General features: G+C 71.3%; 37 protein-coding genes and 1 pseudogene (2 of these 38 only partly in view). 22 read left to right on the top strand and 16 right to left on the bottom strand.

Annotation, left to right across the window (positions count from 1 at the left end):
* The 5 genes from GIS00_RS23665 to GIS00_RS23685 form a co-directional block, all read right to left on the bottom strand.
* Positions 1-491 carry the 5' portion of an LLM class flavin-dependent oxidoreductase gene (locus GIS00_RS23665; RefSeq protein WP_154770940.1) on the bottom strand. The gene continues 397 nt to the left of window position 1, outside the view, so only the first 491 of its 888 coding nucleotides appear in the window; the start codon lies at positions 489-491; its stop codon lies off the left edge, out of view.
* 45 nt (positions 492-536) lie between these two features.
* A complete protein-coding gene (locus GIS00_RS23670; RefSeq protein ID WP_154770941.1) occupies positions 537-1,838 on the bottom strand; it encodes a DUF5685 family protein in 1,302 nt (433 codons plus the stop codon).
* 73 nt (positions 1,839-1,911) lie between these two features.
* Positions 1,912-2,991 (bottom strand): tetratricopeptide repeat protein, encoded by a 1,080-nt coding sequence (locus GIS00_RS23675; protein WP_154770942.1) that lies wholly within the window; start codon positions 2,989-2,991, stop codon positions 1,912-1,914.
* Entirely contained in the window at positions 2,988-4,307 is a 1,320-nt protein-coding gene (locus tag GIS00_RS23680) for an ATP-binding protein (RefSeq protein WP_322098368.1), read from the bottom strand. The genes GIS00_RS23675 and GIS00_RS23680 overlap by 4 nt, the downstream gene beginning before the upstream one ends.
* Positions 4,308-4,558: 251 nt before the next feature.
* On the bottom strand, positions 4,559-5,098 hold the full coding sequence (locus GIS00_RS23685) for a TspO/MBR family protein (protein WP_154770944.1): 540 nt from the start codon (positions 5,096-5,098) through the stop codon (positions 4,559-4,561).
* Positions 5,099-5,577: 479 nt separating this feature from the next.
* On the opposite strand from GIS00_RS23685, the gene GIS00_RS23690 reads away from it, so the two are divergent.
* Entirely contained in the window at positions 5,578-6,558 is a 981-nt protein-coding gene (locus GIS00_RS23690) for a response regulator transcription factor (protein ID WP_154770945.1), read from the top strand.
* A 152-nt stretch (positions 6,559-6,710) separates the two neighbouring features.
* On the opposite strand, the gene GIS00_RS28055 is transcribed toward GIS00_RS23690, so the two are convergent.
* Together GIS00_RS28055 and GIS00_RS23700 are read right to left on the bottom strand one after the other, a co-directional pair.
* The gene (locus GIS00_RS28055; RefSeq protein ID WP_154770946.1) at positions 6,711-22,106 is read right to left on the bottom strand and encodes a malectin domain-containing carbohydrate-binding protein; all 15,396 of its coding nucleotides are present in this window, start codon (positions 22,104-22,106) and stop codon (positions 6,711-6,713) included.
* A gap of 159 nt (positions 22,107-22,265) precedes the next feature.
* Positions 22,266-23,057 carry a hypothetical protein gene (locus tag GIS00_RS23700; protein ID WP_154770947.1) on the bottom strand — a complete coding sequence of 264 codons (792 nt, stop codon included), beginning with the start codon at positions 23,055-23,057 and terminating at the stop codon, positions 22,266-22,268.
* A 214-nt stretch (positions 23,058-23,271) separates the two neighbouring features.
* On the opposite strand from GIS00_RS23700, the gene GIS00_RS23705 reads away from it, so the two are divergent.
* Complete coding sequence (locus GIS00_RS23705; protein WP_154770948.1) at positions 23,272-24,033, top strand: response regulator transcription factor; 762 nt, start codon at positions 23,272-23,274, stop codon at positions 24,031-24,033.
* Positions 24,011-25,543, top strand: coding sequence for a sensor histidine kinase (locus tag GIS00_RS23710; protein ID WP_154770949.1), 1,533 nt, complete (start codon positions 24,011-24,013; stop codon positions 25,541-25,543). The genes GIS00_RS23705 and GIS00_RS23710 overlap by 23 nt, the downstream gene beginning before the upstream one ends.
* 9 nt (positions 25,544-25,552) lie before the next feature.
* Here GIS00_RS23710 and GIS00_RS23715 read toward each other — a convergent pair whose 3' ends face one another.
* Positions 25,553-26,134: a TetR/AcrR family transcriptional regulator gene (locus tag GIS00_RS23715; protein WP_196073428.1), complete on the bottom strand. Its 582-nt coding sequence runs from the start codon at positions 26,132-26,134 to the stop codon at positions 25,553-25,555.
* A 94-nt stretch (positions 26,135-26,228) separates the two neighbouring features.
* Here GIS00_RS23715 and GIS00_RS23720 point away from each other — a divergent pair, with 94 nt between their 5' ends.
* Both GIS00_RS23720 and GIS00_RS23725 read left to right on the top strand, forming a co-directional pair.
* Positions 26,229-26,999 carry an SDR family NAD(P)-dependent oxidoreductase gene (locus GIS00_RS23720; protein ID WP_154770951.1) on the top strand — a complete coding sequence of 257 codons (771 nt, stop codon included), beginning with the start codon at positions 26,229-26,231 and terminating at the stop codon, positions 26,997-26,999.
* 92 nt (positions 27,000-27,091) lie between these two features.
* Positions 27,092-28,342, top strand: coding sequence for a bifunctional glycosyltransferase family 2/GtrA family protein (locus GIS00_RS23725; protein WP_154770952.1), 1,251 nt, complete (start codon positions 27,092-27,094; stop codon positions 28,340-28,342).
* Between the two features lie 441 nt (positions 28,343-28,783).
* Here the strand turns inward: GIS00_RS23725 and GIS00_RS28070 are convergent.
* Positions 28,784-29,923 (bottom strand): annotated as a pseudogene (locus GIS00_RS28070) (MFS transporter); the annotation flags it as partial.
* Between GIS00_RS28070 and GIS00_RS23735 the strand changes: the two are divergent.
* Both GIS00_RS23735 and GIS00_RS23740 read left to right on the top strand, forming a co-directional pair.
* The gene (locus GIS00_RS23735; RefSeq protein WP_154770954.1) at positions 29,858-31,753 is read left to right on the top strand and encodes an ArnT family glycosyltransferase; all 1,896 of its coding nucleotides are present in this window, start codon (positions 29,858-29,860) and stop codon (positions 31,751-31,753) included. The pseudogene GIS00_RS28070 and the gene GIS00_RS23735 sit on opposite strands and share 66 nt — an antisense overlap.
* 16 nt (positions 31,754-31,769) lie before the next feature.
* Positions 31,770-33,773 (top strand): ArnT family glycosyltransferase, encoded by a 2,004-nt coding sequence (locus tag GIS00_RS23740; RefSeq protein ID WP_230314070.1) that lies wholly within the window; start codon positions 31,770-31,772, stop codon positions 33,771-33,773.
* Positions 33,774-33,785: 12 nt separating this feature from the next.
* Here GIS00_RS23740 and GIS00_RS23745 read toward each other — a convergent pair whose 3' ends face one another.
* The gene (locus GIS00_RS23745) at positions 33,786-34,778 is read right to left on the bottom strand and encodes an NAD(P)-dependent alcohol dehydrogenase (protein ID WP_154770956.1); all 993 of its coding nucleotides are present in this window, start codon (positions 34,776-34,778) and stop codon (positions 33,786-33,788) included.
* A 227-nt stretch (positions 34,779-35,005) separates the two neighbouring features.
* Between GIS00_RS23745 and GIS00_RS23750 the strand changes: the two genes are divergently transcribed.
* Positions 35,006-35,764: a MerR family transcriptional regulator gene (locus GIS00_RS23750; RefSeq protein ID WP_154770957.1), complete on the top strand. Its 759-nt coding sequence runs from the start codon at positions 35,006-35,008 to the stop codon at positions 35,762-35,764.
* Between the two features lie 11 nt (positions 35,765-35,775).
* Here GIS00_RS23750 and GIS00_RS23755 read toward each other — a convergent pair whose 3' ends face one another.
* Entirely contained in the window at positions 35,776-36,765 is a 990-nt protein-coding gene (locus GIS00_RS23755; protein WP_154770958.1) for a polysaccharide deacetylase family protein, read from the bottom strand.
* On the opposite strand from GIS00_RS23755, the gene GIS00_RS28075 reads away from it, so the two are divergent.
* The 8 genes from GIS00_RS28075 to GIS00_RS23795 all read left to right on the top strand — a co-directional run bounded on the left by GIS00_RS28075 (position 36,740) and on the right by GIS00_RS23795 (position 46,294).
* Positions 36,740-37,009 carry a hypothetical protein gene (locus tag GIS00_RS28075; protein WP_154770959.1) on the top strand — a complete coding sequence of 90 codons (270 nt, stop codon included), beginning with the start codon at positions 36,740-36,742 and terminating at the stop codon, positions 37,007-37,009. The genes GIS00_RS23755 and GIS00_RS28075 overlap by 26 nt on opposite strands.
* 333 nt (positions 37,010-37,342) lie before the next feature.
* Positions 37,343-38,653, top strand: coding sequence for a citrate synthase (locus GIS00_RS23765; protein WP_154770960.1), 1,311 nt, complete (start codon positions 37,343-37,345; stop codon positions 38,651-38,653).
* 29 nt (positions 38,654-38,682) lie between these two features.
* Positions 38,683-39,594, top strand: a complete 912-nt coding sequence (locus GIS00_RS23770) for a DUF2971 domain-containing protein (protein WP_154770961.1) — start codon at positions 38,683-38,685, stop codon at positions 39,592-39,594.
* 9 nt (positions 39,595-39,603) lie between these two features.
* The gene (locus GIS00_RS23775) at positions 39,604-39,843 is read left to right on the top strand and encodes a hypothetical protein (RefSeq protein ID WP_154770962.1); all 240 of its coding nucleotides are present in this window, start codon (positions 39,604-39,606) and stop codon (positions 39,841-39,843) included.
* Between the two features lie 263 nt (positions 39,844-40,106).
* Entirely contained in the window at positions 40,107-41,600 is a 1,494-nt protein-coding gene (locus GIS00_RS23780) for a hypothetical protein (protein ID WP_154770963.1), read from the top strand.
* A gap of 28 nt (positions 41,601-41,628) precedes the next feature.
* Positions 41,629-43,008, top strand: a complete 1,380-nt coding sequence (locus GIS00_RS23785; RefSeq protein ID WP_154770964.1) for a cryptochrome/photolyase family protein — start codon at positions 41,629-41,631, stop codon at positions 43,006-43,008.
* Between the two features lie 510 nt (positions 43,009-43,518).
* A complete protein-coding gene (locus GIS00_RS23790; RefSeq protein ID WP_154770965.1) occupies positions 43,519-43,854 on the top strand; it encodes a hypothetical protein in 336 nt (111 codons plus the stop codon).
* On the top strand, positions 43,772-46,294 hold the full coding sequence (locus tag GIS00_RS23795; protein WP_154770966.1) for an HNH endonuclease signature motif containing protein: 2,523 nt from the start codon (positions 43,772-43,774) through the stop codon (positions 46,292-46,294). Before GIS00_RS23790 ends, GIS00_RS23795 begins: the two co-directional genes overlap by 83 nt.
* Positions 46,295-46,334: 40 nt before the next feature.
* Here the strand turns inward: GIS00_RS23795 and GIS00_RS23800 are convergent, their stop codons facing one another.
* From GIS00_RS23800 to pdxH, 5 genes are all read right to left on the bottom strand, one after another.
* A complete protein-coding gene (locus GIS00_RS23800; RefSeq protein WP_196073430.1) occupies positions 46,335-47,252 on the bottom strand; it encodes an aldose 1-epimerase family protein in 918 nt (305 codons plus the stop codon).
* On the bottom strand, positions 47,249-47,827 hold the full coding sequence (locus tag GIS00_RS23805; protein ID WP_154770967.1) for a hypothetical protein: 579 nt from the start codon (positions 47,825-47,827) through the stop codon (positions 47,249-47,251). The genes GIS00_RS23800 and GIS00_RS23805 overlap by 4 nt, the downstream gene beginning before the upstream one ends.
* Before the next feature lie 71 nt (positions 47,828-47,898).
* Positions 47,899-48,636 (bottom strand): hypothetical protein, encoded by a 738-nt coding sequence (locus GIS00_RS23810; RefSeq protein ID WP_154770968.1) that lies wholly within the window; start codon positions 48,634-48,636, stop codon positions 47,899-47,901.
* A gap of 96 nt (positions 48,637-48,732) precedes the next feature.
* On the bottom strand, positions 48,733-50,019 hold the full coding sequence (locus GIS00_RS23815; protein ID WP_322098369.1) for an MFS transporter: 1,287 nt from the start codon (positions 50,017-50,019) through the stop codon (positions 48,733-48,735).
* Complete coding sequence (gene pdxH / locus GIS00_RS23820; RefSeq protein ID WP_154770969.1) at positions 50,016-50,660, bottom strand: pyridoxamine 5'-phosphate oxidase; 645 nt, start codon at positions 50,658-50,660, stop codon at positions 50,016-50,018. Before pdxH ends, GIS00_RS23815 begins: the two co-directional genes overlap by 4 nt.
* Positions 50,661-50,855: 195 nt before the next feature.
* On the opposite strand from pdxH, the gene GIS00_RS23825 reads away from it, so the two are divergent.
* From GIS00_RS23825 to GIS00_RS23850, 6 genes are all read left to right on the top strand, one after another.
* A complete protein-coding gene (locus GIS00_RS23825; RefSeq protein ID WP_154770970.1) occupies positions 50,856-51,971 on the top strand; it encodes a citrate synthase 2 in 1,116 nt (371 codons plus the stop codon).
* A gap of 85 nt (positions 51,972-52,056) precedes the next feature.
* The gene (gene serC / locus GIS00_RS23830; RefSeq protein WP_154770971.1) at positions 52,057-53,187 is read left to right on the top strand and encodes a phosphoserine transaminase; all 1,131 of its coding nucleotides are present in this window, start codon (positions 52,057-52,059) and stop codon (positions 53,185-53,187) included.
* A gap of 121 nt (positions 53,188-53,308) precedes the next feature.
* The gene (gene sepH, locus GIS00_RS23835) at positions 53,309-54,238 is read left to right on the top strand and encodes a septation protein SepH (protein ID WP_154770972.1); all 930 of its coding nucleotides are present in this window, start codon (positions 53,309-53,311) and stop codon (positions 54,236-54,238) included.
* 263 nt (positions 54,239-54,501) lie between these two features.
* Complete coding sequence (locus GIS00_RS23840; protein WP_154770973.1) at positions 54,502-55,383, top strand: alpha/beta hydrolase; 882 nt, start codon at positions 54,502-54,504, stop codon at positions 55,381-55,383.
* Positions 55,380-56,384, top strand: coding sequence for a sensor domain-containing diguanylate cyclase (locus GIS00_RS23845; RefSeq protein WP_154770974.1), 1,005 nt, complete (start codon positions 55,380-55,382; stop codon positions 56,382-56,384). The genes GIS00_RS23840 and GIS00_RS23845 overlap by 4 nt, the downstream gene beginning before the upstream one ends.
* Before the next feature lie 83 nt (positions 56,385-56,467).
* A protein-coding gene (locus GIS00_RS23850; RefSeq protein WP_154770975.1) for an ABC transporter ATP-binding protein crosses the window boundary here: on the top strand, positions 56,468-57,671 show its 5' portion. It continues 599 nt past the right edge of the window; the window shows 1,204 of its 1,803 coding nt (coding positions 1-1,204); it begins with the start codon at positions 56,468-56,470; its stop codon lies off the right edge, out of view.

Raw genomic sequence — 57,671 nt, forward strand, 5'->3', positions numbered from 1 at the left:
GCACCCGCGAACAGCGTCGCCCGGCCGGTCGGCGGATGGTCCAGTGCCACCGCATCGAGGTGTACGTACCGGCCGTCGACCGTCACCGTGTCCCCGTCGAGCAACGACCGCACCGCGGTCAGGTACTCGCGGAGCAGGGTGACCGGCGAGGCGGCTTTCGCGCCGACCTGCCGCATCCAGTCCTGCACCCCGTGGCCGACCGCGCCCAGGAACCGCCCGGGGAACATCCGGTCCAGCCCGGCGATCTCCATGGCCAGCAGCGCCGGGTTGCGCAGCGGCGCCGGGAACAGCCCGACACCGACCCGCACCCGATCCGTCCGGGCCAGCACTGCACCGGCCGTCGAGGCGCCGGCCTGCTTGAAACAGTCCTCCCAGAGCCAGAACTCGCCCAGCCCTGCCCGGTCCGCCGCTGTGGCGACGGACAGCAGACGCTCCGGCGGCCACCACGGGAGGAAGGTGATCCCCAGCTGCGGTGTCGGATGGTCGCCCATCCGCCCAGTCTGCCGCCACCGGGGCGACACCACCACCGCAGCCGGTCAGTTGCAACTGCAGTCGCAGCAGCACCCGTCGCCGCAGCAGCAGTCGCAGTCGGTGCAGTCGCAGCAGTTCGAACAGCCGGGGTCGTGCCGCTTCCCGGTGCAGGGGTTCTCGTGCGAGGCGCAGCAGGCGTAGCCGGTGCAGTACACACCGACCCACGGCAGCACGTTGCGCCAGAACGGCCGGTCCGGCGGCGGTGGCGGGGGCCCGGGCGGCGGGCCGGGGTCGCCCTGACCCGGCGGCGGGTAGCCGGGCGCCGGGTGGTTCGGTGGCGGGTAGGGCGGCGGGGCGGACGGCCCCGGGGGCGGCGGCCCCGGGTATCCGAGATCCGCGGTACCGGCCCGGCGGTCGACCGTGGTGGCGGTCGCACCGTCCACGGCATGGCCCGGCACCGTGCAGTGCCGCCCCCTGTCCCCACCGAAGGCCCGGTGCAGCGCCGCTCGGCTGCCGTCGACGAGAAGTGCCCGGACCAGGCGGTTGTCGCGCAGCTGGAGCCGGTCGTACCCGGCCCGGATGCGGCGCACCAGGCCGACGCACTCCGAGCGGACCTGCTCCGGCGCCGCGCCGGTGGCGGTGATCGGGTTGAAGGCGCCGGCCCGGGCATCGGCCTGCTGGTCCTCCACCGCGTCCAGCAGATGGGCGAGAGCGCCGAAGGCCTCACCGATCTCACGCAGCGGCTGCTCGTTCTCCGGGACCCCGGCCAGCGTGGCCGAGGCGGCGAAGATCCGTCCGGTCGCCGATGCGGTCGGCGCCACCACCGCGGACAGTGGGTCCCCGGGCCGCACGGCGGATTCGAGGGCAGCCTGGCCGTCGAGGTCCTCGAGGACCTGCAGCGCACCGATGGAGTCGGCGATCGGCCGGTCGACGAAGGCTCCTCGCCGGAGCGGGCCGGCGAGCGCACCGGCCGCACCCGCCTTCACCAGCGCCCCCGCCTTCCCGGCCGGACCGGTCGGGCTGCCCAGCCCGACCCGGCGCTCACCGATGACGTCGGCGGCCTTGGCGGCCGCCAGGGTGAGCGAGGCCGTGGCCCCCAACCTGACCGAGACCGCCTGGGAGGGCACCACCTCCGCCGTCCGCATCCCCCGCAGCGCACACGGGCCGGCGGTGCGCCGCGGAGCCTGTTCGGGCTGCTGCGCCTCGAGCAGGACCGACAGCATGACGGCATCGGTGTTGGTCGTCGCACGTGCTGCCTGCCCCCGGCTGTCGCGCAGGGTCAGGCACAGACCGCACAGGTGGGCACGCCACTGCTCGAGGAGCTCGTCCCCCAGGGTGTGCCGGCAGGCATGGACCACACCGAACATGAGCGGGATTCGATCACGCCGCAGCCGCTCGCGCAGCAGTTCCGGGCCGACACCACCTGACCCGGCGGCACACTCACCCGTGCGGCGGAACCGACCGCCGCGGTCCGGCCGCGACGTCGAGCCTGCGCACCCGACGGCGCAGCAGTTGGCCGGCGACGATCCAGCACACCACGGCCGCGACGGTGAGGATGCCCCGCACCGCGTCGACCGGCAGCAGCAGCGAGACCAGCAGCAGCAGCACCGAGGCCAGCAGCGTGGAGGCCGCCGCCGTGAGCAGCCGGTCCCGGCGCGGCAGGCTGAGCACGTAGGGGCGCAGCCGCCCGCGGACCAGCCCGACGGTCCGGACAGCCCCGACCGCCAGCACCAGTGCGAGCACCGCGGCGAGCGCCAGGGACGGCCACCGGATGTCCTGGCCGGCCACCCGGCTGACCAGCCAGGCGGCGATGAAGAAGATCCACAGCCACCGCTGCATGGGCATGGCGAGTGTGTTGATGAACGCGACGTCGAGGTTGTGCAGGCCGACGGAGAGGCGCGGGTCCTGGCCGAGGGCGTCGGCGAACCGGGCCGCGGCGGACAGCGACCGGCGCCGGCGCAGGCTGACCAGGCCGAGTCCGTTGATCGCGGCGGAGTTCTGCGGATCGAGCCGCAGTGCCTCCAGGTACTCCCGTTCGGCGGTGGCCACATCGCCGCGGTCCAGCGCGATCCCGGCCTTGAGGTTGTGCGGTTCCGGCTCCTGCGGGGCCAGGGCGATGGCGCGCTCCACCACCGGGAGTGCCCTGGCCGGCGAATTGTCGGCGAGCACGGCGGCCAGGACCTGGTGGGTCTGCCAGACGAACGGTGAGATCGACACCGCCTGAGCGGCACTGTGTTCCGCTGCGAGGTGCTGACCACGACGGTTCTCTGCCAGTGCCAGCAGCCGGAGCGGCCAGTCGTTGCCGGGGTCGGTGCGGTGGGCCCTGCGGGCGAACTCGGCCGCGGCGTCCGGACGCTGCAGCGCCATCTCCGCGCGGGCGGCCAGGCAGAGCGCGCGGGTGTTCTGCGGGTCGTCGGCCAGCACGGCGGACACCGCCCGCATCGCGTCGGCGGGCCGCTCGAGGTCGAGCAGGTGGTCCGCCCGGTCCAGCTGCGAGCCCGGGTCGCGCTCCGGGTTCACCAGCGCCGCACCCGCTTGAGGTACTCGCGCAGCTCGGCGTAGCTGTTGTCCGCGTCGGCGAACATCACCACGTTGCGGGCGGTGTCCAGCCAGTCGCCGATCGACGGGCGGACCTCACCGCGGGCCGCCAGCAGGTCGTTCATCCCGATCATCCGCGGGGTACCGGTCCGCGCGCTGTCCAGCAGGGCCCGTTCGGCGCCCGACTCGCAGAGGTGCTGCAGGTCCGCCCCGGAGAACCCGTCGGTGGCCCGGGCCAGCGCCGCCAGGTCGATGCCCTCGACCGGTCGGTGCCGCAGGTGGTACCGCAGCACCGCCTCCCGCGCCGGCTGGTCCGGCGGCAGCACGAGCAGTGTCCGGTCGAGCCGGCCGGGACGGCGCAGGGCCGGGTCGACGTCCCACGGCTGGTTGGTCGCGGCCAGCACGAACACGCCCTCGTTGGCGCCGTTCACCCCGTCCATCTCGGTCAGCAACTGGTTGACCGCGCCGCGCATGGCGGTGTTGCGGGTCTGCGTCCGGCGCTGCCCGAGCGCGTCGATCTCGTCGAGGAACAGCACGCAGGGTGCGCTGCGGCGGACCAGCTGGAACAGCTCGGCGACGTTGCGCTCCGAGGAACCCACGTAGATGTCGAGGATGTCGGACAGTCCCACGCTGACGAACCCGGCGCCCAGTTCCCCCGCCACCGCCTTGGCGATGAAGGTCTTGCCGCAGCCGGGCGGCCCGTACAGCAGCAGACCGCCGCGCAGGCTCTTGCCGTACAGCCGGCGCAGTTCCGGATTGCGCATCGGGGCCAGGAACGCGGCCTCCAGCCGCTCCTTCACCTGCGACATCCCGCCGACGTCGGCGAGTGTCACCCTGGCCTGCTCCACCTCCCAGGCCGCGCCGGTCGGCTGTTCCCGCTCGGCGTCCAGGAACATCGGATGGGCGATGTCGCCGATCTGCTGTTCCGCGGCCGACCAGTCGAAGCCGGGCCCGGGCACTCCGGTCGGTGAAGCGGGTGAAGCCGGCGCAGTCGGTGACATCGGCGTGGTCTCGGGACCCGGAGTCGCCGTGTCGTGGGGAGCCGTCTCGTGGGTGGGCGTGTCGTGGGTGGGCACACCGGGGCCGCCACCCGAACCCCCACCGCCGAGCGCCTGGGCCATCAGGGCGCGGGCGGCCGCCGACCCGGGATCCCGGGCAAGAGCAGCGGCGCACTCGGCGATCGCCTCCGGCACCTGCCCGCCCTGAAGCAGCACCCCGGCCAGGTGCAGCCGCAGCGGCAGGTCGTCGGGGGCCGCGTCCACCGCCCGGCGGAGGCTGGCGATCAGCTGCGGGTCCACGGCGCCAACGTACGTGATGCCCCGGCACGCCCGCGTGTGGTTGCCGCACACCCCCGCCACCCTTGCGCCGGACATCCGGCGTCGTCGATCGGATCCGTTGCGCCACAAGAGGTCCGACCGGCATCTGAGGCCGGCCGGTACCGCCGGGCGACGGCCGCCGCTGCTTCGCCGGCCGGGCCCGTCCCCATCCCGGTCGGCTTCGGTCCGGCTCTATGTCGGACCGGCCGTGCGTCGGACCGGTCCGCGCTGACTCAGCCGGAGCGCCCCGGCCACAGCCCACGGAGCCTGTGCACGAGGTTGGCCCGTGCCGTCGTCCCGCTGTTCCGCCGGGCGATGGCGACGGTGAGCGCGGTCGCGAAGGCGCACCAGGCCGGGTACGGGGCAAGGGCGATCGCCGCCCGCCGGTCCAGGGCAGCAGCCCGACGGACCAGATCGGCCGAGCTCAGCGTCAGCGCAGCACATTCGACAGCCGCCGGCCACGGCCGCCGCGCGGCGAAGAACAGTGCGTTCCACCCGGCGTTCAGCACGAGGTTGGCCCCCAGCGCCACGGCGAATCCGCGCCCGGCATCCTCGTCGCCGGACTCGTGCGCCGCGTCGAGCACCGCCGCCGACGCCACCGCGATGTCCGCGTACAGCGGAGTCCAGACCAGCGGGTAGGCCGGCGGGGGCGGCTGCCAGGCGGGTGTCCGCAACGTCCGGTACCAGGCGGAACCCGGATCGGTGGCGAGCCCGCCGATCACTGCGGTCAGCGCCACCGCCGCTCCCGTCCGCACCAACGTCGTCGCGCGCATCGTGACATCGACCTCCCGACTCCCCGGCGGTGACCCACCACCGGCGTGCGGGTTCCCGTTCCGGGATCCCGCACACCCTCTCCTGTGTCCAGCCCGGCGGATCCATCCGCCTGCATGCGCTTTCCATCCGCCCGCATACGCCTTCGGCCTCTCGGAACCGGGCTTTCGCAACTGCAGAAATGCACAAAAACTCACGGTGAGCGACCGTGTCCGGACCGCAGTCGATCGCAGCGACAGTGCGACGAGACCCCGCGCAGCGACAACAACGTGACCTGGCTCGCTCCATCGGCCTCGATCCGACAGGGTCGATCGCCGCTCCTTCGAGTGAATCGGCGACGATCGGGGTAAAGCTGTGCTTACACTGCGTGCTGTACCGAAGGTGGTCGTCCACCGGTCGGCCGGATCCGCGGGGGCGGGTCCCGGTCATACCAACGGCCTCGATCGGAACATCCGCATTCGTGCGCGTCGAGGGGAACGGGATGGCAACGGAGCCGAAGGTCATCATCGCGGGGGAATCCCACGAGGTGGCGCTGGTCCACGAGGTACTCACGGCCGCAGGCCTGACGGTCGCGGGCCATACGGATGAAGAGTCGGGCGTCGACCCTCTCGGCCCGTCGGTGCCGGGCGCTGCCATCGGAGTCGTCGCCCAGACCGACGCCGCGCACATCCCCGGACGGATCATGACTCTCCGTGCCGACCCGCGGGTGTCCCGGATCGTCGTGTTGTCCACCGATCACGACCCGGAGTCCCTGATCGCCGCGGTCGGCGCCGGAGCGGACGGGTGGATCCGGCCGGACATGCCAGCCGCATCGTTGCGCCGCGCCCTGCTCGCCATCCACGACGGTGAGAGCGGCTTCTCCCGCCGACACGTCGGCTTCCTGGTCGATGCGATCCGGCTGGCCGGAGTGATCCCGCCGCCGGATCCGACCGCGGATCTGACTCCCCGGGAGCGGCAGATCTACTCCGACCTCGAGGCCGGCCGTTCCACCAAGGAGATCGCCGCCCGACTCGAGGTCTCCGAGGCCACCGTGCGATGGCATTCGGCGCGGCTCCGGCGGAAGGTCGGCGTCGGCGCGAACCCGACGGCCGACATGGTCGGAACGGACACAGCGGACGCTGCGGACAACGATGTCGCGATCGGGCGCCGACCACCGGTCCACGCCCGTGGACACGGGCTCCCGGAGCAGAAGCGGCACGAGGACCTGCCGTCCCGGCCGGGTCACAGCAGCACCCGCCGCGACTCGGCGAACCGGTGGGCGACCCTCGGGCGCGCGGAACTGCGGGTGGCGATGCTGGTCGCCGACGGCCTCACCAACCAGGAGATCGCCGACCGCCTGTTCGTCTCGAAGCACACGGTGGACTCCCACCTCAAACACGCCTTCGCCAAGCTGCAGGTCCGGTCCCGGGTCGACCTCACCAGGTTGGTACTGGCCCTGGACGCGGCCGGCCCGCGGATCTGAGCTTCCGCTCCCCCTCGACCCACTCCTCCCCCGACCCACTTCCCCCCCGGCGCACGTTCTGGCCGACCAACCCGCACCGGCGTCTCCGCCGCACACGGGAACGCCCGGTCGATCCTCTCGGATCGACCGGGCGTTGTCGGTTCAGCCGCGGGTCAGTTGACCGGGATGATCTCGATCGCCGTCACCTTGGCGTTCTCGATCCGCCGGATGAAGTCGATGGTGACCTCTCCGTCGGCGACGGTCGTCTGGAACTCCCGGACGATCGCCTTGTTCGCACCCGCGGCCTGCGCCCAGATGTCGAAGTTGGTGAGCACCGTGGTGTTCTCCAGCCGGACGTCGAAGGTGCGCTGGTTGGCGCCCGTCTTGTTCAGCTCGGCGAAGTGCAGCCGCACCCGGTAGGCACCGTTCTCCACCGGGACGGAGAACCCGAAGGCCCGCGCCCCGACCGGGGTCCCGTAGGTCTGACCTCCGGTCCACTCCGACTGGAAGATGGCGTTGTTCATGCCGGCCGGGATGCCCGTGATGGTGTTGGCCTGTGAGTACGCCCCGCCACCCGACACCCAGCCCGAGCAGTTCGGGACCGAGGTGCAGCGGGTCCAGGTGACCCCCGAGACCGACTGCGCCCCACCACCGGCGTTGATCCGGATGGTCGGCCGGTTCGCCGCCGGCCGGGTGGCGTTGACCGTGGCCGACCGCACCGACTCGTTGCCGGTCTGGTCCACCGCGGTGACCTGGTAGTACGACGCCACACCGGTCGGAGCCGCCGCGTCGAGGTACGACGTGCCCGTCACCAGGGCGGTGTTCACCTTGGTGTAGGTGCCGGTCGCCGAGGTCGAGCGGTACACGTTGTACCCGGCCAGGTCCGAGGCGGTGTTCGTCGCCCAGTTGACCGTGACGCCGCCCGCGGCGCCGGTCGCCGCCACCCCGGTGACCGCACCCGGGGGTGTGGTGTCCGGTGTGGTGACCGGGAGGATCTCGATCGCCGAGATCTTGGCGTTCTCGATCCGCTTCATGAAGTCGATCGTCACCGCACCGTCGGTGATGGTGACCGGGAACTCCCGGACGATCGCCTTGTCGATACCGCCGGCCTGCACCCAGATGTCGAAGTTGCTGAGGACGGTGGCGTTCTCGATCCGGACGTCGAAGGTCCGGGTGTTCGCCGCCGTCTTGTTCAGCTCCGCGAAGTGCAGACGCACCCGGTAGGAACCGTTGGTCACCGGCACCGAGAACCCGAAGGCCCGGGCACCGACGGTGATTCCGCTACCGCCGGTCCACTCCGACTGGAAGATGGTGTTGTTCATCCCCGCCGGAATGCCGGTGATCGTGTCCTGCTCGGAGTAGGCGCTGCCGCCGGAGACCCGGTTCGAGCAGTTGCCGACCGAGGTGCAGACCGACCACACCGTGCCGTTCACGTTCTGCGTGCCACCACCGGCGTTGATCCGGACGGTGGTGCCACCGCCGGGGGCCGCCGGCCGGGTGGCCTGGACGGTCGCCGACCGCGCCGACTCCTGGGCCGCCGTGTTGACCGCGGTGACCTGGTAGTACGACGTGCCGACCGGGGCCCCGGTGTCCGAGAAGGACGTGCCGGTGATCAGCCCGGTGTTCACCAGGGTGAACGTGCCGGTCGCCGAGGCCGAGCGGTACACGTTGTACCCGGCCAGACCCGTTGCGGTGGAGGCGGTCCAGGTGACCGTGTTACCGGTCGCCGCACCGCTGGCCGCGACCCCGGTGACCACCGGCGGCGGGGTCGGCGCCGTGGTCCTGGTGCCGTTGACCGTGGCGGACCGCACCGACTCGTTGCCGGAGTTGTCCACCGCGGTGATCTGGTAGTACGACGTCCCCACCGGGGCCGAGGTGTCGGAGAACGAGGTCCCCGTCACCAGGGCGGTGTTCACCTTGGTGTAGGTGCCGGTGGCCGACGACGCCCGGTACACGTTGTAGCCCGCCAGGTCCGTGGCGGCCGAGGCACCCCAGGTGAGGGCGACGGCCGTCGTGGATCCGGTGGCCGCGACGCCGGTGACCACAGCCGGCGGGGTGGTGTCCGGCCGGGTCGCGGTCACCGTGGCCGAGCGGGCCGACTCGTTGGCCGAGGTGTCGACCGCGGTCACCTGGTAGTACGACGCGACACCCTGCGGCGCGGTGGTGTCCGAGAAGGACGTCCCCGTCACCAGTGCGGTGTTCAGCTTCGTGTAGGTGCCGGTGGCCGACGACGCCCGGTAGACGTTGTAGCCGGCCAGGTCCGTCGCCGGGTTCGCGGTCCAGCTGACCGTGATCCCGGTGGTCGACGCTGTCGCCGCCACCCCGGTGGTCACGCCCGGAGGCGTGGTGTCCGGCCGGGTCGCGTTCACCGTGGCCGAGCGGGCCGACTCGTTGGCCGAGGTGTCCACCGCGGTGACCTGGTAGTACGAGGCCACGCCGACCGGGGCCGACGTGTCCGAGAAGGACGTGCCGGTCAGCAGTGCCGTGTTGACCTTGGTGTAGGTCCCGGTCGCCGAGGAGGCCCGGTACACGTTGTAGCCGGCCAGATCCGTTGCGGCCGAGGCCGTCCAGGTCAGGGCGATGCCCGTTCCGGAACCGGTCGCGGTGACCCCGGCGACGACGGCCGGCGCGGTGGTGTCCGGCCGGGTCGCGTTCGCCGTGGCGGAGCGGGCCGACTCGTTGCCGGTCTGGTCCACCGCGGTGATCTGGTAGTAGGAGGCGACGCCCTGCGGAGCGGCGGTGTCCGAGAAGGACGTGCCGGTCAGCAGTGCCGTGTTGACCTTGGTGTAGGTCCCGGTCGCCGAGGACGCCCGGTACACGTTGTAGCCCGCGAGATCGGTGGCGGTGGAGGCGGTCCAGGCCAGGGCGATGCCCGTGGCCGAGCCCGTCGCCGTCACCCCGGTGACCGCGGCCGGCGGCGTCGTGTCGGGGGCGGTGGTCGGGATGATCTCGATCGCCGAGATCTTCGCGTTCTCCACCCGCTTCATGAAGTCGATCGTCACGGCACCGTCGGTGATGTTCGCGGTGAACTCACGGACGATCGCCTTGTCGATCCCACCTGCCTGCACCCAGATGTCGAAGTTCGACAGCACGGTGGCGTTCTCCAGCCGGACGTCGAACAACCGGGTGTTCGCCGCCGTCTTGTTCAGCTCCGCGAAGTGCAGCCGCACCCGGTAGAAGCCGTTGGTCACCGGCACCGAGAACCCGAAGGCCCGGGCACCGACGGCCGTCGAACCGCCGCCGGTCCACTCCGTCTGGAAGATGGTGTTGTTCATCCCCGCCGGAATGCCGGTGATGGTGTCCGCCTCCGAGTAGGCGTTGCCACCCGAGACCCAGTTGGAGCAGGCGGTCAGCGAGGAACACGCCGACCAGGTGGTGCCGGACACCGTCTGCGCCGGGCCACCGGTGTTGATCCGGATGGTGGCCGGCAGCGGCGGCGTCACCGAGGCGGTGGCCGAGGCCGCCGACTCGTTCTCCGAGGAGTCGAACGCCCGCACCTGGTAGTACACCGTGGCACCGGTGGTCACCGAGGTGTCGGTGAACTCCGAGGTGGTGGCGGTGCCGATCGCGGTGAAGGTGCCGGTGGCCGAGGAGGACCGGAAGACCCGGTACCCGGCCAGGTCGGCCTCGGTGTTGTCCGCCCAGTCGAGGGTGACCCCGCCGGACCCGGCGGTCCCGGTGAGGGCGGTGGGCGCGGCCGGCGCCGTGGTGTCGGCCGGCGGGCAGCTGCCCTGGCAGAGCACCTCGATGGCGGCGATCGACGGGTAGTCGACGGAGGCCCGGAAGGCCAGGTCGATGGTGCCGCCGACGACCGTCACGTTCGGCACGGTGAGGGTGGTCGCGGTGTTCTGACCGCCTGCGGCGACGTAGATGTCGAAGTTGCGACGCACCGCCGCCCCTTCCACCTCGATGTCGAACAGCCGCTTGCCGGCGGTGTTGTTCGCCGCCGCCCGCTCCGCGAAGTGCAGGCGGACGTCGACCTTGGTCGCACCCTTCGACGGCAGCGTGTAGGTCAGCACCCGCTGGGCCTGCGCCACGTTGCCCACGTTGCCCCGGTAGGTCCGGTACAGCGTGTCGTCGTCGGTACCGGCGATCTCCTGCGGAGCCGTGGTGGCACCCTCGGCGATCGCGGTGGACGGGCCGAAGCGCCCGGTGTCCGGGGTCCAGACCTGGCCCAGCGTGTCGGTGTAGTTGCCGGCACCGGCCACGTCCAGGCGGTAGAGCGCGTCCCGGGCCGCCGCGGCCGCGGTGACGTCACCCGCGGTGATCCCGAAGGAGTCGTAGGTGGCGGTGAACGCCACCCCGCCCTTGTGGGACACCAGGATGCCGCCGGCCGTGCGCTGGCCGAAGACCCGGCCCAGCGACGCGGTCGGGACCTGGTAGGCGGTCGGCATGACCACCCAGGCACCCGTGCCGATCCGGTAGGCACCGCGCACGGTGCCGGCCGCCGGGTCGGCGAGCAGCGCGAGGTCGAGCGAGGTCACCGTGCCCGGCGCCGGGATGGTCACCGCGGTGCCGACAGTCGCGCCGGTACCGCCCATCTCGGCGTACAGCTCGATGCTCGGGACACCGGACTTGTTGATGGCCGCGACCTTGACGAAGTTGTCCTGATCGGTGCCGACCATGATGCCCTGCTGCTCGCTGCCGGCGTTCATCTCCGCCAGCGAGCCCAGCACCCGCCCGGACACCGAGTAGGCGCCGCCGGATCCGTCGAACGGCAGCTGCAGACCGTTCGCCAGGGTGTTGTCGTTGCTGCCGTTGGTGCCGGCGGTCGCCGTGCCCGAGGAGCTCACCGCGAGGGTGCCCGGGGTACCGGTGACCAGGTCGAGCAGCGACGCCTTGTAGGAGTCCGAGCCCACCGTCGTGTCCAGCTTGTTCGGCTGGGTGGACAGGAAACCGGTGCCCTGGCCGTCCTTGTCGACCAGCGTGGTGGCCACGGCCGTGGCGAAGTCCAGCTTCAGCGCGGCCGCACCGGGCAGCGGGAGCGGCGTGGTCGGGTCGACCGCGACCTCCGGCTTGATGTTGGTCACCAGGTAGACGTTGTCCTGGTAGTCGTAGTTGATGCCCGAGTAGTCCATGGACACCAGCCAGGTGTTCGGCACCACCGCACCGCTGCGGTCCCGGACGCTCCAGGCCCGCAGGTGGTGACCGCACGCCCCGACACAACCGTTGGCGTTGTCCACGCCCTGGTTGTTCTTGACCGGATCGCTCCACTCGCCGTCGATCTGGAACCCGAAGGCCCCGGTGGGGCTGAAGGTCCCGGACGCCGGCAGCGTGGTCGAGCCGTTGCGGTGCGGCAGGATGGACTGCCCGTCGACGCCGGCGTGGGTGAGCACGTTGGTGGTCGTGTTGGAGCCCTTGACGTTCCACTTGAACGTCGCCGTGTTGCCCTGCGTGTGGTACGCCGCGAGCTGTCGCACCGAGACCGGCTGCGAGGCATCGGCGCGCAGCCAGTACGGGCTGAGCACCTCGTCACCGCTGGCGGTGACCTTGCCCTGCTGGTTCAGCGGGACACCGGCGGCCGTGATGGTCGTGGTGTACCCGAACAGCCGGGCCAGCTCGGAGAGGTCGGGCTCCTGCCCGCCCTCCGAGATCGACTGCCAGAAGCCGGCCAGCTCGACCGGGACGCTGGGCCGGGCCGGGTCGTCCGACCCGACGGTCAGCGTGCCGTTCCACAGGCCACCGCTGGTGCCGATGGTGGTGGCGGTGAACCGCACCTGCACCGTGAGGGTGCCGCCGACCGCGACCAACGCGGGCAGCGCGGGCGGAGTCACCAGGGTGAACGGACCGGTGACGGCCAGCTCGGTGACGTTCAGCGGATCGGTACCGGTGTTGCGGATGACCAGCGACGTGGTGTCGTGCACCGTGTTCGCCGGGATGAACGGACCGGTCACCGGGTCACAGGCCGCCGCGTCCTTGCACGTCGTCCCCGTCTGCGGGTTCTGGATGCGGTTCATCGTCAGCCGGTCGGAGTACGGGACCCCGTCGGCGTTCTCGAGCGTCAGCACGGCCTTGCTGGCACCCGCCGCGACCACCGAGAAGGTGGTGGTGGCGGACGTCGCCAGGTTGCCGGCCACGTCCTGGGCGCGGGCCCGGACGGTGTGCGTGCCGACCGTCGTCACCTCGACCGGGGCGGTGTAGGGCAGGAAGGCCCCGCCGTCCAGGCTGTACGAGGTGCCCGCGACGCCGCTGCCGGTGTCGGAGGCGACCACGGTGATGGTGGCCTTGTTCTTGTAGACCCCGGCCGAGGCCTGCAGGCCCGACACGGCGGCCGAGACCGTGGGCGGCGTGGTGTCCGCCCCGGTGACCGGCCGGTCGATGTCCAGGAACGTCAGCTTGGTGTTGGTGCCACCGGTGGCGTCGACGGTGATGAAGCCGTCGGTGACGGTCACCTGGACGGTCCCGGTGCGGAAGGCATCGGCGGTGGTGGGGGCGAAGTTCGCGATCGCGGTCTGGCCCTCCACCTGCACCCGGTGCACCGAGTCGGTGAAGTTGGAGTCACCGACACCGACGGTGACCGTGTAGGTCCCGTTCGGCACCGCGTACTGCCAGGCGCCCGGGCCGGCCGGGGACTGGGTGGCCGTCGGCTGCATCAGGATGACCGTCCGCAGCTTCTGATCGACGGTGCCGGCCCGGTCGCGGGTCTGCGCCGTCATGTCCATCGGCGTGGTGGTGCCCGGGGTGACCCAGCCGAAGCCGCGCGCCGCGGTGAAGGCGGCGCCGGTGTCGGCCGTGTAGCCGGTGGCGACGGTGGCGGTGGCCGGCTGGAAGTCGATGCGGGCGATCGGGGTGCCGGACCCGCCGCTGCCGGCCGGCGTCACGCCGGTCACCAGGAACACGTAGTCCTGGTAGTCGCCGTTCGACGCGTCCTCGAACGTGACCAGGTAGGTGTTCGGGATCAGCACACCCGCGCGGTTCTTGGCCGGGTAGGTCCGGACCGCATGCGGCGTACCGGTGTTCAGCCCGTCCTGGGTGTAGCTCTTCCGGTTGAAGGACAGCGAGTCGACGTAGAAGCCGAACGACGCGGTGCCCGGGTCGAAGGAGCTGCCGCCGCCGGCCACGACGGCCGGGTTGAGCGTCTGCTCCTGGTCGAGCGCGATCGTCGCGACCTGGTTCGTCTGCGGGTCACCCGCGTTCGGCAGGTACCAGCCGAACGGCAGCAGCTCGTCCGGCGAGTACCGGGCGACCGGGGTCATCGTGACCGGCGCGGCGCCGGCCTTGACGAACAGCGGTGCGGTGACCTCGTCGCCGATCGGGGTGGGCGAGACGCCGAGGATCAGCCCGGTCCCGCCGACGTTGATCGGGTAGCCGAGGGTGTCGACGACCGCCTTCAGCGGCGGCTCGTTGTTGCCCTGCTCACCGGTGGTGGCGAGGCCGTAGACCCCGACATCCGTGGTCGGCGAAGCGGTGTCGTCGGAGACGAAACGGACCGCTGCGGACAGCGAACCCACCTCGGCGGCACCCGGCTTGAACGCGACGGTGTAGGTCGCGGTCGCACCGACGGCCAGCGACTGCGCGCCACCGGTGAGGGTGAACGAGCCCGCGTTGGTGCCGGTCAGGGTGACGGAGGAGATGTTCAGCGGCGTGGTGCCGGTGTTGGTCACGGTCAGCGGCTTGCCGGCCGTGGTGTTCCCGCGCACCCCGCTGAAGACGAGCTCGGACGGGGTGACCGAGAGCTTCCCGGCGCCGGTCAGGGCAGCCGGCTTCACATTGGTCACCACGAACGCCGCGTCCTGGAAGTCGACGCCGGTCGGCACGTCCTCGGGCGCGATGATGTACGCGTTCGCGACCAGGGACCCGTCCGGGTTCTTCATCGGGTACACGCGGATCTTGTGGTTGTTGCCGCCGGTCGCCCAGGTGTTCAGGGCGTCCTCGCTGTACGCCACCCGGCCGGACAGGCCCGGGAAGGTGACGTCGAAGCCGAACGGCGTCTCCAGGTCGTACTCGCCGACGGTCACGACCTCCGGCAGCACCTGCTGGTTCGAGGTGTTCGGGCCGTTGAACAGCACGGTCCGCGCCGACGGGTCGGCGGTCGAGTGCGCGGCGACGATCGCCACGTTCGGGTTGCCGGCCGGTCCGGCGGGGCCGAACAGGGACAGCGGGGTGATGCCGACGACACGGTCGAAGAGTGCCTTGGTGAACGAGGTCACGGCGACCTCCTCACCGATCAGCGCGTTGCCGACCGGCATGTCGTTGTTCGTCGGATCGGGATCGCCGACGTTCACCGGGATCTGGAGGGTGTCCAGGATCCACTGCAGCGACGGCTCGTTGGTGCCGCCGGTACCGATGGTGCCCAGGCCGCGCAGGGTGACCGAGGTGGTCGGCGTGGTCGGGTCGTTGGTGGCCAGCACGAGCGTGCCACCGCGCGGTCCGGGGACCGTGGGGTTGAACGTCACCGGGAAGGTGACGGTCGCGCCCGGGGCCACGGTGGTCGGCAGGGTCGGGCCGCCGGAGCGGGCGAACAGGGCCGCGTCGGCACCGGAGAAGGTGGCGCCGGTGATGGTCAGCGGCAGGCCGCCGATGTTCTTCACGGACACGTTCTTCGCGGCACTGGCTGCGCCACCGGCGACCTCGGTGAAGACCACGCGCGGCGTGGCCTCCGCCTTCGGCGCGCTGCCGCCGCCCTGCGGCTTGAGCAGCTTGATGCCGGTGGTGGCCGGGTTGTCGGTCAGCTCGGACACGTACAGGTTGCCGGTGGTGACGTCCTGGGCGATGTCCAGCGGCTGCCGGAACCCGGTGAAGCCGGTGATGCCGGTGACGGCGTCGGAGACCCCGCCGTTGCCGGTCACCGAGAAGGCGACGATCTCCTGGTTCGCGCTGTAGCGGACCACGATGACGGCACCGGCCAGCTTGCCGCCGAAGGCGACGGTGTTCTTGTACTCGATGGTGCCGTTCGCCGAGGCGTGCAGACCGGCGTCGTGGACGCCCGCCAGGTCGTAGTTCGGATCGGACGGGGTGCCCAGCGGGTAGGCGTTCACCTTGAACAGCGGGTTGCCGGTGTAGCCGGCCGGGTTGCCGGCGTTCAGCACGTACTCGCAGCGGACCGGGTTCGGGTGGCCGTAGTACTTGCCCTGCTTGACGTCGAACAGGTAGTCCGTCTCCGCTTGCTGGTTGTTGCCGATGGCCGGCACGTTCGGGCCGGTGTAGCCGCCGTCCGGCCGGTTGGCGCAGGAGGCCGGCAGGGTGGCCGGGGTGGCCGGGGTGGCGCCACCCGCGGCGGAACCGTTGGTGCCGGAGTACAGCCGGCCGTTGGAGTGCCAGATCAGGTCGAAGGCGTTGCGGATACCGGTGGCGTACAGGGTGAGCGGGGCGCTCGCCGCGTACGGGTTGTAGGCGCCGGCGTGGGCCGGGACACCGCCCCGGGCCGGGATCGTGCCCATGTCCGGGGTCGCGACGTCGAGCGGCAGCGCACCCAGCTTGGCCGGGTCCAGCTCCAGCACGGAGGCGGACAGCAGGTGCTCGTCCCGCTTCCAGGTGCCGTCCAGGGCGCCCATGGCGTTCATCGAGCCCTGCGTGATGTAGAGCTTGCCGTCCTTGAACGCGATCGAGTTGGTCTCGTGGTCCTTGATCGACCGCGGCAGGTTGACCACGACCTCCTGGTAGTTCTCCAGGTTCGGACCGGTCAGCTTCGCCACCGCGCCGGTGAAGTCCGGCACGTTCGCGCCGAGATAGGCGTAGTTGTCGGTGATCCAGAGGATCAGGTTGTCCGCCGTGGACGCCGGGTCGAAGGCGAGGCCGATGATGGTCCGGTTCGGCGCACCCTCCCAGCCCGCGGTCGAGGCATGGGTACGGACGGTGTTGATGGTCTCCCGGTTGGCCAGGGTGCCGTCGGCGTTGATGGTCCAGCGGTAGATCTGGCCGTAGATGCTGCCGGCGTAGAGCTTGCCGTCCGGCCCGATCACCAGCGAGGTGTAGCTGGCACCGGTCGCGGCGCCCGACTCGAGCTTGTCGAAGGCGACGCCGCTGAAGTCACCGCCGCCGCCACCGGTGGTGGTGGCCGTGGTGAAGACGCTGGAGAACGGCAGGAACGCGCGGCCGCTCTTGTCCTTCACGTTGGAGGTGATGGTGAACCGGTAGAGCGTGCCGGCCGCCAGCGGGGCCGCGGGCAGGAACGACACGGTGTCGCCGCCACCGCTGGTGGCACCGGTGCCCGCGACGCGGGCCCCGTCGGACACCCGGGTGAGCGTGACGTTGTTGCCGCCGAGGGTGGTCTCGTCCACGGCGCCGGTGTCGGCGTTGAGCGAGTTGTCCGCGGTGACGGTGGTGTTGTCCACGACCGAGGTGGCCAGGTTGCCAGGGCTCACGGCCGTGGTGAACGGACGCCCACCGCGGTCGAGCGCGGCGATGTCGGCGTACAGGAACTTGGTGTTGGTGCCACCGGCCGGGCTCAGGGTGAGCCGGCCGTCGGTGACGGTCACGGTGCGGGAGGCGATCGAGTACTTGCTGCCCGAGGCCGGCACGAAAGCGGCCACGGCGTTCTGGTTCTCGATGTTCAGCCAGTGCGAGCTGTCGATGGCGGTGCCGGCGTCACCGACACCGACGGTGACCTCGTAGGAGCCGTTGGGCACGGCGATCTCCCAGGCGCCCGGTGTGTGCACGCCGGTGGTCACCGAGGGGGCCAGCTGCGAGTGCACCAGGGTGGCCAGGCGCAGGTCCGGCTCGTTCGCCGACGGGCTCGCGGTGTTGCGGTTGCGGCCGTTGCCCTCGAGCGAGAGCGGGGTGTTGGTACCGATGTTCACCCAGCCGTAGGTCAGACCTGTCCCCTGGTCGCCCTCGGTCCGGGCGCCGAACGCCTGGCCGTGGTCGTCGACGTAGCCGGCCGGCGGTGTGGAGGCGGCGTCCTGGAAGTTCACCTTGACGGCGAAGTTGTTGCCCGCTCCGGCGGCCGGGGTGACCGTCGCCGAGACGGAGGCCGGCGATTCGTTGCCGGCGGCGTCGACCGCGGTGACGACGTAGCGATAGGTGGTGCCGTTGGTCAGGCCCGACTCCGAGAAGCTCGGCCCGGTCAGCAGGTTGGTGTTGCGGCGGGTGTCCGGGCCGGGCACGACGACCGCGCCGGTGCCGCCGTAGACGTGGTAGCCCACGACGTCGAGGTCGGCCGGCGGGGTCCAGGTGAGGGTGGACGAGGCGTTGCCGGCGATCCCGGTCAGACCGGTCGGCGCCGCCGGGGCCTGGGTGTCCGGCGCGATCGGGCCGGCACCGACGACGGTGACCCAGTTGAGCTTGGTGTTGTTGCCGCCCAGGGCGTCGATGGTCAGCCGGCCGTCGGTGACGTCGACGGTGGCGGTGGCGGTGCCGTACTCGTTCGCGGCGGTGGCCTGGAACTGGTTCAGCAGCGTCACGCCCTCGGCGCGGATGGTGTGCTTGCTGTCGTAACACGGTGCGGCACAGCCGGTCTTGGCGGCGCCGGGCTGGTCACCGACCGAGACCCCCACGGTGTAGCGACCGTTGGGCACGGCCAGCTCCCAGGCGCCGGGGGTGAAGGTCCCGTTGCCGGTGGGCAGCGGGACGATGTCGCCGTACTGCAGGTGGATCATCCGGTTCTGCAGGTCGGTGACGGTGGTCCGGGTGCGCAGCCGGGTGTTCGCGGTGAGATCCAGCGGGGTGTGGTTGGCGCTGGTCAGGGTGTCCTGGCGGACCCAGCCGCGACCGGCGGCGTCGGTCCAGGCGGCACCGATGTCCTTGGTCCAACCGGCCGGCACAGGGGCGGCGTCGGTCTGGAAGACGTACTTGACGTCCAGGCCGGCGGCCGGCACCGCGGCCGACACCTGGTTCGAGGCAACGGATTCGTTGTTCGAGGTGTCGGAGGCGGTCACCACGTAGTACGAGGTGGTGCCAGGGGTCGCCGAGCTGTCGACGAAGGTGGTCCCGGTGAGCAGGGTCCCAGTCAGCTTGGTGCGGGCACCGCCGGCGGTCGCCGAGCGGTAGACCGAGTACCCGGCGAGATCGCCTGCGGTGACAGCGGTCCAGGTCAGCGACACGGCACCGTCGGCGACGGTGGCGGTGAGCCCGGTCGGCGCCGCGGGAGCGGTGGTGTCCGGGGTCGCGGTCGGCACTGCGCTCACCGCGGCCGACGCGGCGGCCCGGTTGCCGAGCGTGTCGTAGGACACGATCTGGTAGTACACCCGGACGCCCGGATCGAGATCGGTGTCCAGGAAGGTGCGGCCGGCGGTGCGGAGAACGATGCCGATCAGGTTGTTCTCGTCACTCGCCGGTGTTGCGGAGGTACCGCGGTAGATCCGGTAGCCGCGGAAGTCGGCCTCGGTGTTGGCGGCCCAGGTCAGGGTCACGCTCTGGATGCCGGCGGTGGCGACCAGACCCGTGGTGACGGCCGGCGGGGTGGTGTCGGCCGGGGTGGCGGACGCCTCGTTGGACTGCTGCGAGACGTTGCCGGCGAGATCCCGTGCGACGATCACGTAGTAGTAGGTGTTCGTGTTCAGCGCGGTGGCGTCGACGTAGGACGCGCTGGTCGAGGCGGCGGTGCCGATCTCGACGCCGGCGGCGCCCGGGGTGGCCGACCGGTAGACGGTGTAGCCGGCCAGGTCGTCCTCGGTGTTAGCGGTCCACTGCAGCGTCACCTTGGCATCGCCTGCGGTGGCGGTGAGGCCGGTCGGGGCGGCCGGTGCGGTGACATCCGGTGCGGGGGTGGGCTCCACGGACTTCTCGGCGGAGGCCGGGGACTGGTTGCCGGCGTCGTCCAGTGCGGTGATCACGTAGTAGTACGTGGTCCCGTTGGTCAGACCGGTGTCGTCGAACTGGGCGGCGGTCGGCGAGGCCACCAGGTTGGCGGCCTCGACGGACACCGGGCTGGTGGTGCTGCGGTACACCCGGTACCCGGTGAGATCGCCCTCGGTGGACGGGGTCCAGCGGACCGTCGCGGAGGCATCGCCCGCGGTGACGGTCAGCCCGACCGGCGCGGCCGGGGCGGTGCTGTCGGCCGGGGTGGCGTCCACCTCGGTGGAGGCGTCGGACTCGTTGCCCTTGGTGTCGATCGAGGTGATGACGTAGTGGTACGCAGTGCCGTTCACGACCGAGGTGTCGGCGAGCTGGGTGGCGGTCAGCGGGGTCGCGGTGATGCGGTTGGCGGCGCTGGTCGCGACCGGGGTGCTGGTCGACCGGTAGACGTGGTAGCCGGCGAGATCGGTGGCGGTGACCGCGGTCCAGGACACGGCGACGGTGCCGTCACCGGCGGTCGCGGTCGCACCGGTCGGGATCGCCGGCGGGGTCAGGTCGGTCGGCTCGACGATGATGTAGTTGATCTTGGTGTTGGTGCCGCCGGTGGCATTGAAGGTCAGCCGGCCGTCCGTCACCTGCACGGTGACGGTCTGGATGTCGAACTCCTTGGCCGCCGTGCCCTTGAAGGCATTGATGGCGGTGGTGCCCTCGACCTTGATGGTGTGAGTGGAGTCGTAGCAGGGGGTGACACAGGAGGCGGTGGCCGAACCGGGCTGGTCGCCGGCGCTGACGGTCACGTCGTAGGTGCCGTCTGCGACGGCGATCTCGTAGTCGCCGCGGGTCTTGGTGCCGGTGAAGGAGCCCGGGATGTCGGCGGAGGCCATGTGCATCAGGCCGCGCTGCAGGTCCGGAACTCCCGCCCGGGGATCGCGGAACCGCCCGTTGTTCACCAGGCTGGTCGGGGTGTGGGTGCCGACGGCGACCCAGCCGCGGCCGGCCGAGTTGGTGAAGCCCTGGCCGAAGTCCTTGTCGTAACCGGCAACGTTGCCGGCGGTCTCGCTGCCGAAGTTGATCTTGATGGGCAGTTCGGCCAGTGCCGGGGAGGCCGCATCCGGTGTGGCCGAGACGGTCGAGGAGGCCACCGACTTGTTCCCGCCCTGGTCGACGGCGACCACGGCGTAGTAGTAGGTGGTGGTGTTCTCGGCGGTGGTGTCGGTGAAGGCGCTCGTGGTGAGTGCGGTGGCGCCGTTCAGCGGGGTACCGGTGGTCGCGACGGTGGACGTGGTGGAGCGGAACACGTTGTAGCCGGCGATGTCCGACTCGGTGTTGTCCGCCCAGTCCAGGGCCACCGAGTGGTCACCGGCGGTCGCGGTCAGCGCGGTCGGGGCGGCCGGCGGAGCATCGGCCGGGGTCTGCGCGACGGTGATGTAGTTGAGCTTGGTGTTCTTGCCGCCGTTGGCGTCGACGCTCAGGAATCCGTCGGTGACCTGCACGGTGGCGGTCTTCACCTGGAACTTCGTGGTCGCGGTCGGGACGAAGTTGTCGACGACGCGGGTGCCTTCGAGGTTGATGACGTGCGAGGTGGCGTCGGTGCCGACCTGGAAGTCGCCGACGGAGACGGTGACGTCGTAGGAGCCGTTGGGCACCGCCAGCTGCCACTTGCCCTGGGTCGGAGTACCGGTGGCGCCGGCGCCGTAGAAGCCGATCAGGGTGTTGCCCTGCATGTGGATCGTGGTCATCTGCGTCGGGTCGACCGCGGTCTCACCGGCAGCGGGGGTCCGGGTCCGGCCGTTCGTGATCATGCTCAGCGGTGCGCCGGTCGCGGCGTCGAGCCAGCCGTAGCCACGGACGTTCGCGTAGTTCTGGCCGTAGTCGCCGGTCCACCCGGCCGGCGGCGTCACGTTGTTCTGGAAGTTGAACTTCGCCGGGAAAGTCGTTGCGGCAGGCGTGCCGTCGTCCATCACCGCACCGGTCGCCGCGCCGGCGGAGGCCGTGTTCGGAGCCACCACGTACCAGTAGACCTGACCCTTCACCGCCGTGGTGTCGGTCCAGGTCGAGTCGGTCGGGGTGGCGATGGTGGCACCCGCGGTGTTGACCGGGAGCGTGGTGCTGCGCCACACCTTGTAGCCGGTGGCGCCGCTCAGGTCGTCCCAGTCCAGGCCGATGGAGGTCGCGAACGGGGTGGCCACCAGATTGGCGATCTGCACCGAGTCGATGGTGACGAAGTTCAGCTTGGTGTTCTGGCCGCCCAGCGCGTCGATCGTGAGCCGGCCGTCGGTGACCCTCACCCACACCGTGTTCGCGTTGATGCCGGCCGTCTGGCACCCGGTGGTGCCCGGCTTCGGCATCTGGTTGAAGGCCGTCACGCCCTCGACGTGCAGGACGTGCGACTCGGCGTCGTTGCCCACCTGCGAGTCGCCGACGCCGACGGTCACCTGGTAGTCGCCGTTGGGCACGGCATACTCCCACGCCGCCGGGGTCGCGTCGTTGGTCGTGGTCGTTGCCGGGGCCTGCATGTGGATCAGGGAGCGTTGCCGCTCGGGGAACGAGGCGGCGAGACAGCCGGTCGCGTTGCGGTACCGCGTGTTCAGCGGGATCGCATACGGCACATGGGTTCCCGCCAGGCTGTCCTGCCGCACCCACCCCCGGCCGTCGGCGTCGTTGTACGCAGCGCCGGTGTCCTTGAGGTACCCGGATGCGTTCACCCCTGCCGTGCTGTTGAACTGGTACTTGACACTGATCACCGGATCCGCGGCCGCAGCCGCGGGCGCGAGCAGGGTCTGCGGCAGCACCATGGCGAGGGCCGCGAAGGCGGCGATCGCCGCCTTGGTGCGCCTGCGCAGGGGGCCGGAACGGTGGCCGAACCGGGACGCGGCAGTGCGTGAGGTGGACACAGAAAGCCCCCAGGGAGACGTCGAGTCAAAACGACGTTCAACATCCCTGTGTCCGGTTCGTCACGTCATCGCCAGATCTAGGGGTTCTCGCGTTTGGTCCGCCCCAACACCGGGAACTAACGCGCGCCCCGCACCACTTCCGTGTGACAGAACCGCGGATCAGGCGGTCGTCACCCCGGAATCCGTCGCTCCCGCACCGGTTCCGGTGCCGTCCTGGGGCAGGGTCCCATCGGTGCCACCCTGCGGAAGGGTCCCGTCCTGACCCGTCCCGCCCTGCGGCGGCGTCCCGCCCTGGAATCCGCCGGCCCCGCCCTGGCCGGCGGTCGACCCGGTGGAGACCGAGGTCGCCGTCACCGTGCTGCCGTCGACGGTCCCGATCACGGTCACGGTGTCCCCCACCGCCAGCGACGACACGTCCAGCCCGTCGCCGATCACGTAGGTCCCGGAGAAGCCGTCGGAGGACGCGACCGTCAGCGAGGTCGCCGACACCGCGGTGATCTCGCCGGTCTGCAGCTGCTGCGTGACGACCGCACCGGAGGAGTCCTCGGTGACGAACTGGCCGTGCAGCGCACCGCTGAGCGCGCTCGCGCCGCCAACCGTCCCGCCCATCCCGCCGGCACCGCCGCCCATCTGGCCCCCGCCGAAGCCGCCAGTGCCGCCCATTCCGCCGGTGCCACCGGCACCACCGGGCCCCTGGGCGGTCGCGGTCGTCGCCTCCGACCCGTTGGCCGCGCTGATGGCCACCACACCCCCGACACCGATCACCGCCGCCACCCCGACCGCGGTCAGCGTGCGCGCCATGGTCGACATCTTCCTCTTCGGCGGTGTGGTGCCGGCGGGATCACCGGAAGCGACTGGCACCGGTTCCGGCGCAGCCCCCCAGACCGGGGTCGCATCGGCGACCGTGGTGGTGCCGCCGTCATGGTCCGTGTCGCGGTACTGATCGTTCATCGCAAGGCCTCTCGAGTCCATGGCGCTCCGGTCCGGACCGCCCGCATGACCCCGATGCTGGGTTCCGGCACTGTCCGGTCGCTGTGCGCACCGTCCGGAACCGATGTGCCCCGGCAGACCGGGGCCGGTCCTGTCACCCCTGGTCGGGCGATCCACAGGTACTCCACAGGCGGGAGCAAGCCGCCACACACAGGACGCGCTCAGGATCGTTCCCATGAGCACGAGCACACCGTTCGCCGGCATCACCCCCCGCACCGACGCGCGGGAGGTCCTGCGCGGGCCCGACGGCCGGGCGATCAAGGTCCTGGTCGTCGACGACGAGCAGACCCTGTCCGAGCTGCTGGCGCTCGCGCTCCGGTACGAGGGCTGGGAGGTCCGCACGGCCGCCGACGGCGCCTCCGCCGTCGCCGCCGCCCGCGAGATGCGCCCGGATCTGGTGGTCCTGGACGTGATGCTGCCGGACATGGACGGTCTCGAGGTGCTCCGCCGGATGCGCAACGAGTCCGACCGCACCCCGGTGCTCTTCCTGACCGCCAAGGACGCGGTCGAGGATCGCATCGCCGGTCTCACCGCCGGCGGCGACGACTACGTCACCAAACCCTTCTCCATCGAGGAACTGGTGCTGCGGCTGCGCGCGCTGCTGCGCCGTTCGCACACCGCACTGGCTGCGGACAGCTCCACCATCACCGTCGGCGATCTCAGCCTGGACGAGGACTCCCGTGAGGTGCACCGCGGCGGCGACCTGATCCAGCTCACGGCCACCGAGTTCGAGCTGCTCCGCTTCCTGATGCGGAACGCCAAGCGGGTGCTGTCCAAGGCGCAGATCCTGGACCGGGTCTGGAACTACGACTTCGGCGGCCAGGCCAACATCGTCGAGCTCTACATCTCCTACCTGCGCAAGAAGATCGACGCCGGCCGACCGCCGATGATCCACACCATGCGCGGTTTCGGCTATGTCCTCAAGCCTGCCGCCTGAGATCCCCACTCCCCCGGCAACTCCCGACCGGCCGCCCACCGACCGGCGCACGGCCGGGCGCCGTCCGGTGACCCTGCGCACCAAGCTGATCGCCGGCTTCGTCGGCGTGATCGTGGTGGTCTGCGCAGTCATCGGCGTGGTCACCGAGGTGTTCCTGTCGAACTACCTCGTCCAGCAGGTGGACTCGCGCATCGCGATCACCCAGGACCGGTTCCCGGGCGGCCAGAACGGCTCCGGCAACTCCGGAACGTCGGGCGAGCAGCCGACCTTCGGACCGGGGACGAACCTGACCACCTGCACCACGCAGAACCGCCCGGACCCGGACGGCCTCTTCGCGTGCGTCCAGGACGGCGCGGTCGCCACCGGCTACATCAAGAAGAACTACGACACCGTCGCACTCACCGACGCCGACCGCGCCGCACTGCTCGCGGTCGCCGACGACGGCCGGCCGGTCACCGTGTCGCTGAGCACCGGCGAGTTCCGGGTCGCCGCGAAGACCACCTCCGGTGGCATCACCTTGATCAACGGTGCGTCCCTGGACCAGGTCTCGGACACCCAGGTGCGGCTCGGCATCATCATGGCGGTCGTCGCCGGCGGCGCCATCCTCATCGGCGGCGGCCTGGTCTTCTTCATCGTCCGCCGCTCGGTCCGGCCGCTGGAGCGCGTCGCCGCCACCGCCCGCGCGGTGTCCACCCTGCCGTTGCACACCGGTGAGGTCGACCTGTCGGTGCGCGTGCCGCCCCGGGACACCGACACCCGCACCGAGATCGGCCAGGTGGGTGCGGCTCTCAACCAGATGCTCGGTCACGTCTCCGGCGCGCTGGAGTCCCGGCAGGCCAGCGAGACCAGGGTCCGGCAGTTCGTCGCGGACGCCTCCCACGAACTGCGGACGCCGCTCGCGGCGATCCGCGGGTACGCCGAACTGGCCCGCCGGGGCGAACAGGACCCGGGCACCGTCGGGCATGCGCTGCGGCGCGTGGAATCGGAGTCCGCACGGATGACCACCCTCGTCGAGGACCTCCTGTTGCTCGCCCGGCTGGACTCCGGCCGTCCGCTGGCCCAGGAGGAGGTGGACCTGACGATGCTGCTGGTGGACCGGATGTCGGATGCCCGGGTGGCCGGGCCGGACCACCGCTGGCAGCTGGACCTGCCCGAGGAACCGGTCACCGTGGTCGGCGACGGAGCCCGGCTGCACCAGGTGGTGGCGAACCTGCTGACCAACGCCCGCAACCACACCCCGGCCGGGACCCTGGTCACCGCATCGGTCCGCGAGTACGCGGATGCGGTCGAGATGACCGTCACCGACAACGGTCCCGGCATCCCGGATCACCTGCAGCCGGAGATCTTCGGGCGCTTCGTGCGGGGCGACTCGTCCCGCTCCCGGGCCGCCGGATCCACCGGACTGGGCCTGGCGATCGTCGCCGCGGTGGTGTCGGCGCACGGCGGTACCGTCCGGGTGGACAGCCGGCCGGGCCTGACCCGGGCCACCGTCCGGCTCCCCCGAGGCTGAGCGGGATCCTCAGTCCGCCAGCGTCTGCCGGGCGATCCGGGCCGCCTCGACCTCGAGCCCGGTCGGCCACGGCAGGTCCGGCTTGTGGATCCGTAGCGAGGCCACCCCGTGCAACTGCGTCCAGGCCCGGATCGCCCGCGCGGGGGCGTCCTCCCCCGCCACCGGCCGGATCCAGTCGGTGAGGTCGTCGATCATCGACCAGCCGGGCGTCCCCGGTCCGACCGGATGCCCCAGCCGCTCGGCACTCTCGAACAGCAACTGGTAGGCACCCGGGTTCGCCACCCCCCACTCCAGGTACCGCAGCGCGTGGTCGGCCAGCGCCTCCGCGGTCGGCGGCCCGTCCGGCGCACCGACCGCTGCCGACAGCTGATCGCTGCGGTCCTGCACCACGGCCGTCACCAGGTCGGGCAACGAGGGGAAGTGCTGGTAGACCGCGGTCGGCGAGACCCCGGCCGCCCGGGCCACCGCGCGCAGCGAGAACGGCGGCCCGTCAGCAGGTCTCATCAGCAGGTCACGAGCCGCCGAGATGAGCTCCGACCGCAGCCGCAGGCCCGACCCGCGTGGGTTGGACACCCGGGGTTGTGCAGTCACGATCATCACTGTACACCTGTCAACCAACAAGAGTTAACAGGTGTACAGTCACAGGTGTTCACCGAACTGCCCCGTCACCGCCCAGGAGGAAGACATGCCGTTCACCCCGTCCCGCACTCTGATCACCGGAGCCAGTTCGGGCATCGGCGCCGGTTTCGCCCGGACCTTCGCCGCCCGCGGCTCCGACCTGGTGCTGGTCGCCCGCCGCGAGGACCGGCTGCGCGAGCTGGCGGCGGAACTGACTGCCAGACATGGCATCCGGGCACAGGTGCTGCCGGCCGACCTGGCCGAGCCGGACGCCGGCCGGCTGCTGATCGAGCAGGTCGACGGCGAGGTGGACCTGCTGGTCAACAATGCCGGCTTCGCCACCCACGGACCGCTCGCGGAGTCGGATGCCGCCCGCATCGAGAACGAGATCGACGTCGACGTCCGGGCTCTCGTCTCGCTGACCCGGGCGTTCCTGCCCGGGATGATCGCCCGCCGGTCCGGCGCCATCGTGAACCTGGCCAGCACGGCCTCCTTCCAGCCGTTGCCCGGGATGGCCGTCTACGGGGCGGCCAAGGCCTTCGTCCGGACCTTCTCCGAGGCGGTCTGGCAGGAGGCACGCCCGCACGGGGTCAAGGTGTTCGCGCTGTCCCCCGGGCCCACCCGGACCGAGTTCTTCGACGTGGTCGGCACCGAGTCCGCCGCCGTGGGCACGATGCGCGACGTCGACCAGGTGATCGCCACGGCCCTGCGCGCGCTCGACTCCCGCCGCACCCCTCCGGGTGTGGTGGACGGGCGGGCCAACGCGCTGGTCGCCTGGTCGACCCGGCTGGTGCCGCGCCGGATCCTCATCCCGATGACCGCCCGCATGCTCGGCTGACAGGGCCGGCCGGTCCAGGGGCCGGGTGCCCCACAGCACCGCCACAGTCCGGCCCGCGCACCGGCACAGCACCGGTGCCGACGCTGGTCGTCATGACCACCGATTCCCTTGCTTCGCCGCACCGGATCCGGCTGCCCGACGAGCGCCCGGACCGCAGCGGGGACCAGATCACCACCGACCTGGACATCGTGGTCCCGGTGTACAACGAGCAGCACGACCTCGCCCCGGCCGTCCGCCGACTGCACCGGTACCTGGAGCAGTCGCTGCCGTACCGGTTCCGGATCACCGTGGCGGACAACGCCTCCACCGACGAGACGCCCCGCATCGCCGACGCACTGGCGGAGGAACTCGACCGGGTGCGGGTGCTGCACCTGGCGCAGAAGGGCCGGGGCCGGGCGCTCAAGGCCGCCTGGAGCGGATCCGACGCGACAGTGCTGGCCTACATGGACGTCGACCTGTCCACCGATCTGGCGGCACTGCTGCCGCTGGTGGCCCCGCTGCTGTCCGGCCACTCGGACCTGGCCATCGGCACCCGGCTCGCCCGCACCTCGCGGGTGATCCGCGGGCCGAAGCGGGAGATCATCTCGCGCTGCTACAACCTCATCCTGCGCGGCACGCTCGCCGCCCACTTCTCCGACGCGCAGTGCGGGTTCAAGGCGGTGCGGGCCGATGTTGCCCGGCAGCTGCTGCCGATGGTGCAGGACGACGGCTGGTTCTTCGACACCGAGATGCTGGTGCTGGCCGAGCGTTCCGGCCTCCGGATCCACGAGGTGCCGGTGGACTGGGTGGACGACCCGCAGTCGAGCGTCGACATCGTGCGGACGGCGAAGGAGGACCTGCGCGGGGTGTGGCGGGTGGGCCGGGCGCTGGCCCGGGGCAGCCTCCCGGTGGCATCGGTGCGGGCGCAGCTCGGCCGGGCACCGCTGGACCCGGGGACCGCGGGCGTACCGACCGGGATGACCACCCAGGTGGTGCGGTTCGCGGCGATCGGTGTCGTCTCGACGCTGGCGTACCTGCTGCTGTTCCTGGTGCTCCACTCCTGGACGGGGGCCCAGCTCGCGAACTTCCTGGCACTCGCGATCACCGCGGTCGGCAACACCGCCGCGAACCGCCGGTTCACCTTCGGTATCACCGAGCGGGAGGGTGCCGGCCGACATCACCTGCAGGGCTTCGGGGTGTTCCTGCTCGGATTGGCGGTGACCAGCGGATCACTGGCGCTGCTGGACGCCGCCGCCCCCGATGCGGGTCGGTTGCTGCAACTGACCGTCCTGGTGGTGGCGAACCTGGTGTCGACCGTGCTCCGGTTCGTGCTCCTGCGCGGGTGGGTGTTCCGCAGGCGATGAGACGCGGAGCAGTTCGCGGACCAGGTCCAGCGGGACCCGGACACTGGTCCCCGGCCCGGCGGACACCTCGAGATGGGTGGTCGCCGGGCCGGTCCCGTGCTCCGACCGCACCACCCGGGCCCAGGCGGCGAGGTTCTCCACGACGGTGACGTCGACGTCGCGCAGCAGCGGATGACCGGACAGCGCAACCACCCTGGCCGCCCGCTCCAGCGCCAGGCGTTCCGCCAGGACCAGGGAACGCAGGCAGCACAGCACCGCGGCGAGCGACGCCGCGCCCAGCAGCAGCACGGCGCCGGGCACCCCCAGCAGGGTGATCGCCACCGGGACCACCAGCACCCCGACCAGCAGCATGACCATGTCCAGTCCCTCGAGGGCGGCGAACGCCGGTCCGGCCAGCACGGCCGGCGAGAGTACCTGCAGCAGCGCATGTCCCAGTCCGCGCAGCGCCGCGAGCGCGGCCCCGGCGATGGCCAGCACCCCCAGCAGCACCCAGACCACCGCGGCCGGCGCCAGCCCGGCGACCGCTCCACCGGCGACCGCACCGGCGATGCCGGCGGCCACGGCCAGGTGGCCGCGCCGGGACAGGATGCCGGCCACCGCCCCTCCGGCCAGCGCTCCGCCGCCGAGCGCGGTGGCGTAGTAGGCGGGATCCGCGCCGCTGCCGGGCAGCACCACGATCAACAGGTCGAGGGCGCCGATCAGCATCCCCTCCACCGCGAGCAGGGTGAGCAGCGCCGGCACCCCGCGCTGCGACCGGACCCGCTGCACCACACCACCCATCCGACGCGGTGTTACCGGAACCGGCCCTGAGGCACCGCGCCGCCGATGCGGGACCGCGAGCACACAGCAGGCTGCGATCGCGGTCGCCGCGGCGAACACCACGAACGCCGCCTCCGGTGCCCCACCCGCGACAGCGGCCCCGGTCACCACCGGCCCGGCGAGCATCGCCCCGCCGCCGATCCAGCTCAGCAGCGCCTGGAAAGCACCACGGCGGCGCGGGTCCAGCACCGTGGCCGCGACCGTCGCGCCCAGCGCGGGCCGGACCACCACCGTGGCCATCGAGGCCAGCACGGCACAGGCGTACAGCCCCCACCGACCGGTCGACCCACCCACCGCCACCGCGACGGCGGCACCGCCCAGTCCGGCGGTCATCCCGGCGAGCCCCAGCACCAGGATCCGCACCGCGTTGGCCGGCCGGACCAGCCGGCCGATCAGCAGCGCCACCAGCGCCGCCGGCACCAGCTCCGCGACCAGCACGGCCGAGGCCTCGCGCACCCCGCCGTTCGCCTCCGCCCGGATGGTCACGGCCACCCAGGACCCGAGTTCGGCGACCTGGAAGAGGGCGCACGCCAGCGCCAGCGCGACCGGCGTCCGCAATCTCACCTGGAAGGGACGCACGGCGCCGACCGGACGTACCGGACGGCCGCAGGATTCCGCCGTTCGACGGAGCGGCCGCACAGCAACGACACATCCGGCCCCCAGCGCCCGCTTCGGTGCGGCCCCGACGCTGGTGCGATGACCACCACCGCACCACCTGCCGTCGCCCCTACCGGGGCGCCGGTCACTCCCCCGGGTCCGCACGGGCCCCGGTGGGCCCGGCCCGCGCTGGGCCTGCTGCTGGCCGGTACCGCGGCGCTGTACCTGGTGAACCTGTCCGCCTCCGGCTGGGCGAACGCGTTCTACTCGGCGGCGGCACAGGCCGGATCGGTGTCCTGGAAGGCGTTCTTCTTCGGTTCCTCCGACGCTGCGAACGCGATCACCGTCGACAAGTCGCCGGCCTCCATCTGGTTCATGGCGCTCTCGGTGCGGGTCTTCGGGCTGAGCTCGTTCGCGATCCTGCTGCCGCAGGCGCTGATGGGCGTGGCGTCGGTCGGCCTGCTGTACACGACGGTCCGCCGGGTGTCCGGGGCCGGGGCCGGACTGCTCGCCGGTGCCGCACTCGCACTGACCCCGGTGGCGGCGTTGATGTTCCGCTTCAACAACCCGGACGCGCTGATGGTGCTGGGTCTGGTCGCCGGGGCCTGGGCGATCACCCGGGCGATCGCCACCGGCCGCACGAGGTGGCTGCTGTGGTGCGGCGTGTTCGTCGGCATCGCGTTCCTGGCAAAGATGATGCAGGCCTTCCTGGTGCTGCCCGGGTTCGGCCTGGCGTACCTGGTGGCCGGACCGCCGCGGCTGCGCCGCCGGATCGGGCAGCTCGCCGCGGCCCTGGGCGCGATGGTCGTGGCCGGTGGGTGGTGGGCCGTCGTGGTCAGCCTGTGGCCGGCCGACGACCGGCCGTACATCGGCGGTTCCCAGACCAACTCGGTGTGGGACCTGCTGCTCGGCTACAACGGCTTCGGCCGGCTCACCGGCGACGAGGTCGGCAGCGTCGGCTGGCAGGACTCCAGTTCCGTCACCAAGCTGATCGACTCGGAGATGGGCGGCCAGATCGCCTGGCTGCTGCCGGCCGCACTGATCGGACTGGTCACCGTCCTGGTGCTGCGCCGCCACCGACCACGGACGGACCAGGTGCGGGCGGCGGCGATCGTCTGGGGCGGTTGGCTTCTCGTCACCGGCGTCACCTTCTCGCTGATGCAGGGGATCATCCACGCCTACTACGCGGTGGCGCTGGCACCGGCACTGGCCGCGCTGATCGCCATCGGCGCCCGCGAGCTGTGGCGGCACCGCAGCTCGCCGGCCGCGATCGGCACGCTGGCCGGAACCGTGCTGCTGACCGGTCTCTGGTCGAAGGTGCTGCTCGCCCGCACCGGCGATTACCTGCCGTGGCTGGGCACTGTCGTGCTCGCCGCCGCCGTGCTCGGCGCCATCGGCCTGGTGCTCGCCGGTCTGCTGACCGACCGGGCCCGGGCGCTGCCCCCGGTCGCGGTGGTCCTCGCCCTTGTCGCCGGCCTCGCCGGCCCGGCGGCGTACACGGCTGCCACCGTCTCCGAGGGGCACACCGGCGCGCTGCCCACCGCCGGCCCCTCGACCTCCGGATCGTCCTTCGGCGGCGGTGGTGGTGGTGCGCCCGGTGGCGGCCGAGGCGGGGGCGGTGGCGGAGGGGCGAGCGGCCTGCTCAACAGCCCGACCCCGTCGACCGAGGTGATCGCCGCACTCACCACCGGCTCGGACGACTACACTTGGGCCGCAGCGGTCGTCGGCTCGAACAACGCCGCCGGGTACCAACTGGCGACCGGCCTCCCGGTGATGGCGGTCGGCGGGTTCAACGGCACCGACCCGGCGCCCACCCTCGCCGAGTTCCAGGCCATGGTCGCGGCCGGCGAGATCCACTGGTTCATCGGCGGTTCCGGTCTCGGCTCGTCCGACAGCGGTTCCGACGACGCCGCTGCGATCGCCGCGTGGGTGGAGCAGCACTATGCCGCGACCACCGTCGGCAGCACCACCCTCTACGACCTCACCCCGGCCTGATCCCAGAAGGATGATCATGACTCTCACCGCTCCGCACCCGGCCGTCGACGGACCCGCACCCGCGACACCCACCCGATCGGGCCGGAACCGCTGGCAGCGCGCGGTTCTCGGCGATGCGGCCGACCCGCGCTGGGCCAGGCCGCTGCTCTGGGCCCTGGTCGTCGGCACCGCCGCGCTCTACCTGACGAACCTCACCTCGTCCGGCTACGCCAACGAGTTCTACGCCGCGGCGGTGAAGTCCGGTACTGAGTCGTGGACCGCCTGGCTCTTCGGGTCGCTCGACTCCGCGAACTCCATCACCGTCGACAAGCCGCCGGGATCGCTGTGGCTGATGGTGCTCTCGGCCCGCATCTTCGGTTTCAGCTCGTTCTCGCTGCTGCTCCCGCAGGCGCTGATGGGGGTGGGCACGGTGGCATTGACCTACGCCACCGTGCGCCGCTGGTCCGGACACGGTGCCGGTCTCGCGGCCGGTGCGCTGGTCGCGCTCACCCCCGTCGCCGCGCTGATGTTCCGGTTCGACAACCCGGATGCGCTGCTGGTGCTGCTGATGACCCTCGGCGCCTACTGCGTGACCCGGGCGATCGAGGACGCACCGGGACGGCGGAGCGGCCGGAGCACCGCGCTGCGCTGGCTGCTGCTGGCCGGTGCGGCGATCGGGTTCGCCTTCCTCACCAAGATGCTCCAGGGTCTGCTGGTGCTGCCGGGCTTCGGCCTCGCCTACCTGGTCGCCGGCCGCGCCCGGCTCCGGACGCGACTGTGGCACCTGCTCGCCGCGCTCGGCGCCATGATCGTGTCCGCCGGGTGGTTCGTCGCACTGGTGGCGCTGTGGCCGGCCGACTCCCGCCCCTACATCGGCGGGTCCACCAACAACTCGCTGTGGGAACTCGCACTCGGCTACAACGGCCTGGGCCGGATCCTCGGCGGTGACGGGAACGGCGGCGGCGGTGGTGGCGGGACGGTCGGTGGTAACACCGGTTTCGGCGGCGCCACCGGACTGGGCCGGATGTTCGGCTCGGCCTTCGGCACGGAGATCTCCTGGCTGCTCCCGGCCGCGCTGCTCGCCGTGATCGCCGGTGTCTGGTTCACCCGTGCGGCGCCGCGCACCGATCGGGTCCGCGCCTCGCTGATCCTGTGGGGCGGCTGGCTGTTCGTCACGGCACTGGTGCTGTCCTTCATGGAGGGCACCGTGCACCCGTACTACGCGGTGGCCCTGGCCCCGGCGATCGCCGCGACCGTGGCGGTCGCCGGCCGGGAGCTCTGGCGCGGCCGGAGCTCGCACCTTGCCCGCGGCGCCCTCGCGGCGATGATCGCGGTCACCGCGGTCTGGGGCTGGTACCTGTTGCAGCGCAACGCGGCCGACTGGCTGCCGTGGCTGCGATGGGTGGTGCTGGTCGGCGGGCTCGCCGGCGCCGCGCTGCTGCTGGTGTCGGCCGGGCGGCTGAAGAAGCTCGCCGTGGCTGCCGTTCTGGTGGGCACCATCACCTCGCTCGGGGCGACGACGGCCTGGACGGTGGCGACCGCGGCGCAGGCGCACAGTGGTTCCATCCCTACCTCCGGGCCGGCGTCCACCTCGTCCCAGGGCGGCTTCGGCGCCGGCGGTGGCGGTGGCAGTGGCGGCGGACGGGGCATGGTGACGTCCTCCGGCACCTCGGGCTCCTCGGGCACCGAGTTGACCGCTGCCCTCGACGCCACCACCACCCGCTGGTCGGCCGCGGTGATCGGCGACCAGAGCGCCGCCGGGTACATCTTGTCCACCGACACCGCCGTGATGGCGATCGGCGGCTGGAGCGGCAGTGACGACTCGCCGACCCTGGAACAGTTCCAGCAGTACGTGGCCGACGGGGAGATCACCTACTTCATCGCCTCCGGCGGCGGGATGGGCGGCATGGGCGGCGGCGGCACGGGTGGCGGTGCAGGCGGTTCCGGGGACACCTCCGCCTCGCAGATCACCGCCTGGGTGGAGGCGAACTACACCGCCACCACCATCGGCGGCACCACGGTGTACGTGTTGAACTCCTAGACGGCCGGTCGACTAGACCGCGATCAGCACCTTGGCCCGCGGATGCTCGAGCTCGACGTAGCGGATCGCGGCGGCGGCCTCGGACAGATGGAAGGCGCGGTCCACCACCGGACGGATCGCACCTTCCCGCTGCATCGCCAACAGGTCACGCAGCAGCGCCCGATCGGGCTTCGCCGAGAAGATCACCAGACGCTGGGGTTTCGAGAACAACGACCGCACCCCGGCGCCGATCATCAGCCCCATCGGCCCGAAGAAGCTGCCACCCTCCGACCGGCCGCCGCCGGTCAGCACCAGGGTCCCGGTGGGCGTCAGCGCACGCCGCAGCTCCGACAGGGAACGGCTGGCCGCCAGGTCGACGATGACGTCCCACTGCCGGCCGGCCGCGGTGAAATCGGCGGCACCGTAGTCGATCACGTCCTCTGCACCGAGGGACCGGACCATCTCCAGGTTCCGCCCACTGCACACCCCGGTGACCTCGGCGCCGAGGGCGACCGCCATCTGCACCGCGTAGGTACCGACACCCCCGGACGCCCCGTTGATCAGCACCTTCTGCCCGGGGCCGACCTTCCCCGCCCGCACCGCTCCCAGGGCCGTACCGCCGGCCAGCGGTAACGCCGCGGCCCGGTCGAAGGGCACCTCGAGCGGCAGTATCTCGAGCAGATCCTCGTGGGCGCAGACCTTCTCGGCGAACGCACCGTCCTTCGCCAGCTCGCCGAACACCCGGTCACCGACCCGCAGGTGGCGCACATCGGGTCCGGCGGCCTCCACCACGCCGGCGACGTCACGTCCCCGCACCTTGTTCCGCGGGCCGCGCAGCCCGAAGATCCCGGGCGCCATCAGCCGGGCCAGGTAGGGGTCCCCGCGCATCACGTGCCAGTCGGCGGCGTTCACCGACGCCGCGCGCACCGCGACCAGCACCTCCCCGCGCCCGGGGGTCGGGTCCGGTACCTCCTCGAACGAGAGTTGTTCCGCGGGCCCGTACCGCGCCTGCACCAACGCCTTCATCCCGGCTCCTTCGGGTCGCGCCTGTCGTTCGGGACACTTCGCTCTGCGACAGACCCTAGGAATTCCCTGTGCGAACGGGTATCGGGGACATCCCTGACCTCCACCCGAATCGGTCCGGAAAAGGTGCTTGACCCTGACGTAGCGTCAGGCTGTTGAGTCGTTCCTGTCCGGGCCGACCGGCCGGGACATCGGAATCAGCGGGACACCGACACGTGGGAGGAGGAGCGATGAGCTACAGCATCGGGCAGGTGGCCGGGCTGGCCGGCGTGACCGTCCGGACGTTGCACCACTACGGCCGGATCGGGCTGCTGGAGCCGCAGGGCCGGACCGGCAGCGGCTACCGGCAGTACGCCGAACGGGACCTGGACCGGTTGCGGCACATTCTCTTCTACCGCGAGCTCGGGTTCCCGCTGGAGGAGATCGCGACCATCCTGGACGACCCGGGCGCGGACACCCGCGCCCACCTGCGCCGGCAGCACGAATTGCTGACCGGGCGGATCGGGCGTCTGCACACGATGATCGAGGCGATCGAGAAGGAGATGGAGGCGGACAGCATGGGGATCCAACTGACCCCGCAGGAGAAGTTCGAGATCTTCGGGCCGAACTACTCCGAGGACTACGAGACCGAGGCGGAGCAGCGCTGGGGCGACTCCGAGGCCTGGCGGCAGTCGCAGCAGCGGGCCGGCAAGCTCACCAAGCAGCAGTGGATCGAGATCAAGGAGAGCACCGACGATCTCAACCGGCGACTGGCCGAGGCCATGACGTCGGGGGCGGCGGCCGACTCCCCGGCCGCGATGGACCTGGCCGAGGAGCACCGGCGGGGCATCGAGATGTTCTACGACTGCTCGTACGCCATGCACCGCGGTCTCGGCGACATGTACGTCGCCGACGAGCGTTTCACCCGCACCTACGACGAGGTCGCGCCGGGACTGGCGGGCTGGCTACGGGATGCCATCCACGCCAACGCCTCTCGCCACGAGGCCTGAGCCGCGCAGGATCAGGGTGCTTCGGCGGCCACCGAGCCCTGGTTCAGGATCTCGTCCAGCACGGCCGGGTCCTGGAGCTCCATCCAGGCGATGACGTCGGAGTAGGTGGTGCAGTAGGTGTCCGGCTCGCCGCAGTAGTTCTCCATGAACTGCAGCACGGCGGGGTTGAACGAGTTGCCGTTCCAGTTGTTGAAGTGGTTCGCCACCAGGATCGGCGCCCGGTTGCCGGCGTAGGCCTCGTCGTAGAGGAACTGGTAGGTCTCGTAGACCTTCTGGCGCAGGTCGGCCTCGGTACCCGGCTCGTTCGCCCCGCCGTTGTACTTGACCCACATGTTGTAGTCCATGTTGATCACCATGCCGTCGAAGCCCGGCGAGTAGACGTACGGCATGTAGAACTCCCAGATGCCGTCACGCAGCACCGGCCAGGAGATGCCGGAGGTCGGCGAGTTCATCGACGAGTCGTAGGTGAACCCGTGCTCCTTCCAGGCCGGGACCAGCTGCTGCCAGATGCCCTCCAGGCACTGGGTGCGGCCGCCCTTGATGGTGTCCAGCGGCACGGTCAGGTCCGGCAGGGTCACACCCGGGTTGTTCTGCTTGTAGTTCTCCAGGAACCCGAAGAACTGGTCCAGCTCGTTGTTCCAGTCGGCGGTGGTCCACACGCTGCCGCTCGGCTCGGCGCCGGAGCAGAAGTGGCCGTTGTAGTGGGTGCCGATCTCATGACCACGCGAGTAGGCCTCGTTGAGGTCCTCGATCAGCGTCGCGACCTCCTCGCCGGTCCCGCCGAAGCCCACGGAGGACGAACCCTGGGCGTGGCCCGGGCCGGTGTAGCGGTCCGCGTTCTCGTCGGTCAGCAGGTAGAGGCCGGTGAGGAAACCGTTGAACCGGGAGTCGGTCTTCTCCGCGGCGGCCATGAACTCCTGCCACTTCTCGTGGGAGCCGGCGCCGTCGAAGGAGAAGATGATGAACTGCGGCGGGGTGTCCCCCGGCTTCAGCTTGGTCATCGGCACGTTGCTCGGCTTCGTGCCGCTCGGCGTGCTCGCGCTGGTCTGCGGCGAGGACGCCGAGCTGGGCGGGGCCGACGTCGCCGACGAGGCGGACGATGCGGAGCTGGGCGGGGCCGAGGTCGCCGACGAGGCGGAGGACGCGACACTCGACCCGCCCGAGGCGGTGCTGCCGCCCACCGTGACGTTCGAGGTCACCGTGACGGTGCCGCCGCCGGCGGTGTCCGTCCGATTGCCCTGGTAGATCAGTACGCCCGTCACCACGGCGATGACCAGCACCACCGCCAGCACCAGGTACCTGGTCCGCATCGCACCCCACTCGTCTCGAGACCCACTCGTCGCCGTCCCGGCAGGCCGCGGGCGGTCAACAAACAGTAAAGAGGGTCGCACGGCGGGTATCGGATCGACGTGAGACCCACCGTGGCGACCCCGACGGGACGGGCATCACGCCGTACCGATTCCCGCCCGCACCAGGGCGCTCGGTAGATTCTCCGGACAGGCACCTGCCGGTCGGCGTCGTACGGGGGATATCCCGGTGGCTCGGCCGGGCGGCAACGATGCGGACGGAAGGCGGACCATGTCCGATACGGCAGACACCCAGCAGCCGGCCAGCGGCGAGCTGAGCTACGGCGGCACGTCCCTGGATCTGAAGGTCACCACCGCGACCGAGGGCGCCTCCGGGCTGGACATCTCCAAGCTGCTCGGGACCACCGGCATGGTCACCCTGGACCCGGGCTACACGAACACCGGTTCCACCACCTCGAAGATCACCTACATCGACGGCGATGCCGGGATCCTCCGCTACCGGGGCTACCCGATCGACCAGCTGGCGCAGCAGTCGACCTTCATCGAGACCGCCTACCTGCTGATCTACGGCGAGCTGCCGTCGGCCTCCGACCTGGAGTCCTTCACCTCGCGGATCAGCCGGCACACCCTGCTGCACGAGGACCTGAAGCGGTTCTTCGACGGCTTCCCACGGGACGCGCACCCGATGCCGGTGCTGTCCAGCTCGGTCAGTGCGCTGTCGACCTTCTACCAGGACTCGCTGGACCCGTTCAATCCCGAGCAGGTCGAGCTGTCCACGATCCGCCTGCTCGCGAAGCTGCCCACCCTGGCCGCCTACGCGTACCGCAAGTCGATCGGCCAGCCGCTGCTCTACCCGGACAACTCCCTCGGCCTGGTGGAGAACTTCCTGCGCATGTCCTTCGGCTTCCCGGCCGAGCCGTACGTGGTCGACCCCAAGCTGGCGCGCGCACTGGACCAGCTGCTGATCCTGCACGCCGATCACGAGCAGAACTGCTCGACCTCCACCGTCCGCCTCGTCGGGTCGGCGCACGCCAACATGTTCGTATCGGTGGCGGCCGGCATCAACGCCCTCTACGGGCCGCTGCACGGCGGGGCCAACGAGGCCGTGCTGCAGATGCTGTCGTCGATCCGCTCCGAGGGCGGGGACATCTCCTCGTTCGTGAAGCGGGTCAAGAACAAGGAGCCCGGCGTCAAGCTGATGGGCTTCGGACACCGCGTCTACAAGAACTACGACCCGCGGGCCGCGCTGGTGAAGGCCACCGCCGACGAGATCCTCGCCTCGCTCGGCGGCGACGACGAGCTGCTCGACCTGGCCAAGCAGCTCGAGGAGATCGCGCTCTCCGACGAGTACTTCATCGAGCGCAAGCTCTACCCGAACGTCGACTTCTACACCGGTCTGATCTACAAGGCCATGGGCTTCCCGACCAAGATGTTCACCGTGCTGTTCGCGATCGGACGGCTGCCCGGCTGGATCGCCCAGTGGCGCGAGATGATCAACGACCCGATGACGAAGATCGGTCGCCCGCGGCAGGTCTACACCGGTTACCCGGAGCGCGCCTACACCCCCGCCGCCGACCGCTGACGGGTTCGCCTCCGGACCGGTCCTGACCGATGGACGCCGATGCCCCGGCCGGACTCGTCTGGCACTACACGGATGCCGGCGGCCTGCTGTCGATCCTGTCCGGCCACCAGCTGTGGGCGACGTCGTCCCGGTTCCTCAACGATTCGGGCGAGGTCGCGCTGGGCGGCCGTCGACTGGTCGAGGAAGTGCGCCGGAGGTCGGGCGAGAACGCCTTCTTCCGCTGGCTGCACGGTGCGCTGGAGAGCCCGGGGCGGCACCCGGCGCGGCCGTCGCCGGAGTTCTTCGTGCTCAGTGCCGCCCTCGACTGGGACCTGCTGGCGGTGTGGCGGAACTACGGCGGCCGCGGTGAGTCCTACGCGCTCGGTCTCGACCCCTCGGCGCCGCTCGCGGCGCTCTGCGAAGGTGCCGGACCTGCCGTCCCCGATGCCATCCGGCACCGGTCCTGGTCGCCGGTCCGGTATGCGGACGACGACCAGCACCGGCTGGTGGAGGCGGTGTTCGACAACCTGGAGGACGAGGTGCGCCGGGCGCAGCAGCTCTTCGAGGCCGGCGCCTCGCCGGCCGAGCTGCTCGCCGAGGTCTCCGAGCTGGTGGACGACATGGAGCAGGCGCTGCTGCTGACCAAGCACGTCGGATTCACCGACGAGCGCGAGTCCCGGTGGTCCACGGTGCTCTACCGGCGCGCCGGGGTGGATCATCCCGGGGAGCTCGTCCGCTACCGGGCCACTCCCTACGGGATCGCGCCGTACATCCGACTCACCGGTGCGCCGGCCGGCACCGGCCCCACCGTGGGTGCCCCGTCGCCGCTTCCGGTGCGCGCCCTCGCCATCTCCCCCTCCCCGCACTCCCGCGACTCCGCCCGCTCGCTGCGGGATCTGCTGGAGGTGCACGGCTACACCGGTGTCCCTGTCGTGGCCTCGGCCATCCCGTTCCGTGGCTGAGGAGATCCGTTGACGATGCTGGGGTTCGTCGAGACCGACGAGTACGTCTGCTGGTACAGCACGCTCAAGGTGGTCGATGGGCGCCACGGGAGATCGGGCGACGGCCTGTGGTACCCCGGCACCGATGCGCTGTTCGACTTCGCCGGCGAGGCGGCGCCGGTCGGCACCTTTGCGCGCGCCGGGCTCGGCTGGCTGTGTGCTGCCGGGGGACAACGACGTCCTGCAGGTGGTGCGGATGGAGAGTCATGACACCGAGCCCCGGCCGCCCGGGCCGGAATACGAGGACGTGACCGAGATCAACTACGCGGCGGGGTTCGGCGGTGCCGTGCTGGAGCAGGTCACCGGAGGCCCCGTCGGCGAGGTGCTGGCCCTCGGCAGACCGGGCCTCTACCGGTGCCCGGGTGGGCCGTCGACGCGGCCAGGCCGGGCGCGTCCCGGATCCCGACGAATCGCCCCTGTACGGCCCCGGAGACACCTGGTTGCTGCAGTTCTGGCCGGTGGACACACCTTCGATGCCCCGCTGGCCCCGCCGGACGGCGCGGCAACTGGCCGAATGGGCACCAGGAGAGGGCGACCTCGAGCACGGCGTGGCGGCAGACCTGCACATCATCGCGGCCTGGCTCCGCCCCGCGGTGGTGTCGCTGCCCGAGTTGGCCGGGGTCACCGGGCTCGACACCGGTCGGATCCTGACCGGGCTGGACACCGCGCAGGTCACCGGCCTGCTGACGGTCGAGGGTGATCCCCGGCAGGGCACGTTCGTGATGACCGCCGCCGGGTCCTCGCGGCCGGCACCGTGGCTCGGCGTCGACCCCGGGTCCGACGACGACGAGGAAGCCTTCACCTATCTGCAGGACCTACCCGATTTCCCGGACGGCCCCGGCGGTGCGCAGGTCGTGTACTCGGCCGAGCCATGGCCGGATCCGTCGTTCCCGGTCTCCGGATTCGGCAACGTCGGGATCTACCTCGGGCTGCCCAAGGGCCTCCCTCCGGACGCGGACCGCTGGATCAGCGCGACCTGGGGCGGCCCGCCACCCGACCCGGACCGTCGCGACGAGTTCGGCATGCCACCGCCGACGTCACTGCCCGTCGGCGATCCACCCCGGACCGATCTGCTCTCCCGCGGCGACGGGCGGCTGCACATCCGGCGCCCCTCCGGCGACTTCGCCGAACTCCCGGGGTTCCGCGAGTACACCAGCAGCGCAACGATTCTCGGAACGCTGTTCGGGACGCTCGCGATCCGCGAGGACCGCTCGCTGCTGATCCGCCCCGATCTCACCTCGCTGGACCTCCCGGTGGCCTCCGGCTACCCCGCGATGGCCGACGCATCAGGGACACGGGTGGCGATCGACGTGTCGAAGTACTCGCCCCGACGGCCGAGGCACGGCCTGGTGGTGCTCGACCTCACCGATCTCTCGGTCACCGAGATGCCCTGGGACTTCAAGCGCGACCTCTCGCTGATCGGCTGGCACAACGGCGCGGTGTACTTCGCCGCCGACACCTTCACCGAGGAACGGACCCTGGCGTGGCGGCCCGGCCGGGAACCCGTCGAGCAGGTCGACAGATGCGTCAGGATCGACGATCGATCCGGTCTCCGGCTCCGCGACGGCCCCGGGGGGACGGACGTCGTCCGTGCCGACGGCACGACCTGGACGCTGATGGACGAGTACGACGTCGACGTGGTCCCCGGTGGCCGGTTCGTGTTCGGGCTGACCCGGGTCCGGCAGGACCGGATGGACGCGCCGTTCCGACTCCGCCGCTGGGACTTCGCCTCGACAGAGGTCGTGGTGCAGGAGTTCCTGCTGCCGTCCCAGCTGGGCGTGAACGCCTTCCACCGGCACGGACCGCGATTCGACAACCTGGTCTGGGAGGACCCCGACCACTTCCTGGTCGGCGCCGACCATCGCGGAGCTGCGCGGGTGTCCATCCTGTCCGGTCAGGTCGAGGTCGTCCGGATGCCGGACGAGGTGAACGACCCGCAGTTCGCCCGCCCGGCGATGATGGGTTGACCGCTCGCGTCGTGGGTACGCATTCCCCATGACGCGCGTGCTGTGGTTCCGCAGGGATCTCCGACTCGGCGACCACCCGGCACTGGCGGAGGCGTCGGCAGCCGGTGACGTGCTCGGGGTTTTCGTCGCCGACGACGCCCTCCTGAAGCCGTCCGGGGCGCCGCGCCGGGCCTTCCTGGCCCGCACCCTCGAAGCGCTGGACGACACGATGGGCGGCCGGCTGCTGATCGTGCACGGCCGGCCGGAGTCGGTGATCCCACGACTGGTGCGCTCGGTCGAGGCCGAGGCGGTCCACGTCAGCGAGGACTTCGGACCGTACGGCCGCCGCCGGGACGGTCTGGTCCAGGAGGCACTCGAGAAGGCCGGGTGCGACTGGCACGCAACGGGTTCCGCCTATGCCATCTCCCCCGGCCGGGTCCGCAAGCCGGACGGCACCCCGTACGCGGTGTTCACACCCTTCCACCGGGCCTGGTCCGAGCACGGCTGGCGCGCTCCGGCGAAGTCCGGCACCGGCGTGCACTGGATCGACCCGGAGTCGGTCGACCTCGGTGGTGGAAAACGCTGGGCGGCCTCCGATCTCGCGGTTGCCGTCGACGACGGACTGACCGTCCCGGACGCCGGGGAGAAGGCCGCGCTGGCCGCCTGGAAGGACTTCCGCGAGGCCGCTGTCGCCGACTACGACACCGAACGCGATCGCCCAGATCATCCCGGCACCAGCCACATGTCGGTGCACCTGAAGTGGGGCGCCATCCATCCCCGGACCCTGCTCGCCGACCTGTCCCGGCACCGCTCGGCCGGTGCTGCGTCCTACCGCCGCGAGCTCGGCTTCCGCGACTTCTACGCCGACATCCTCTTCCACAAGCCGGAATCCCTGACGAAATCGGTGGATCCGGCCGTCGACCGGATGCGCTGGGACACCGGCAAGGGGGCCGAGGAACACCTGGAGGCGTGGAAGGCGGGCCGGACCGGCTTCCCCTACATCGATGCCGGGATGCGGCAACTGCTGGCGGAGGGCTGGATGCACAACCGGGTCCGCATGGGAGTCGCGTCGTTCCTGATCAAGGACCTGCACATCCCGTGGCAGCTCGGAGCCCGGCACTTCATGGAGCACCTGATCGACGGTGACGCCGCATCGAACACCCACGGCTGGCAGTGGGTCGCCGGATCCGGCGCCCAGGCCGCGCCCTTCTACCGCATCTTCAACCCCGTCGGTCAGGGCGAGAAGCACGACCCGACAGGCGAGTACGTGCGGCAGTACGTGCCCGAGCTGCGGGAGGTGAAGGGCAAGGCCGTGCATCGCCCCTGGGACCTGCCCGACGGCCTGCCCTCCGGCTATCCCGACCGCATCGTCGAGCACGACGTCGAGCGCAAGCACGCCCTCAGCGACTGGGAGCAGCGGCCGCGCTGAGCAGTGGAGAGATTGCCGCCACCTTCTGGTCACCGCGCTGTCGTACTTCGCAGTTGCTCCAGGCGGCCAGGGATGGCCGCGCGACACCCCTGGTTGCCGCCGGACTTCCGGCCCGGGGGGTGGCGCGCGCCCGCGTCGTCATCCGCCGACGCCGACCGGGTCCGCCGTGGCGGCCGAGCCGGCGGTCATCACCTGATGGCGTGCTTGCCGCACTGAACTCCGGCATCCGAACCGACTGTCGGTGGGCTGGTCCATGCTGATGCCTGTCGGAGACAACAACGACGTAGCCGCTCGTCCGACGAAGGTGCCCGGAGGCCCGGCTGTACCTCGCTGGAGCGTGTCCACGGGTGAGGACCGGCTGTCGACAACTGGTTGCAGAACGAGATAGTCGCGAACATGTGTTCCAAGGTAGCTGTGCAGCTGCTACTCTGATGTGAGTGACCTCCAGGGGGATGAGGGCACAGCAGATCTCGCGAGTCGTGATGACGGAAGCGGAACGGGGTGGGACCAATGACAGCAACGTCGGAGACGGCGCCGGCAGCACGCCGCGCCGAAGACGCGCTGCGTGCGCTGTCCACCCTCGACCCTGCCGAGTTGTCCGGCCGGACGGTGATCGACGGGATCGCGGCGGGCCATCAGGCGATCTCGTACATGCAGGCCGTGATGCAGGGCTGGATGGCCCGGCTGGCCGAGCCCGGCGTGATTCCTACCGCCGAAGGTCTGCTCAAGCACTCCGCCAAGCACACCAAGGGCACCGGCGCGGATGAGGGCTCCGCTGCCGATCAGGACGCACCTGTCCGGCACGCCGCGAGAGGATTCTCGCCGTGCTGGCAGCGCCGCAGGTGAGGGCCCCGGTGGTCAGGGTGTCGATGGTGAGAGCACTGGTGCTGATCAGGACAGCGCTGATGGTCAGGACAGCACAGCTGGTCAGGATTTCGCTATTGGTGAGGACACCGGCACGGGTGTCGGCGCCGGTGCTGGTCAGGGCAGCGATGATGCTCTGGACAGCGATGCTGGTCGGGAGGGCGCAGCTGGTGAAGACGGCACTGCCGGCCAGAACTCCGACGCGGGTGAGGACCCTGCCGCGGAGCGGATCTACGATCTGCGGGCGTCGAACCCGGATTCACAGGCGGAGTTCTTCGATCTGATGGACACCCTGGAGCAGGCCAAGGCCCGGCAGGACATGGCAGGTGGGGAGATCGCCGCGGCGCTGGTGCTGTCCCCGAAGTCGGGGAACATCTATGTGCAACGGGCGCTGGCCCTGGTCAGGGAGTTGCCCGACACCCTCGAGCTCTTGCGTGAGGGTGTGCTGGATCAGACCCGGGCGTCGATGATCCACAAGTACGCCTGCAAGCTGAACGACCTCGCCTTGTGGTGCGAGTTCGAACGGCGGGCGTTGAAGATCGCCCCGAGGCTGGCGCCGGCGAAGCTGGAGTACCTGCTCAAGCGGATCGTCACCGACCTGGAACCCGAGGACGCGGCGGAGGCGGAGAAGCGTGCCTTCAACCGACGTTGCACCGGCCGCTACGACCTGGACGGGGCGATGGCCCGCTTCTACGCCGACCTGACCGCCGAGAACGCCCAACTGGTGCAGCAGCTGGTCGACCAGATCGCCCGCACCATGGGCAACGCCGGCGGACGGACCCTGGAGCAGTGCCGGGCGGATGCGTTCGCCGCGATCTTCGAACAGCTCCACACCCACGGCACCATCGACCTCCGTGAGATCCTCGCCGCCGCCGCACACGTCGCCGCCGGCGGAGACATGCCCGACGACGATGAGTACGAGGACGTCGTCGATGAAGGTATAGCCGATGACCTCGCTGAGGAGGTCGTCACGGACGAAGAGCCGGATGGCCGCCTTGGCGATGCCATCGTGCACGAGGGCAACAGAGAAGACGAGCCACACACCGAGGAAACCGACAGCGATTCTTCCGAGGTTGGCGACAACGCCGACGAGGCCACGGGTGTAGGGCCGGATGGCCGACGTGCCGATGCTGTTGTGGACGAGGTCGGTGAAACGACCGACAACAACTCCGATACGGCTTCCGAATCCGCCGCGAACGCCGAGTACCAGGCGGACTGCGGAGGTCCCTTCGGAACCGCAAGTGCCGAAGCTGACGCCGATGGCACAGATGCCGACACCGATCCTGCCGCCGCCGATTCGCCGGACGAATCGGCAACCCTTGACATGACCGACGACTCGGCCGGCACGGACGCCACAGGTGACGCCCACGAGGCCGGCGACCGTGGCGTGATGGGTGACAGCTCTGACACCACGGGTGCGGCAGATGGACCCGTCGATGTCGATGTCGATGTCGACTGTCGCGAAGCGGACAACGACAACGCTGAGACCGCCGACGACAACACTGTGATCGTCGGCGACAACGCTGATACCGGTGGCGACGACGATACGGCCGATGGAGGTGTTGGCGGCGATTCTGCCGAAGACACGGACTCGCAGCCCGCGGATGTCGATACCGAGGCGGATCCGGAGCCCGAGAGCCGTTGCGATTCTCAACATCCGGTGGCCCCGGAGGCCACTGGATGTTCAGAATCCGAGCCGCCCGACGGAGATCCGGCAGGTCACTCGGAGCCCGAGGAGAGCCTCGGCGATGCGGATCCCGGCGACCCGCCTCCGTTCGATCCCTTCCGGTTCGACGACCCCGACACACCTCGCCCACCCGCACCGAAGTGGAGAGCACCGGTGTGGCAGGACCGCGCCGTGAACCCGGCGCTGCCCTGGAACGGCGTCATCACCATCTCGCTCGAAGCCCTCGCGGGCCTGGCCGACCACCCTGGCGACATGTCCGGCTTCGGGTGCATCTCACCCGACCTCGCCCGACAACTCCTCAAAGCCGCGAACTCGGTCACTCTGCTCGTGATCGACCCGGACACCGGAGCACCCGTCGGGGTGTCCGACCGGGTCTACGTCCCACCCGGGAGCCTGCGGCGCAAGGTCATGCTGCTGACCCAGACCTGCTCCTGGGTGGGCTGCAACCGCAAAGCCGAACGCTGCGACGTCGACCACGGCGAGCCCTTCGACCACAACAATCCCGCCGCCGGCGGCAAGACGACCCTGCGCAACCTCCGACCGCTCTGCCGGTTCCACCACCGATTGAAGACCTTCACCGCCTGGACCATCACCGAACACGCAGACCGTTCAGCGACGCTGGTCAGCGCTCTCGGCCGCACCACCCGAAGACCCCCACCCGCCATCACCGACCCCGGCGAATGGGAACCCGCATGGCAGACCGAGGACCACGATGACGACACCCCGCCGTTCTGAACGGGCCTGCCGCTGTGGCGAGCTGCGGCGACCGGGTGGGTCAGAAGCCGATCGGCCGCAGACCCCAGGAACCGGACCAACTCTCGCCCGGCTCCAACCACCGCAGCCCCTCGCCGGTGTTCAGCGCATCGACACCGCAGGTCATCGGTTCGATCGCGATGGCGCGGCGTTTGCCGGCGGGATCGGGGAAGTTCGGCGGGTTGTAGACCTGGGTGAAGCCGAAGTCGGGGCCGGCCCAGAGCATCACGCCCCGCCCGCCGGCATCCACCAGCGTCGACTGCACGAGCCCGTCGGTCCGCGCGAGATCGGTGAAGCAGCCGTCCAACTCGACCGACCCGACCGGCACCCCGGCCCGCAGGTCGTTGCCCGGGCCGACCGGTTCCGCACCCACCGGCACGAGCGAGTCGTCGACCACCACTGCGGTCGAGGCCGGCACCGTCACCACCAGCTCGTCGACCGGGGTCTCCCCCACCCGCAGGTACGGGTGCGCCCCGACACCGAACGGCGCGGTCCCCGACCCGACGTTCGAGATCCGGTGCGTCACCGTCAGTCCGGTCCCGGACAGCGCATAGGTCACCGAGGTGTCCAGCCCGAACGGGTACCCGTGCTGCGGGTGCACGCCGGCCGACAGCGTCACCGCCGACTCCCGGTGCTCCGTCATCACGTACGGCTGGTTGCGCAGCAACCCGTGGATCGCGTTGCCGCGCCCCGGCTCGGTGAGGTCGAGCTGCTGCACCGCACCGTCCAGCGTCCACGTCCCGGCCCGCACCCGGTTGGGCCACGGCACCAGCACGATCCCGCACCCCATCGGCGGCACCACGTCGTCGGCCCAGCTCTCGGTCAGCGCCACCCCGTCCACCACGAACGACCGGAGCACCGCCGCCACCTGCCCGACCCGAGCGGTCGAGCCGCCGAACCGGATGTCGAACTGGTCCCCGGAGAACGGCCGCAGCGTCATCGGGCGAGCTTGCCGGTGAAGTGCGAGATCGCCCGGCCGAACTGCAGCAGCCGCTGCATCTGCGCCAGCCCGCCGTCGGTCACCGACTTCGAGAACCGGTACGTCTCCACGTACTGCACCGTCCGGGTCTCGTTGGCCTCGGTCAGCTCGGTCATCGATCGCTCCGGCGTCTGCGTCGACAGGTACAGCAGCACGGCGTGCATGGACCGGGACCCGTCCGCCTCCGTCCGGAACCGGTGCCGCAGGCCCTGGTCGACGATGGCGCTGAGCGGGATGGTGCGGATCGACGAGGAGAACATCTGGACTCCCGGCCGGTCGTCGTCCATCTCGTCGTCACCGTGCCACAGCACCAGCCGCTGCCCGTCGGTGACCGCGACCTCCTGCCACAGCGACGGTCCCCAACTCTGCTGTCCGGGGACCTGCTCGCAGGTGAACGCCAGCACCCGGTCCGGCTCGATGACGCCGTACAGCGACTCCAGTGCCGCGTCCGCATCCCGGATGTAGGCCCGCACCGCGTCGTCGAGTCGCTGGTACGGAGCCCAGTCCTCGGGCTGGTGGGACTCGGGTTGCGTCATGCTGAGGCTCCTCGGGGTGTCGTCGTGCCCCACGATCCTGCCCCATCCGCCGGCACCCGCGGCGCCGGGGATCAGCCGGGTCGGGCCGCGATCCAGGTCCGCACGGATCCGCCCATCACCAGCGCGAGCGAGATGATCGGCATCACCGCGAGCATGATCGGCAGCCAGAGCAGCGCCTGCAGCACCGACACCAGGTTGGTCACGAAGATGATCCAGTAGACGGAGATGGCCAGCGATCCCAGGCAGGCGATGACCGTGAGCAGCGACCTCCGGCCGAGCAGCGTCGCGCCGCCGGCGATCAACAGTCCGCCCACCAGGAAGGTCGCCACCGCCACGACGGTGAACTGGGTGCCGTAGGTGCTCTCCCAGCCGGACGATCCGCCGGAGTAGTAGAACGACGAGGAGTCGACCAGGTCGAAGATCATGCTGCCGCCGAGCGTGTAGATCGCCCCGATCAGCACGAACCCGCTCTGCACGAACTGCAGCACCGCGGAGGCCGTCGCAGCACCGGGCCGGGCCGGGCGCGGCGGCACCACCGGGTAGTAGACGGGCATCGCGTAGGGCGGGTAGCCGTAGCCGGCCTGCGGCGGGTACCCCGGCGGATACGGCTGCGGGTAGCCGGGCTGGGCATATCCGGGCTGGGCGTAACCAGGAGGGGGCGGCGGCGCCTGGTAGACGGGCTGGCCGGTGCTGCTCTGCTGCGGATAGACCTCGGGGGTGCTGATCGGCTGCCCGGTCAGCGGGTCGTGCGCGGTGTACCCCACGCCGGGCAGCCCCGAGCTCGGATCCGGGTTGGGCCCCACCGACATCGTGCACTCCTCGACCTGCGCCTCGACCTCCGGCGACCGTGCGGCGCCGCTTGCCCGGGATTCTGCCGCACGCCCCCGGGACACGGGCGGGATCGGTCAGGAAGGGTGGTGCGCGGTACGGGAGTCGTAGTCGCGCAGCGACCGTCCCCACCAGCCGGCCACCACGGTCAGCAGGATGCAGAGGATCCCGCCGCCGACCACCGACACGGTGGTGGAGGTCCAGGACGCCACCAGTCCGTGCGCCAGGTCGGCCAGTCGCGGACCGCCGGCCACCACCACGGTGAAGACGCCCTGCAACCGCCCGCGCATCTCGTCGGTGGCCTCGACCTGCAGCAGTGTCGACCGGTAGACGGCCGACACCAGGTCCGCCCAGCCGCCGACGGCCAGGAAGAACACCGCCAGCCAGAGGATCGAGGTCAGCCCGAAGGCGGTCACCGCGATCCCCCACAGCACGATGGCCGCGAGGATCGCCAGCCCCTGCCGGTGCACCCGCTGGATCCAGCCGCCGGTCAGCCCGCCGAGCAACGAGCCGATCGCCAGCGCCGCGTTCAGCAGGCCGAGCGCCGCCCCGCCGCCGGGCGGCCCGCCGAAGGTGTCCTCCGCCATCTGCGGGAACAGCGCCCGCGGCATCCCGCAGACCATGGCGATGATGTCGACGACGAAGGTCATCAGCAGCAGCGGCCGCAGCCGCAGGTAGGCGAGGCCCTCGGAGACCTTGGCCCGGCCCTCCCGGTCGCCGGTCGGCGGGATCGACGGCAGCCGGATCACCGCGTACAGCGCGCCGATGAGGGTCAGCGCGTCGAGGAAGTAGAGCCACGGCAGGCCGGTGATCGGCAGCAGCACGCCGGCCAGCACCGGCCCGACGATCACCCCGACGGCGAACACCGACATGTTCAGTGCGTTCGCCGACGCCACCAGCTCCCGCGGCACGATGCGCGGCAGGGTCGCGCTGCGGGTGGGCATGTTCACGGCGAAGAAGCCCTGCTGCGCGGCGAGCAGTCCCATCACCACCCAGACCGACTCGGCCGAGGAGAACGCGCACAGCCACAGCGCGATGCTGGTCACCGCGATGCCGGTCGAGGTGATCAGCAGGACCTTGCGCCGGTCGTAGGTGTCGGCGATCGCGCCGCCGAACAGCCCGAGCACGACCAGCGGCACCAGCGCGACCGCGGACGAGATGCCCACCCACGCGGAATCACCGGTCAGGTCGAAGATCTGCTGCTGCACGGCGACGGCGGTGACCGCGGATCCGATAGTGGTGGCCACCCCGGAGACGAAGATCCGCCGGTAGGCCGGGATGGCCAGCGGCCGGGTGTCCGGCAGGATGCGTCTTTTCGGGGCGGCGGGCTGGTCCGAGGACTCCGGGGTCTCCGGCGCGGTCACGGGGCGAGCCGCTCGACCAGCCACGCACTGCCTGCTCGGCGGTAGCGCAACCGGTCGTGCAGCCGGGCGACCCGGCCCTGCCAGAACTCCACCGTCTCCGGCTCGATCAGCCAGCCGCCCCAGTGCGGCGGCACCGGGATGTCCCGGCCCTCGAACTCCCGCTCCAGCTCGGTCTGCCTGGCCTCCAGCACCTCCCGGTCCGGCACCACCTCGGACTGCGGGCTGGCCCACGCGCCCAGCTGCGAGCCGCGCGGCCGCTGCGCCCAGTACGCGGCCGTCCGCTCCGGCTCCACCCGGCGCACGCTGCCGCGCACGTGGATCTGGCGCTGCAGCGGGTACCATGGGAAAGTGGCCGAGGCCCAGGGGTTCTCGGTCAGCGCCCGACTCTTCGCCGAGTCGTAGTTGGTGTAGAACACGACGCCCGCGGCCGAGACCTCCTTGGCCAGCACGGTCCGGCTCGCCGGGTGCCCGTCGGCGCCGGCGGTCGCCACCACCATCGCGTTCGGTTCGGTGATCCCGGCGGAGACCGCCTGGGCGATCCAGCGCTCGAACTGGGTGGTCCAGTCCGGAGCGAGATCCTCGACGGACAAACCGGACAGGGTGTAGCTCTCCCGCATCGCGGCGAGATCGGGATGGGTCATGGTGTGTCGCGGATCCGTTCCGGCGGGCGGTGATGGGCGGAGACGGGCTGCACGGTACTCCCGTTGGGGTCGCCGGCCGTCCGGTGACGAAGAACACCGCCGGTCGCGGTGGTCAGGACCCCTCCGGCGGAGGACAGTTGCGGGCAGCTACCGCCCGGTACGGACCGGCCGGCCGTCCCTCGACGTGGAGGTTCGATGACCGAGAACACCAGCACGTTCAAGCCCGGCCTGGAGGGCGTCGTCGCCTTTCACACGGCGATCGCCGAACCCGACAAGGACGGCGGTTCGCTGCGCTACCGCGGGGTGAGCATCGACGACCTCGTCGGCACCGCCACCTTCGACCAGGTGTGGTCGCTGCTGGTGGACGACGCCGTCGGCGACCCGCTGCCGGTCGACACCACGGTGCCGGCGCTCTCCTCCGGCAACGTCCGGGTGGACGTGCACGCCTCGGTGCCGCTGCTGGCCACCTCGCGGGATTTCGGTCCGCTGCTGGACATCTCGGACGAGCAGGCCCGTGACCACCTGGCGCAGACCACCTCCGCGATCCTCGCCTACGCCGCCCGGTCCGCCCGCGGTGACCAGCCCGAGGTACCCGCCTCGCTGCTCGAGTCGCTGCCGGGCAGCGTCGAGCGCTTCATGACGGCGTGGCTCGGCGAGCCGTCGCCGGAGCAGATCCAGGCGATCGAGGCCTACTGGGTGTCCGCCGCCGAGCACGGCATGAACGCCTCCACCTTCACCGCCCGCGTCGTCGCCTCCACCGGCGCCGACGTCCCTGCCTGCTTCGCCGGCGCGATCGGCTCGATGTCCGGGCCGCTGCACGGCGGGGCACCGGCCCGGGTGCTGCCGATGATCCAGCAGGTCGAGGCCTCCGGGGACCCGGCCGGCCTGGTCAAGGGGATCCTCGACCGCAAGGAGAAGCTGATGGGTTTCGGGCACCGGGTGTACCGGGCCGAGGACCCGCGCGCCCGCGTGCTGCGGCGCATCTGCAAGGAGCTCGGCGCGCCGCGCTACGAGGCGGCCGCCGCGCTGGAGACCGCCGCCCTCACCGAGCTGCGCACCCGCCGCCCCGACCATCCGATCGAGACCAACGTCGAGTTCTGGGCCGCGGTGGTGCTGGACTTCGCCGGGGTGCCGCCGGAGATGATGCCCGCGATGTTCACCTGCGCCCGGACGGCCGGGTGGAGCGCGCACATCCTGGAGCAGAAGCGCCTCGGCCGCATCGTCCGGCCCAGTGCCGTCTACGACGGCCACGGCCCGCGGCGCCCGGAGGACGTGCAGGGCTGGCCGGTCCGGGAGACCCTGCCCGTCTGACCGTCCTGATCCGGCCGGTGCGAGGATGGTCGGTGCCCGCTGGTTCCGAAATGCCGGGCACCGCATCGAAGGAGACACCGCCGTCATGGCCGACCCCGCCAGCATCGTCCTGCCCGATTCGCTGAAGCCCGTCGACGGGCGCTTCGGCTGCGGACCGTCCAAGGTCCGCCCCGAGGCCCTCGCCGCGCTGGCGGCCACCGGCACCTCGCTGATGGGCACCTCGCACCGGCAGGCGCCGGTGAAGAACCTGGTGGGGCGGGTCCGGGAGGGCCTGGCGCAACTGTTCTCGCTGCCCGGGGGCTACCAGGTGATCCTCGGCAACGGCGGCACCACCGCGTTCTGGGACGCCGCCGCCTTCGGCCTGGTCCGGGAGAAGTCCCAGCACCTGACCTTCGGCGAGTTCTCCTCGAAGTTCGCCACCGTCACCAAGGGCGCGCCGTTCCTGGCCGATCCCACGGTGATCACCGCCCCGGTCGGCGACGCGCCGGACCCGGTCGCCGAGGAAGGCGTGGACGTCTACGCCTGGGCGCACAACGAGACCTCCACCGGTGTGGCCGCCCCCGTGCAGCGGCCGGCCGGCGCCACCGACGGCCAGCTCGTGCTCGTCGACGCGACCTCCGGCGCCGGCGGGCTGCCGGTCGACGTCGGGCAGACCGACGTCTACTACTTCGCGCCGCAGAAGGTCTTCGCCGCCGACGGCGGACTGTGGATCGCGCTGGCCTCCCCCGCCGCGCTGGACCGCATCGCCGAGATCGATGCGAGCGACCGTTGGATACCGGAGTTCCTGTCCATCGCCACCGCGCTGGACAACTCCACCAAGGACCAGACCCTCAACACCCCGGCGGTGGCGACACTGTTCCTGTTCGCCGACCAGATCGACTGGATCAACGGCCAGGGCGGGCTGGACTGGGCGACGAAGCGGACCGCCGACTCCTCCTCCCGGCTGTACGACTGGGCCACCGCCTCGCCGTACGCGATGCCGTTCGTGGCCCGTCCGGAGCTCCGCTCCCAGGTGGTCGGCACCATCGACTTCAGCGACGAGGTGGATGCCGCCGCGGTGGCGAAGGTGTTGCGCGCCAACGGGATCGTCGACACCGAGCCGTACCGCAAGCTCGGCCGCAACCAGCTGCGCATCGGCATGTTCCCGGCGGTCGACCCGGACGACGTGTCGGCGCTGACCGCCTGCGTGGACCACGTGGTCGCCGCCCTGTCCTGACCCTCAACTCGACGTCGAGAGACCCACTACCACGGCCTCGGCCGGGCTGCGGCGCGCCTCGCCGGGGCGGTCGCCGGACCGGGTTAGCGTGACGCGCAGTCGAGGAGGAGAAGAGGTCGCGATGCGCGCGCTGCGGATTCTGGGACTGGCCGACGGCGGCCGGTCCCTGCTGTGCGAGGACCCCTCCTCCGCCGAGCAGTTCACCCTGCCGGTCGACGGCACCCTGCGCGCTGCCGTGCGTGGCGAGACCGCGGTGCTGGGCCAGCTCGAGTTCGACGGCGACGCCCAGCTGCGGCCGAAGGAGATCCAGAGCCGGATCCGGGCCGGCGCGAGCGTCGAGGAACTGGCGGCGCTGGCCGGCACCTCGCTGCACCGGATCGAGCGGTTCGCCCATCCGGTGCTGCTGGAGCGGTCGAGCATCGCCGAGAAGGCGCGCAAGGCCCGGCCCAGCATCGACGGGATCAGCGGCCTGGCCTCGCTGGAGACCACCGTGGCCGGGGCACTGGCCGCCCGCGGCAACGAGGATCCGGTCGTCTGGGATGCGCACAAGGAGGACGGGGACTGGGTGCTCACCCTGTCCTGGAACGTCGGCCGGTCCACCCGGCGGGCCGAGTGGACCTATCACCGCGGCCCGGACGGCGGCACCCTCACCGCCCGCAACGACGCCGCCGCCGACCTGGTCGACCCGGCACTGAAGATCCTGCGGCCGATGCGCGAGCTGCGGGCCGTCGGCGGTCCGGCGGTGCCGATGGCTCCGCGGTCCACCGCAGCCTCGGCGCCCACCCCGCCACCGGCCCTGCTCGACCCGACGGTGCCGACTGTGCCCACAGCGCCGGCGGAGCCGGTGGTGGAGCGGGAGCGGAGGCTGGTCGAGGAGACCGTCACCGACGAGAGGTCGGGTGCCGTGCCGCCGAAGCCGAAGCCGGAGACCCCGAGTGGCGAGCGCCGGACCGGGACGGACAGTGCGCGGCCCGCCTCGCGCGGCGGGCGCCGGCCGGCGATGCCATCCTGGGAAGAGGTCCTGCTCGGCACCCGCTCGACCAAGGACTGACCTCCACCGATCCACTGGGTGGGTGGCGGGATCGCACGTTCGGCACGCGCCGAAGGTGTACCGAGAGCGTGGCCGGAGCTGTCTGGACCCCGAGTGGAGCGACGAGATGCGATCCTATTCGTCCCCTAACGGGGGATGTCAGGCGAATCTCCGGCAGATGCCCGGCACGACATCGGCCCAGCGTCACCGCATAGGCGGCATTCGGGTACCGAATGGATGACAACCCCCCCGATTGCCTTGGTCATCAGGGGAGAATCGGTGGCATGACGATCACCGCGAGGCGCGCTGCGCACCTCCTGCCGACCCCGGCCGGTGATCTCGAGGTGCACGAACTCGGGTCCGGCCCGGCCACCGTGGTCGCCGTGCACGGCATCACGTCCAACGGTCTTGCCTTCCTCCCGCTGGCCCAGGCACTCGACGGGGTCGCCCGGGTGCTCGCCCCCGACCTCCGCGGGCGCGGCGGGTCGGCGGCCGTGCCGTCCGGCCCGGGTCTGGTGGACCACGCATCTGACGTTGCAGCCGTCGCGGCCGGGTTCCGACTCGACCGGCCGGTACTGCTCGGGCACTCGCTCGGGGCGTTCGTCGCGGCACTGGCCGCGGTGCGCCACCCGGAGTCCTTCGGGTCGCTGGTGCTGGTGGACGGTGGTGTCGCCTTCCCGTCCCCGGCGCCGGACGCGTCGATCGACGAGCAGCTGCTGGCAACCATCGGGCCCGCCATGCGTCGGTTGACCATGAGGTTCCCCTCGGAGCAGAGCTACCTCGACTTCTGGCGCGAGCACCCGGCTCTCGGCCCGCTGCTGGACGTCCCCGGCGTGGCCGACCACCTGCTGCACGATCTCGTCCGCGACACCGACGGGCTGCGGTCGAGCTGCGTCGCGGACGTCATCCGGCTGGACGGCGCCGCTGTGCTCGCCGATCCCGACGTCCACGCCGCGGCGCACACCCAGGCCCTCCCGACAACGTTGTTGCGGGCCGGCCGCGGCATGCTCGACCAGCCCGGCGGCCTGCTCCCGGCATCGGCGTTCCCGGGTGCCGTGACAGTGCCTGCGGCGAATCACTACTCCATCGTCCTGGCGGGCGACGGCCTGGCCGCCGTCGCCGCCTCCGTGCGCTCCCACATCTCCGGCGAGGTGGCTCCCCGATGACGCCCAGCGAGCGCACCGAGCTCACCCCGGACGCCTACCGGATGCTCTTCGAGGCCGTCCCGATGCCGGTCGTGCTGCACGACGGCAACGGCCGGCTGACCCACGCCAACGAGTCGTTCGCCCAGCTGGTCGGCCGGGGCCGGGACGAGCTCGAGCAACTGGCCGCCGCCGACCTGATTCACCCCGATGACCTGGCCGCCCGGGAGCTGCTGGCCCGCCGGCTGCACGACGGCGAGGTCGAGCGGGCGCAGGTGGTCCGCCGACTGCTGCACGCCGACGGCCGGGTGATCACCGCCCAGGTGACGAAGGCCGCGGTGACCATCGCCGGCGAGCGCTTCATCGCGGTCTTCGTCGAGGACACCGGCGAGGCCGTCGAGGAGATCGCCCGGCTCCGGTTCGCCGCCGAGCACGACCCGCTGACCGGCCTGCTCAACCGCGCCGGGATGACCCGCCAGCTGGTGGAGGCGCACGCCGAGGGCCGCACCTTCGAGGTGGCGATGATCGACGTGGACGGCCTCAAGCCGATCAACGACACGCACGGTCACCCGGTCGGCGACCGGCTGCTGCGCCAGGTGGCCCGGCTGCTCGAGTCGACCACCCCCGAGGGGTCCGCCGTCGCCCGGTGGTCCGGTGACGAGTTCGTGGTGGCCGCACTGGAGGAGCCGCCCGGTACCCCGTCGCGGCTGCTGCGCCTGGTCAGCACCGGCCTGCAGACCGACATCGACCTGGGCATCGGCATGCCGCACCCGCTGAGCGTCTCGGTCGGGGTGTCCCGGTGCGGTCCCGACCGCGGGCCGGACCAGGCGCTGGCCGATGCCGACCAGGCGATGTACGGGGTCAAGCACAACCGGCCGGGAGCCCGGCCGTCCCTGCTGCCGCCGGCCCGCTCCCCGCTGGCCATCGACCGGCTCGGCCTGCTCACCACCCGGCAGGCGCCGCGGGAGCGATCCTCCGGCGACCACATCCCGGACCAGGGCGGCTCCCCGGCCGCCGACAACTAGGGCAGCCAGGGCAACGAGGGCGGACGCCCTCGGCGAAAAGCGTTGTCCCGATGTCGGTGGGGCGACGTAGGGTCGGCTCCGCCATGACCGACCTGAAGGATCCACCGCAGTTGCGCACCACCGACGACACCGCCCCCGTCCGCATCTCCACCTTCGGCACGCTGAAACGGCTGCTGCCGTTCGCCCGCCCGGCGATCCCGGCCCTGCTCGCCTCCGGCGTCACCGCCGGCATCGCCACCCTGGCCGGGCTGGCCTTCCCGCTGGTCATCCAGTGGATCATCGACGGGCCGCTGACCGACGGGAACGCCTCCGGACTGTGGCTGCCCGGCGCGGTGCTGGTGCTGCTCGGCGTCGTCGAGGCCGCGCTGTTCTGGGTCCGCCGGATGCTGGCCGCGCGCCCGACGATGCGGGTCGAGGCCGACATGCGCAGCGCCCTCTACGACAAGCTGCAGCGGCTGCCGGTGTCCTTCCACGACCGGTTCCCGGCCGGCCAGCTGCTCTCCCGGGCGGTGTCGGACCTGGCCACCATCCGCCGGTTCCTGGCTTTCGGTGCCGTGTTCCTCGTGGTCAACGTGCTGACCTTCGTCATCGGTGTGGCCGTCCTGCTGGTGCTGTCCTGGCAGCTCGGGCTGATCATCGCCGCACTGGCGCTGCCGCTGGTCGTGCTGTGCCTGCTCTACGAGACGAAGTACCAGGTGCTGGCCCGCCGCTCGCAGGACCAGGTCGGCGACCTCGCCACCACCGTCGAGGAATCGGTGCTCGGCATCCGGATCCTCAAGGCCTTCGGCCGCAGCGCGCACCTGGGCCGGGAGTTCCGCCGCGAGGCCATCGCCCTGCGCACCACCGAGATCCGCAAGGCCAAGGCGGTGTCGGTGCTGTGGAGCACGGTGATCGCGCTGCCGGAGATCGCCCTCGGACTCATCCTGTTCCTCGGCATCCGGCAGATCGCCGACGGGACGATGACCGCCGGCACCCTGGTCGCCTTCTTCGGCACCGCGATGGGCCTGCGCTGGCCGATCGACTCGATCGGCTGGTTGCTGGCGATCGCCAACGAGTCGGCGACGGCCACCCACCGCTACTTCGAGGTGCTGGACGAGCCGGAGCCGATCACCGACCCGGCGCATCCGGTGGTGCCGGGTACCTCGCGCGGATCCCTGCACCTGCGGGGTGTCGGGTTCGGGTTCACCGACGCCGAGGCGACCGGGAAACTGCTGCACGGGCTGGATCTCGAACTCGCACCGGGTGAGACCGTGGCGCTGGTCGGCGCCACCGGGTCGGGCAAGACCG

This window comes from Nakamurella alba (assembly GCF_009707545.1).
Taxonomy (GTDB): Bacteria; Actinomycetota; Actinomycetes; order Mycobacteriales; family Nakamurellaceae; genus Nakamurella; species Nakamurella alba.

What these genes read in the sequence shown, in the direction of transcription:
- GIS00_RS23670 (WP_154770941.1), bottom strand. Translation starts at nt 1,838, where the DNA reads ATGTTCGGTGTGGTCCATGCCTGCCGGCACACCCTGGGGGACGAGCTC.
- GIS00_RS23685 (WP_154770944.1), bottom strand. Translation starts at nt 5,098, where the DNA reads ATGCGCGCGACGACGTTGGTGCGGACGGGAGCGGCGGTGGCGCTGACC.
- GIS00_RS23690 (WP_154770945.1), top strand. Translation starts at nt 5,578, where the DNA reads ATGGCAACGGAGCCGAAGGTCATCATCGCGGGGGAATCCCACGAGGTG.
- GIS00_RS23700 (WP_154770947.1), bottom strand. Translation starts at nt 23,057, where the DNA reads ATGAACGATCAGTACCGCGACACGGACCATGACGGCGGCACCACCACG.
- GIS00_RS23705 (WP_154770948.1), top strand. Translation starts at nt 23,272, where the DNA reads ATGAGCACGAGCACACCGTTCGCCGGCATCACCCCCCGCACCGACGCG.
- GIS00_RS23710 (WP_154770949.1), top strand. Translation starts at nt 24,011, where the DNA reads ATGTCCTCAAGCCTGCCGCCTGAGATCCCCACTCCCCCGGCAACTCCC.
- GIS00_RS23720 (WP_154770951.1), top strand. Translation starts at nt 26,229, where the DNA reads ATGCCGTTCACCCCGTCCCGCACTCTGATCACCGGAGCCAGTTCGGGC.
- GIS00_RS23725 (WP_154770952.1), top strand. Translation starts at nt 27,092, where the DNA reads ATGACCACCGATTCCCTTGCTTCGCCGCACCGGATCCGGCTGCCCGAC.
- GIS00_RS23735 (WP_154770954.1), top strand. Translation starts at nt 29,858, where the DNA reads ATGACCACCACCGCACCACCTGCCGTCGCCCCTACCGGGGCGCCGGTC.
- GIS00_RS23740 (WP_230314070.1), top strand. Translation starts at nt 31,770, where the DNA reads ATGACTCTCACCGCTCCGCACCCGGCCGTCGACGGACCCGCACCCGCG.
- GIS00_RS23745 (WP_154770956.1), bottom strand. Translation starts at nt 34,778, where the DNA reads ATGAAGGCGTTGGTGCAGGCGCGGTACGGGCCCGCGGAACAACTCTCG.
- GIS00_RS23750 (WP_154770957.1), top strand. Translation starts at nt 35,006, where the DNA reads ATGAGCTACAGCATCGGGCAGGTGGCCGGGCTGGCCGGCGTGACCGTC.
- GIS00_RS23755 (WP_154770958.1), bottom strand. Translation starts at nt 36,765, where the DNA reads ATGACCAAGCTGAAGCCGGGGGACACCCCGCCGCAGTTCATCATCTTC.
- GIS00_RS23765 (WP_154770960.1), top strand. Translation starts at nt 37,343, where the DNA reads ATGTCCGATACGGCAGACACCCAGCAGCCGGCCAGCGGCGAGCTGAGC.
- GIS00_RS23770 (WP_154770961.1), top strand. Translation starts at nt 38,683, where the DNA reads ATGGACGCCGATGCCCCGGCCGGACTCGTCTGGCACTACACGGATGCC.
- GIS00_RS23780 (WP_154770963.1), top strand. Translation starts at nt 40,107, where the DNA reads ATGCCCCGCTGGCCCCGCCGGACGGCGCGGCAACTGGCCGAATGGGCA.
- GIS00_RS23785 (WP_154770964.1), top strand. Translation starts at nt 41,629, where the DNA reads ATGACGCGCGTGCTGTGGTTCCGCAGGGATCTCCGACTCGGCGACCAC.
- GIS00_RS23790 (WP_154770965.1), top strand. Translation starts at nt 43,519, where the DNA reads ATGACAGCAACGTCGGAGACGGCGCCGGCAGCACGCCGCGCCGAAGAC.
- GIS00_RS23795 (WP_154770966.1), top strand. Translation starts at nt 43,772, where the DNA reads ATGAGGGCTCCGCTGCCGATCAGGACGCACCTGTCCGGCACGCCGCGA.
- GIS00_RS23800 (WP_196073430.1), bottom strand. Translation starts at nt 47,252, where the DNA reads ATGACGCTGCGGCCGTTCTCCGGGGACCAGTTCGACATCCGGTTCGGC.
- GIS00_RS23805 (WP_154770967.1), bottom strand. Translation starts at nt 47,827, where the DNA reads ATGACGCAACCCGAGTCCCACCAGCCCGAGGACTGGGCTCCGTACCAG.
- GIS00_RS23810 (WP_154770968.1), bottom strand. Translation starts at nt 48,636, where the DNA reads ATGTCGGTGGGGCCCAACCCGGATCCGAGCTCGGGGCTGCCCGGCGTG.
- pdxH (WP_154770969.1), bottom strand. Translation starts at nt 50,660, where the DNA reads ATGACCCATCCCGATCTCGCCGCGATGCGGGAGAGCTACACCCTGTCC.
- GIS00_RS23825 (WP_154770970.1), top strand. Translation starts at nt 50,856, where the DNA reads ATGACCGAGAACACCAGCACGTTCAAGCCCGGCCTGGAGGGCGTCGTC.
- serC (WP_154770971.1), top strand. Translation starts at nt 52,057, where the DNA reads ATGGCCGACCCCGCCAGCATCGTCCTGCCCGATTCGCTGAAGCCCGTC.
- sepH (WP_154770972.1), top strand. Translation starts at nt 53,309, where the DNA reads ATGCGCGCGCTGCGGATTCTGGGACTGGCCGACGGCGGCCGGTCCCTG.
- GIS00_RS23840 (WP_154770973.1), top strand. Translation starts at nt 54,502, where the DNA reads ATGACGATCACCGCGAGGCGCGCTGCGCACCTCCTGCCGACCCCGGCC.
- GIS00_RS23845 (WP_154770974.1), top strand. Translation starts at nt 55,380, where the DNA reads ATGACGCCCAGCGAGCGCACCGAGCTCACCCCGGACGCCTACCGGATG.